At 42.5% G+C, this 57,671-nt stretch carries 34 protein-coding genes (1 of these 34 only partly in view); 7 read left to right on the top strand and 27 right to left on the bottom strand.

Annotation, left to right across the window (positions count from 1 at the left end; all coding sequences use genetic code 11):
* Window positions 1-30 precede the first annotated feature (30 nt).
* The 3 genes from MKY99_RS09340 to MKY99_RS09330 all read right to left on the bottom strand — a co-directional run bounded on the left by MKY99_RS09340 (window position 31) and on the right by MKY99_RS09330 (window position 6,513).
* On the bottom strand, window positions 31-1,863 hold the full coding sequence (locus MKY99_RS09340) for a UbiD family decarboxylase (RefSeq protein ID WP_339270060.1): 1,833 nt from the start codon (window positions 1,861-1,863) through the stop codon (window positions 31-33).
* A 110-nt stretch (window positions 1,864-1,973) separates the two neighbouring features.
* Window positions 1,974-2,495, bottom strand: coding sequence for a serine acetyltransferase (locus tag MKY99_RS09335; RefSeq protein WP_339270059.1), 522 nt, complete (start codon window positions 2,493-2,495; stop codon window positions 1,974-1,976).
* 259 nt (window positions 2,496-2,754) lie between these two features.
* The gene (locus MKY99_RS09330) at window positions 2,755-6,513 is read right to left on the bottom strand and encodes an alpha-L-arabinofuranosidase C-terminal domain-containing protein (RefSeq protein ID WP_339270057.1); all 3,759 of its coding nucleotides are present in this window, start codon (window positions 6,511-6,513) and stop codon (window positions 2,755-2,757) included.
* Window positions 6,514-6,770: 257 nt separating this feature from the next.
* Between MKY99_RS09330 and MKY99_RS09325 the strand changes: the two genes are divergently transcribed.
* On the top strand, window positions 6,771-7,355 hold the full coding sequence (locus MKY99_RS09325; RefSeq protein ID WP_339270056.1) for a GNAT family N-acetyltransferase: 585 nt from the start codon (window positions 6,771-6,773) through the stop codon (window positions 7,353-7,355).
* Between the two features lie 122 nt (window positions 7,356-7,477).
* On the opposite strand, the gene MKY99_RS09320 is transcribed toward MKY99_RS09325, so the two are convergent.
* Both MKY99_RS09320 and MKY99_RS09315 read right to left on the bottom strand, forming a co-directional pair.
* On the bottom strand, window positions 7,478-7,915 hold the full coding sequence (locus tag MKY99_RS09320) for a helix-turn-helix domain-containing protein (RefSeq protein WP_081383065.1): 438 nt from the start codon (window positions 7,913-7,915) through the stop codon (window positions 7,478-7,480).
* Between the two features lie 163 nt (window positions 7,916-8,078).
* Window positions 8,079-9,116 carry an NADH:flavin oxidoreductase/NADH oxidase gene (locus MKY99_RS09315; RefSeq protein WP_042186618.1) on the bottom strand — a complete coding sequence of 346 codons (1,038 nt, stop codon included), beginning with the start codon at window positions 9,114-9,116 and terminating at the stop codon, window positions 8,079-8,081.
* A 221-nt stretch (window positions 9,117-9,337) separates the two neighbouring features.
* Here MKY99_RS09315 and MKY99_RS09310 point away from each other — a divergent pair, with 221 nt between their 5' ends.
* On the top strand, window positions 9,338-9,718 hold the full coding sequence (locus MKY99_RS09310) for a VOC family protein (RefSeq protein ID WP_283911111.1): 381 nt from the start codon (window positions 9,338-9,340) through the stop codon (window positions 9,716-9,718).
* 95 nt (window positions 9,719-9,813) lie between these two features.
* Here the strand turns inward: MKY99_RS09310 and MKY99_RS09305 are convergent, their stop codons facing one another.
* The gene (locus MKY99_RS09305; protein ID WP_339270054.1) at window positions 9,814-10,920 is read right to left on the bottom strand and encodes a hypothetical protein; all 1,107 of its coding nucleotides are present in this window, start codon (window positions 10,918-10,920) and stop codon (window positions 9,814-9,816) included.
* Window positions 10,921-11,072: 152 nt separating this feature from the next.
* Between MKY99_RS09305 and coaA the strand changes: the two genes are divergently transcribed.
* Together coaA and MKY99_RS09295 are read left to right on the top strand one after the other, a co-directional pair.
* Complete coding sequence (gene coaA / locus MKY99_RS09300) at window positions 11,073-12,008, top strand: type I pantothenate kinase (protein ID WP_339270052.1); 936 nt, start codon at window positions 11,073-11,075, stop codon at window positions 12,006-12,008.
* A gap of 162 nt (window positions 12,009-12,170) precedes the next feature.
* A complete protein-coding gene (locus MKY99_RS09295) occupies window positions 12,171-13,175 on the top strand; it encodes a glycosyltransferase family 8 protein (RefSeq protein WP_339270050.1) in 1,005 nt (334 codons plus the stop codon).
* A gap of 131 nt (window positions 13,176-13,306) precedes the next feature.
* Here MKY99_RS09295 and MKY99_RS09290 read toward each other — a convergent pair whose 3' ends face one another.
* The 7 genes from MKY99_RS09290 to MKY99_RS09260 form a co-directional block, all read right to left on the bottom strand.
* A complete protein-coding gene (locus MKY99_RS09290; protein WP_339271569.1) occupies window positions 13,307-14,545 on the bottom strand; it encodes an RICIN domain-containing protein in 1,239 nt (412 codons plus the stop codon).
* Between the two features lie 264 nt (window positions 14,546-14,809).
* Entirely contained in the window at window positions 14,810-15,613 is an 804-nt protein-coding gene (locus MKY99_RS09285; RefSeq protein WP_339271567.1) for an acyltransferase domain-containing protein, read from the bottom strand.
* 405 nt (window positions 15,614-16,018) lie between these two features.
* A complete protein-coding gene (locus tag MKY99_RS09280) occupies window positions 16,019-16,666 on the bottom strand; it encodes a hypothetical protein (protein WP_042186601.1) in 648 nt (215 codons plus the stop codon).
* A gap of 134 nt (window positions 16,667-16,800) precedes the next feature.
* Window positions 16,801-17,322, bottom strand: coding sequence for a hypothetical protein (locus MKY99_RS09275; RefSeq protein ID WP_339270047.1), 522 nt, complete (start codon window positions 17,320-17,322; stop codon window positions 16,801-16,803).
* 20 nt (window positions 17,323-17,342) lie between these two features.
* A complete protein-coding gene (locus MKY99_RS09270) occupies window positions 17,343-17,801 on the bottom strand; it encodes an FMN-binding protein (RefSeq protein ID WP_339270045.1) in 459 nt (152 codons plus the stop codon).
* 82 nt (window positions 17,802-17,883) lie between these two features.
* Window positions 17,884-18,465, bottom strand: coding sequence for a TetR/AcrR family transcriptional regulator (locus MKY99_RS09265; protein ID WP_076283286.1), 582 nt, complete (start codon window positions 18,463-18,465; stop codon window positions 17,884-17,886).
* 181 nt (window positions 18,466-18,646) lie between these two features.
* Window positions 18,647-20,722, bottom strand: coding sequence for an alpha/beta hydrolase fold domain-containing protein (locus MKY99_RS09260; protein ID WP_339270043.1), 2,076 nt, complete (start codon window positions 20,720-20,722; stop codon window positions 18,647-18,649).
* Between the two features lie 204 nt (window positions 20,723-20,926).
* Between MKY99_RS09260 and MKY99_RS09255 the strand changes: the two genes are divergently transcribed.
* Complete coding sequence (locus tag MKY99_RS09255; protein ID WP_339270042.1) at window positions 20,927-21,292, top strand: VOC family protein; 366 nt, start codon at window positions 20,927-20,929, stop codon at window positions 21,290-21,292.
* 115 nt (window positions 21,293-21,407) lie between these two features.
* Here the strand turns inward: MKY99_RS09255 and MKY99_RS09250 are convergent, their stop codons facing one another.
* The 13 genes from MKY99_RS09250 to MKY99_RS09190 form a co-directional block, all read right to left on the bottom strand.
* On the bottom strand, window positions 21,408-25,529 hold the full coding sequence (locus MKY99_RS09250) for a beta-N-acetylglucosaminidase domain-containing protein (protein WP_339270040.1): 4,122 nt from the start codon (window positions 25,527-25,529) through the stop codon (window positions 21,408-21,410).
* Between the two features lie 19 nt (window positions 25,530-25,548).
* A complete protein-coding gene (locus tag MKY99_RS09245) occupies window positions 25,549-26,415 on the bottom strand; it encodes a carbohydrate ABC transporter permease (protein ID WP_339246646.1) in 867 nt (288 codons plus the stop codon).
* A 13-nt stretch (window positions 26,416-26,428) separates the two neighbouring features.
* Complete coding sequence (locus MKY99_RS09240; RefSeq protein WP_042186594.1) at window positions 26,429-27,325, bottom strand: sugar ABC transporter permease; 897 nt, start codon at window positions 27,323-27,325, stop codon at window positions 26,429-26,431.
* Window positions 27,326-27,411: 86 nt separating this feature from the next.
* On the bottom strand, window positions 27,412-28,785 hold the full coding sequence (locus MKY99_RS09235; protein ID WP_339270038.1) for an extracellular solute-binding protein: 1,374 nt from the start codon (window positions 28,783-28,785) through the stop codon (window positions 27,412-27,414).
* A 310-nt stretch (window positions 28,786-29,095) separates the two neighbouring features.
* Complete coding sequence (locus MKY99_RS09230) at window positions 29,096-33,007, bottom strand: glycoside hydrolase N-terminal domain-containing protein (protein WP_339270035.1); 3,912 nt, start codon at window positions 33,005-33,007, stop codon at window positions 29,096-29,098.
* 54 nt (window positions 33,008-33,061) lie between these two features.
* Entirely contained in the window at window positions 33,062-33,781 is a 720-nt protein-coding gene (locus MKY99_RS09225) for a cohesin domain-containing protein (protein WP_339270033.1), read from the bottom strand.
* A gap of 49 nt (window positions 33,782-33,830) precedes the next feature.
* Window positions 33,831-38,711 carry a discoidin domain-containing protein gene (locus MKY99_RS09220; RefSeq protein ID WP_339270031.1) on the bottom strand — a complete coding sequence of 1,627 codons (4,881 nt, stop codon included), beginning with the start codon at window positions 38,709-38,711 and terminating at the stop codon, window positions 33,831-33,833.
* A 96-nt stretch (window positions 38,712-38,807) separates the two neighbouring features.
* Complete coding sequence (locus MKY99_RS09215) at window positions 38,808-42,773, bottom strand: family 20 glycosylhydrolase (RefSeq protein WP_339270029.1); 3,966 nt, start codon at window positions 42,771-42,773, stop codon at window positions 38,808-38,810.
* A gap of 94 nt (window positions 42,774-42,867) precedes the next feature.
* On the bottom strand, window positions 42,868-48,024 hold the full coding sequence (locus MKY99_RS09210; RefSeq protein ID WP_339270027.1) for an endo-alpha-N-acetylgalactosaminidase family protein: 5,157 nt from the start codon (window positions 48,022-48,024) through the stop codon (window positions 42,868-42,870).
* Between the two features lie 143 nt (window positions 48,025-48,167).
* Window positions 48,168-49,181 (bottom strand): S-layer homology domain-containing protein, encoded by a 1,014-nt coding sequence (locus tag MKY99_RS09205; RefSeq protein ID WP_339270025.1) that lies wholly within the window; start codon window positions 49,179-49,181, stop codon window positions 48,168-48,170.
* A gap of 99 nt (window positions 49,182-49,280) precedes the next feature.
* Window positions 49,281-50,912, bottom strand: a complete 1,632-nt coding sequence (locus tag MKY99_RS09200) for a helix-turn-helix domain-containing protein (RefSeq protein WP_179085719.1) — start codon at window positions 50,910-50,912, stop codon at window positions 49,281-49,283.
* A 27-nt stretch (window positions 50,913-50,939) separates the two neighbouring features.
* Complete coding sequence (locus tag MKY99_RS09195; RefSeq protein ID WP_143764008.1) at window positions 50,940-52,217, bottom strand: extracellular solute-binding protein; 1,278 nt, start codon at window positions 52,215-52,217, stop codon at window positions 50,940-50,942.
* 136 nt (window positions 52,218-52,353) lie between these two features.
* On the bottom strand, window positions 52,354-54,153 hold the full coding sequence (locus MKY99_RS09190) for a sensor histidine kinase (protein WP_076283298.1): 1,800 nt from the start codon (window positions 54,151-54,153) through the stop codon (window positions 52,354-52,356).
* A gap of 353 nt (window positions 54,154-54,506) precedes the next feature.
* Here MKY99_RS09190 and MKY99_RS09185 point away from each other — a divergent pair, with 353 nt between their 5' ends.
* Window positions 54,507-55,088 (top strand): TetR/AcrR family transcriptional regulator, encoded by a 582-nt coding sequence (locus MKY99_RS09185; RefSeq protein WP_042186580.1) that lies wholly within the window; start codon window positions 54,507-54,509, stop codon window positions 55,086-55,088.
* Window positions 55,089-55,112: 24 nt separating this feature from the next.
* Window positions 55,113-56,315, top strand: a complete 1,203-nt coding sequence (locus MKY99_RS09180) for an MFS transporter (RefSeq protein WP_339270022.1) — start codon at window positions 55,113-55,115, stop codon at window positions 56,313-56,315.
* A 98-nt stretch (window positions 56,316-56,413) separates the two neighbouring features.
* On the opposite strand, the gene ptsP is transcribed toward MKY99_RS09180, so the two are convergent.
* Window positions 56,414-57,671 carry the 3' portion of a phosphoenolpyruvate--protein phosphotransferase gene (ptsP, locus tag MKY99_RS09175; RefSeq protein ID WP_339270020.1) on the bottom strand. 479 nt of this gene lie beyond the right edge of the window, so 1,258 of the gene's 1,737 nt are visible here — the last part of the coding sequence; its start codon lies beyond the right edge, outside the window; the stop codon is at window positions 56,414-56,416.

The raw sequence follows: 57,671 nt of genomic DNA, 5'->3' as shown, positions 1-57,671 counted from the left end.
TGGTTTCCCAAGAAGGTCTTTGAGTTATGGTTAGATCTTACCGTTTAAGCTCCCACCTGGAGCAAATAATCGTTCGATATGCTTTTGAACCGCTGGATCCGGAATTAATGGTGGCGCTTGATGAGGTTTTACACGCGCATCAATAATCACGTTATCACATGACCAATGCTTATACTCCGTTGAACTGTTCACGCCATATATATCATGAGAAGGATTGCTGCGTGTGAACGTCGCCCATAGGAAATTCTCAATTCTATCACTTAAGAACTCGCTATCATCACACACAATAATCATCGGACAAGATGGGAGTGCTCCCTGTACTTGAATCGCTTCGCTAAGCTTGTTCATTTCCTGCGCTGCTTCAGCGTAAGTAGTGAATTTAGAGCCTTGAAGCGCCACGAGACCCGGCATCACCATCTTTGCATGTCCAAATCCCTGTAGTTCTTCAAGTATGTCAGGAACCTCTGTACATAGTTCTCTTTTCTTCTCCCCAACCGCAGCGAAAATCACCTTACTTCCGCTGTTTAGTCCTGTACCGGAATAATCAAGGGTATCAATCGTTGTATTCGTATAGAAATGAATATCTCTGCGAAGATTAATTCGCTCTAAAATATACGTCAAGAAATCCTCAACATCATGTGTGCTGATAGGTTGTTTCTCTTCGGCTGTAATAAACAAGAATTTAGCTAAACTAAGCTGACCTGTGCCTAATATCCGATTCGCGATCGTAAGAATCTCAGCTGGCTGCTTCACTTGTTGATAAGGTGTATAACGTTCACTGCCAATCGCAAACAAAAGGGGATGAACACCTGCAGCATCTACTGCATGAACTTCTTTGACACCCGGGATTTCTTGTCGGATAGCTCCGCCCGTCAACTCGTGAATTAACTCACCAAAAGCGGTATCCTCTTGTGGGGGTCTGCCGACAACCGTAAATGGAAAGATTGCATTCTTTTTAGCGTACACTTTATGTACTTTCATTACTGGAAAAGGATGCACCAAGCTGTAGTAGCCTAAATGATCGCCAAATGGCCCTTCTGGCTTCGTCTCACCAGTATGAATTTCCCCTGTGATCACAAAGTCCGCATCATTGCTGATACAATATCCATCTACATAGCTGTAGCTAAAATGACGTCCCGAAAGTAAACCGGCAACGATCATCTCACTCATACCCTCTGGCAATGGCATTACAGCCGATAACGTATGCGCAGGAGGTCCGCCGATAAAACAGCTCACTTTAAGCGGTTCTCCTTTTCGATTAGCTCTCTCTTGATGCACGCCGATACCCCGATGAATTTGATAATGAATGCCAACCTCTTTGTTGAGCTCATAATCATTACCATTCAACTGCACACGGTACATCCCCAGATTGGAATTCATAATGCCCGGCTTGTCTGGATCTTCGGAATACACTTGCGGCAATGTGACAAAAGCGCCACCATCCTCTGGCCAATGTGTGATCAGCGGAAGATCAGAAATACTGATTTCCTGAAAACCACTTGGTAGACCACCCGGCTTTTTAATAGGCAATGCTTTTCTCGCGGATAGTCCTGTCCCTACATATTTAAAAGGATTCTTAAGTGCCTTCATAGGATCGTTACGAAGTGCAATTACGTTATGTGTGGAGTTCCAAGTACGCCGAAAGATAAACTTACTACGCTCTAGCGTTCCAAAAAGATTAGATACGGCACGAAATTTTGAGCCTTTTACATTTTCAAATAATAATGCAGGACCACCAGCTTCATAAACCTTCAAGTGAATGGCGGCCATCTCCAGATAAGGGTCCACTTCTTCACGAATACGAACCAAATGTCCATGTTTCTCTAAATCATTAACACACTCTTCTAAATTGCTATATTTCATTTCATTACTCCGATCTCTAGAAGGTTATTACAAGATTTCTTGGATGCTTTAATTATACCCTGTAACTTATTAAAATAAAGCGATACCCTATGTAATAGAACATCCCGCCGTTATCTTGTATTCTCAGGTTTGGGTTCATCTCGCAAAATATTTCTAGCAGGAATCCCTACTGCTGAAGCATTATCCGGCACATCCTTAACCACAACAGACATAGCTCCGATATTAACATCGTTCCCCAGCGTAATCGGGCCTAGTATCTTAGAACCTACTCCGATAAATGCTCTATCACCAATCACGGGTTCCCCTAAGTTATTTCTCCCCCCAATGGTCACTTGGTGAAAAATAGTAGCGTTGTTGCCAATCACCGCTTTAGGACTAATGATAATGCCATTTAACCCATGCGGTAAATGAAGTGCATCACCAATTTGAGCCTCTGCATGAAGCTCTCCACTGGCAACAATTCGAACAAAAAGCACATCCATTATGCGATATAGGAGCCACAAAGGTTTGCGGATCAGGCCACTTTTCACCCGATAATACACCCAATTTCCAAAACGATAAGTAAACAAAGCCATAATCGTTTGTGGATTTTTTAGATTTGCCTTCCAGTCCGTTTTGAATAATTTCATCATTGTATCATCCTCCTATAGGGGCAAGATATGAACTATATTCTCGTGAAATGAAAGCATTAGTGTGGTCAAAAATATTCTGGGAGGATCGCAGGATGGAGAGTCATTCGGGTGATTGTGCTTTCACCAGTGTATGTTAGATTCAGAGATTCATCAAGAAGTGGACAGTTCTCCCTATATAAACATCAACCGATTACAAGCCTTCCTAAACAACAACACGCGCCGAGGTGATATCGGCGCGCGCTGAATGCTATCTTTTCTATTAAATAAGATCCAGAACAATCACGTTCACAGAATGGGCAGCTAGATTTACAATTGCAGTGTCTTTATCAAACCTGATTTCCGTTTCAACTGGAGTAACCTTCTCATCATTTTTTCTGTTCACATTAGGTGTGTGAACTAGCGAAGCATCGCCCGTTAAAGTAATCCATTTACCGGTAGTAGCTACGTTTAAGCCTTTTAGATCAAGCTTCGTTGCTTTCTCTACACGATCCGCGTTCACAAGCTTCACATAGAGATGCTTATCATCTTTAGTAACGGAATTGTATACTTCTCTGTTATACGCTTCGAGCTTATAATCAAGCACTTTGCTTGTTGTCTTGCCATCTGTGTAAGAGCAAATCAAATGCTTGCCATCTGCTCCACCATAATTAACAGTGATGGTATATTCCGTATGATCCGCTAGCTCTTCATAGCAACTAGCTCTAAGGTTACCCGCTGCTGTACTAGAGGAATAATCGCCGAGTGTATAAGCCTCAATCCCTTGCTTGTACACCTTGACTCCTGTGGCATCGCCATTATAGCCAATCGCATATTCGATAACATCTTTATTTTCCGGTGAAATGTCTGTCAGACCTGCACCTACATAGAAGCCATCTTCGCCGGAAGCTTTTTCAAGAACGACCTCTACTTTATAATTAGTCCACGCGTCATTGAGAATATACAATCCATTCAGTCCGCTGTTCTGTGCCTTCAAGACTAGACCTTTGGAAGGATTAATCGTATATCCGGCAGAACCAGGAATGACTTTCCAAGCTTCATGCAGCGGCTGTGTAAAATCTTGCTCTAGCATAACGCTGCCATCCGTATTCGAAGTAACCTTCACCCGCTTCACAACTACAGATGATTTCCCGGCAGCCACTTCAATTCCTCCGTGAGGAATGAGGTCTACCTTTTCCCCGTTGCGATATGTCGAGAACGATGTGCCAACCACTTTGGTGCCGAGATATTTAGCATACAACTGTTGAACATAGTAGTTCGGCGTGTACCATACAGTTTCATCATCGAACCAAATGCAATCTGGTGTCCATCTGTAGGTACCATCTGTTAATACCTTATTGAACAAAGGTGCCGTTGCAGCTAGTCTAATCACATCAGAGTTATTCTCAAAGCTGGACATAATCGCCGCTTCAGCAATCGCTCCTGCCAATGTATTTTTATCTGTCGAAGCATATTCACCCACAAAAACCTTCGAAGTTTCAGCCTCGTCCAAGCTGCCGTCTTCTTTATAAGCTCTGTAATAGTAATTGTAGCGATCCGCATTCTCTAACAAATACCCGTTGGAACGGTAGTAATGCTCGTCCGCAATCGTATCCATGTAGTTTTTTTGTTTCTCATACCAGGTAACCGTCTCTTCAATACTTGATGTTCCATCCGTGAAGCTGATCTGTTCCGAGCCCTGTAGATTTCCGCTTAGGAATTTCCAGCCTTGCTGATAAGCATCGTCATCTGCTTGTGCGCCAACCGTAGAAAGAATGGTCAGTTCATGATCAGGGTAGTTTTTCACCATATATTCGTCAATCGTTGTTTTAAAATACTCGAAGTTGGCAAAAAACTCTGTTCCCCAGTTTTCATTCCCCACGCCCAAGTAACGCAGGTCAAACGCTGCTTCATGGCCCATCTTTTTACGCAAAGCGGCCCACTCGTTATTGTCAAAATCCATGCTAATCGCGAAATCAATCAGATCCGTAAAGTTCTTCACATAATAATCTCTTAACGCACCGCCAGCTGGATTCGCATAATCCGAACGAGCTTGACAGAGTACGCCGCAGGCCATAACCGGAAGTGGTGTTGCATTCAAATCTTCGGCTAATTGAAAATACTCCATATATCCAAGACCCATGGTCATCATGTAGCCCCATACATTATAGTTCTCTTTGCGAAGCTCAATATCGTTGACAGACTCTTTCCAATCGTACACATTCTCCCAAATGTGAGAGCCTTCAGAAATACAGCCCCCCGGGAAACGTAAGAATGTAGGATGAAGATCAACAAGTGCATTCACTAAATCTTTTCTTAATCTATAGTTTGAATTCCCCTTATAGTTAGCGTGAGCTGTAGCAGAACGTTCTTCTTCCCCAGCGCCCCAAACATCTTCCGGCATTAAGGAGACCATATCAATGGAAATCTCACCATTAAAGGTTAACGCCAGCTGACCGAGTATAGTTTCAGACCCTGTTAATACAAGCTTAGACTCTACACCATACTTCTTCCAGTTACCGTCACCGTTCACCTCAACTACCGTTGCATCACTAATGGCTTTACCATCTTTGTCGAGCAATTGCAGGGTGATTGTTCCCGCTGCCTCTGCCTTCGCCCAAATCGTGAAGTTATACTTAGCATCCTTCTTAATAAACATTGAGCAGTGCTGATTGGAATCCGCAAAGCCTCTATTATTGATCGTCGCGCCATCTGCCACTGTCACATAATGCGCATTCATATCTTTATCTTCGATTCCGAAGAAATCATTTAATCCGCCTGTATGATGAACCGTCATTTTGTCCGTGTCACCGGACCATGCATGAAGAGGTGTATAATTTCTTCCTGTTGAAGTCCCGTGCACACCACATACATGCGAATAGCTGTCAAAAGCAAACGACTCAAAGGAACGATTCTGCACTAGCTCTGCATAAATTCCACCATCTGCCGCATTATTAATATCTTCATAGAATAGGCCATATAGAACTTCGCTAACATCCAAAATCTCATGGTTTCCGTCGATCGTTAAGGTGTAGGGTGGCAAACCTTCTGGGAGCACAGACACGGTGAAACTCTTCTCTGCTGTACTGTCACCTTTTTTCAAAACTGCTGTAAGCGTTACACCTTTAGCAGAATGGACGGTTTTATTCACAACTCCCGCATTAGAAATAATTGCTGAGTCACTGGATACCCAGGACACGTCAACTTTTCCACCCATGAGCGAAGCTGGTAATTCGATATCTTTGGTGATGATTGAACTAGTGAAGGTTAAATATTTATCTTTTGCGAGCTTAACGATCTCTTCATCTGTCAAAGACTCACACATAATCTCAATCACTTCGTCCTGCGTTAATCCCGCTTTATATACACGGAAGTCCGAAAGAGAGCCGCCAAAATCTACATCTGCAGCGTACTGGGACTTGCCGATCGTATTGTTACTATAATTCACTTGATCCTCAAATGTAGCAAACCACGTGCGTAGTTTAGCATATGTACCGCTAGAAGTCTGACTTATCATTCCATCCGCAACGATCTCACCATTGACATACATCACAGGTCCTGCACTGCTTAGTGTTCCACCTTTTGTTCCTGTGACCGCAAAGGCAACGTGCACCCATTCACCAGCAGCAAAGGATTTACCGGGATCTGCGACTAAATCTTCCCCCGCAAAACAAGTCCCCCGGAAATTACGCGTTAAAAAAATATAGGGTCCTGTCTCGCCTTTGCCGAAATCGAACAGTCTTTCCCATAAGCTCCCGCCAGCACTTACATGCATCCAAGTCGAGACAGTAAGGCCAGCTTGGTCGCTGACCTCTTTAAGCAGATCATCTGGCAAAGAAATATAGGATGTGCCATGTTCTCCACCCGCTAGTGAAACAGCACTTCTACCCGCTACAGTCTGTATGGATGGCAGCTTAGTCCCTGAAGCGGTTCCATCGTTCCCATTCCCCGAGTAATCTTGACCCACATGATCGGGGTTATCAAACTTATAATGCGCTATCAAGTTACCATTAATAGATTTGTTACTGTTGTCATTGTTCATAGGAGATCACCTGTCATCTTTTGTATTAGAAATCATAAAAGTCTAACCAATCTACTGATTACTACGACAAAACCGCTACATCCGTGAATCATTTAACCTTTATACGAAACATAATAACACACTTTATAATCAATTAATATATTAACTAATTAATATTTGTGTGAAATAAAAGAAAACTTTTTTATAATTAAAAATTACCAAATAGACCCTTTTATTCATGATAAAATGAATTTGAATGTATGAAGGAGAGATGAAATATGAATAACCATGTAGGTTATAAAACAATAAAACGCGATTTATTTACAATTGAATGTAAAGATATCCTGTTACGAGAGTTTAGAGTGGAGGATTTAGACGAGTTTCACGCACTTACCACGCAGCCTGAAATCATAGAATTTCTGCCCGACTGGAATGTTCCTAAAGAACAACGGCTAGATTGGTTAATAAACTATGAAATAAAAGAAAACCAACAGTTTCTACATGCGGTCACAGCGGATGGAAATATCGGGGAGCTTCGTCTTCGTTTAGGCATTATTTTAAAAGAGACGAATGAGTTTATCGGTTGGTGCTGTACAGGAATGAAGGATGAATTACCCGCTCCGAACAGAGAAATCATGTATGCCATATCCAAGGATCATCGGGGCAAAGGGTATACCACACAAGCTGCCGAGGGGTTAATTAAGTATTTGTTTGAGCACACTTCTACCGATGTATTAAACGCTATTGCTCTGGTACACAATACGCCCTCAAATAGAGTCATACAAAAATGTGACTTCGACTTAATGAATGAAATTACGATTGAAAATGAAAGCTATAATTATTACCAACTTTCTAAGCGGTAATGGCAATAGAAGGCTTAATGAATGCTGGCACACTTTTGATAGATTACAGCACAAGCAAAAACCTCTGCATGGGAAATGGAGATACGATCCATTTACCTAAACAGAGGTTTTTTTGAGCTGATTCATGATTGCTGCTTCATACGAAGCATTTGCGCTAGAAGCTGTTCCACATCTTTTTCCGGGAATGCCGTCATTAGCGTGTCTTTAAAGGTTTCTTGAGCACGGATGAGCTTGGCCTCACCAATGGAGGTTAGGGAGGTATAAATACTTCTGCGATCACTGTCGCATGCTTTTCTCTCTAAAGCTCCGCAGCCCTTGGCTTCAAACCGGCTAACTAAACGTGAAACGGCACTTTGGCTTAAACCAACCATGGATTCAAGTTTCTGCAATTTCAGTTTTTTCTCTGGGGCTTCCGACAAGAATAATAATAAGTAGAACTCTTTTAAAGATAATCCATGATTCGCTTGCAAATTAACTTCTAATTCATTCGTCACATTCATTTGTATATGCGTTAACGTCAACCAATTCGCGATAAGGTCATTGTTAAGAATTTTGTCCATCTATCTCTTCATCTCCTGAGCGTATGACTATTCATGAATTTTTTCTTCTATATAATAGTACTACACTCCACATCCATTGTGCCAAGCTTAATCCAAAAAAGAGAAAAGACCGTTTCTCCAAGAAGTCGGTCTTTCCAAATGATTCCATTTAGTTCGTTATTCCTTAGCCTTTAATTCTAGGAAATCCAAAGGCATACTGCCGAGGAATACTAGGGTCTTGCTGAAGCTCAACCCCAGCCTCCAGCGTCCAATATGGATTTCTCAGCATCCCCCGACCAACCGCAACAAGATCTGCTTCCTCATTCCCAATGACTGCATTAGCAAGAGCAGGTTCATCCAATCTGCCTACAGCAATCACCGGTACATTCAAACCATATTTGATCTCTCTTGCCAAAGGAACTTGATACGCCGCATGTGTTCCTGGCTTGCCAGCAGCCGCGATAGGACCTTCACCACCTGCACTGATATGGAAAATATCTGCGCCAGCTTCTTTATAAGCTTTACTAAATGCCAAGCTTTCTTTAATGCCGTATCCGCCCTCTACATATTCTTGAGCTGAGATACGCATGATCAATGGCATTCCTTCAGGCATTTCACTTTTCGCTGCACGAATGATTTCAGTACCAAACAAGGTCAAATCTTGGCCATATTCATCTGTTCTTTGATTTGTTAATGGTGAATGGAACTGATGAATAAGGTAACCGTGCGCACCATGAAGCTCGATAACATCAAACCCCGCTTGAATCGCACGCTTCACGCCTAACCGGAATTTTTCAACCATACCCTTCACTTCTTCAGTCGTTAAGGCACGTGGTGTTTTGGAGTCAGCATCAAATGGAACGGCAGAAGAGGATACAGGAACTGCTGCATCTTCAGCCTTACGCCCAGCATGAGCAATTTGAATACCTACTTTTGCCCCATAAGCATGACAAGCATCAACAATTCTAGCCAATGCAGGTATTTGCTCATCGGACCAAATGCCAAGGTCAAAATCAGTAATTCGGCCATCAGGCTCTACATCGGTCATTTCAATAATAATTAATCCTGTTCCTCCAATGGCGCGGCTTACGTAATGATTATAATGCCAATCGGTAGCAATTCCGTCCTTGTTAGTCACTGAATACTGACACATTGGAGGCATAACCACGCGGTTCTTCAATTTCAAATCCTTCATTTCATAAGGGGTAAACAAGTTCTTCATGATATCTCTCCTCTTTATAAAAAACTAAATTTATTATGAACATTAAAAACATGTTTTAGCAGAAATTAATTAATGTATGCTCATGCATGTATATTATTATAGAATATCTATGGTGTCAACCATGAATGTCTCCTGCGAATTAATAGCTCCACGTATTGTTGAAATCTTTGTCGCAAGGTAATATATGGGTATCTATTTTCTTAGAAAGGATGAACTCACAAGTGGACAAAAAGCTTTTACAATCACATAGCATCTTTCCTACCCTGAATATTGAGCGAACGGCTGCTTATTACAGTCAATACTTAGGCTTTCAAGTTGTGCCCTATTTAGATACGGAGGAACCGCATATTTGTCTGTATCGTGATGATACTGAAATTATCCTGACTCAATCCCAAGGACAAAGAGTTATTCCTAATCGAGAATTGTATGGCTATGGTTACGATGCCTATTTTATTACGAAACAGCAAGAGCAGCTGGAAAAAGAATTCGAAGCCGCTGGTGTTAACATTGTCCGAGCATTAGCAAACACCGACTATAATAACAAGGAATTTGTTATTGAAGATATCGATGGGCGCTGGATTGCTTTTGGGATCAAAGGATAAGAAAAAAACGGCCCTCGGCCGTTTTTCTTATTTTTCAAAAGAGACCTCATAGCTTCTTACCCACACGAACATCCCTTGAAATCCTGTATGCTAGATTACAGAATTTCATCTCCACTGCCATTGATCACACAGAAATCACTATGATTATAACTAACGAATGTAGAATAAGCATTACCCTGATTCAATAGATGCTCCTGAAAAAAATTAGCGACAAGCTCATTTATCTGATTATGAATCCCACAAGTTCTATGATATAAAGCTTCGTCCTCCTCAAAAAGAGGCATATCACTAAAAGACATATGCGTAGCACCTCGTATTTTCAAAAAAGATTTATATCCTTTCCAATTCCGAAAAAGCTTCTCTTGTCCTTTGATGAAATCATTTGCTATTTTCTCCTGTAAAATAATGCTTAAGGATTCTAAAGCAGAAGCATTTTGCCTTAATACAAGTAGGGGTACCGAGTTGTTGTTCACTTCATTCTCAATATATAAATGCATACTTGCATCTAATAAAACTGCGGCTTTAATTCTATCATCTTCCATAGTTAAATCTAATGCAGTAGCACCACCGATTGAATGTCCAACAATGCCAACCTTGTCCATATCAAAACTTTCCATTCTTGAATTCAGATTGGATAGGTGATCTAATACATACTTTATATCCTTTTTTCGAATAGAAATTAAGTGATGTAATTCGCTATAATCTGTAGCCTGTATTGTCCTCATGACCTCTGATTGATTCATAAATTCTCCACTTGGACTAACTGTAAACATGGCTTCATAAGCAGCACTGACGGTTACCACTATAAATTCTCGCTTTACCAGCGCTTGTATATTGTAAATATACATATCTCTATCTAAGCCTAGTGCAGGAGAGTAGATAATGACAGGATAGGATCGTTTAGATTTTTGTTGCAATGCTCCCTCGCTGATTGAGGTAGATAATCCATCTATGATATCCATATTCATTCCAATATCTTCTAGAATTTCTCTTGCATGTTGTTCACAGGGCCGGAAAAGATCCATATATTTCATTTCAGATTCGTTGTTATCGAGCAAACCATCCTTATCCGGATAATAAATACTTATCACGATTTTTCTGGGCTCTGACTCTTCTTGGAACGTACCCTTGCGCGTGTAATCCGTTAATACTTCAACTTTTCGAAAAACTCCCATGGTTCCACTCCATTCTTCCTCGTTCACTATATTTTAATTTATTTTCCTATTTATTGAAATGAATTCTCCATAATGTCCATACTAATGTCGATTGCTATGAATGGAATCAAGTTGAATGAACGGTTATAATACCTAAGTGCAGGTGAATCTTTAAAAAACTCAGGGATGTGGAAACTTTAATGGTGAATAATTCAGCATATACACTTTATTTACGTGAGGATTGGAAGAAGCTAAGCGATTTCACTGCTATCCAATTATCAGAAGAAGAGCTTAGTGATATCCAAAGTATTAACGATAAAATTTCGATTGAGGATGTAAATGAGGTCTATCTTCCTCTATCCCAATTGATACATTTGCAGCTTCAAGCCTCTCATACATTTAAAGATTCTATAAATCACTTTCTTAATAACGATCTTAAAAAAGGTCCATTTATCATAGGCATCGCCGGAAGTGTCGCTGTTGGCAAGAGTACAACCGCTAGACTTCTTCAGAAGCTCCTCTCTCAATTACCTTCTCATCCAAAAGTAGATTTAGTTACAACTGACGGGTTTCTACTTCCCAATGCTGAGCTGGAAAAGCGTGGAATCATGAAGAAAAAGGGATTTCCTGAAAGCTACGACACACGTAGTTTAATTTCATTTTTAACTAAAGTGAAGTCTGGTGTTTCGGGTGTTCAAAGTCCTGTATACTCGCATCTAACTTATGATATCGTGCCAAATGAATGTATTACGATCGAGAACCCGGACATCCTAATTGTTGAAGGATTAAATGTTCTTCAGACTAGTTTGACAATTAATCAAAGTATGCCAAACTATTTTGTATCTGATTTCTTTGATTTTTCAATTTATGTGGATGCTGATGTGAATAATATTGAGAAATGGTATATTGACCGGTTTATTAAGCTTAGAGATACCGCCTTCCAAGATGAGCAATCTTATTTTAAAAAATATGCACAGTTATCACTAGAAGAATCTATCGAGATCTCCAAAAGAATATGGAAAGAAATCAATTTTGAAAATTTGATACACAATATTTTGCCTACCAGAAATCGTGCAGATCTTATTCTATTTAAAAATAACAACCATCACATAGACTGTATTAAGCTGCGAAAATAAGAAATCGTTCTAACAAACCAAGTCTCTGATTTGCAGAGCTTGGTTTTTTTATGTGCAAAAAAAATTGGGTGAATATCGTAGGTGTAATGCCTTTATCCTCTTGCCAGGGCAAACGTATACTGTGGTACATTCGTACACTAATGTAGAGAGAGGATAAATCAAATGATCGAAATTGCCTTGGCCTTTCAAGATAAGGATGGAAAATATGTAGAGCATGCCGGTGTCGTTTTAGCGTCAGTTTTTCATCATACAAGTTCCCCAATCCATGTTCATATTTTACATGATGCCTCTTTAACCGAAGTTAACAAGCGAAAGCTCACCAGATTAACCACTAAACATCAGCATACGATTAGCTTTTATTCGATTACTTTACCCGAAGATATGCTCCAGGTTCTTGCCAATATTAATTCTATCGATATGTGGACACATGCAAGTATGTACCGATTGCTGCTTCCCGCGTTAATTCCTTCTGACAAAATTATTTATCTGGATTGTGATGTATTGGTAAACATAGACATCGCGGAGCTGTGGCAGGTCGAGCTGAATGAAAAATATTTAGGGGCGATTTGGGATCAGGGCATTATGGATGTTGCACCTATTGTGAGCGCCAAAGGGCTGAATCCCGAGATTTATTTTAATTCTGGAGTGATCGTATTTGCTTTGAATAATATCCGCCAGAATACGAACTGGTACCAAGAGATGCTGAACTTCTTGCGCACTTTCCCTGATGTCACCATGCCTGACCAGGATGTTTTAAATGCGGTTTTTGGAGCGAATTACCTCCCACTCGATATCCGTTTTAATTCATTTAACATGGCCATCCCAAATCATGACTATAATAATAAAATTGTCCATTTTGCCGGGGATGAGAAATGCTGGAATAAAGACTCCTCAGGGTTTGCGCTGTATCGCAAGTTCCTAAATTTAACCCCTTGGAGAACTTTTAAAGCCAAATTAAAACGAAGAAGACAGAAGGTCAGCTATGTTAAGCGGCGGTTCATGCGAAAAAGTAATAGACGAATCATTTATAAACGTAGAATTAAAATTATTCGCACAAGAATCTCGCCCCTTTCGCTGTTTCAATTGAAATTAATTAGAACGATAAGAAGGAGAAAAGGCATTGTAATCAACACAAGAATACAAAACCAACGACGCATTAAACGCTAAAAGGCAGCCCCTATTGAATAGGGGCTCAGTCTCTCGAGAAACCCAAGGCCATCCAGTGAATTGGGTTTCTCGTCATTCTGAAAAACGGCACTCTGCCGTTTTTCTTGAACATGATCGTATAATAGATCCTTTTAGTTCAATTTAGTAAAAAACCATTTCTGAGCATCGCTTCCATTATCCGTCCACTGCTGAACCGCTGCACCGTCTGCCGTTGAGGCTCCGTTTACATCCATGGCTAATCCACTCACTTTAGAAATTAGTTTGTAGTATCCACCCCCTACATCTACAATGCTCCACCGCTGAGCGTTGGTACCATTGTCATCCCACTGCTGCAACTGTACACCACTGACGGTTGATGAGTTCGGCACATCCAACACTTTTCCACTATGCACTGCTGTCAGCTTATAGTAGCCGTCTCCCGTACTTTCCACTTTGAATTTCTGATTATTAGCTGTGTAATTGGTCCATTGCTGCATCTTTGCCCCGTTTGCTGTAGAAACATCTATAACGTCGAGAACCTTACCACTAGCCTTATCAGCCAAAGTATAAATCCCGCCACTCACGATGCTTGAGTTAGGCGTAGTCTGATACACACGTACGTAATCAACCAGCATTTGTGCAGGGAAAGCAGTTGAACCGTTTGGTCCTCCAGGCCAATCCCCACCCACTGCAAGGTTTAGCAGAATGAAGAAAGGTTTCTGGAATTCCTCCGTATTTCCAGTTCCGTTCTCGATATAAAAAGCATTATATTGGTTGCCATCAACAAACCATTTAATATAATTCGTATCCCATTCTACGCTGTACACATGGTACTGAGAGAAATCAAGATTACCGGAAACCTGACCATAACTAGCATGCCCATTGGCATCCCAGTGTACCGTCCCATTAACAGAAGCATTATTGTTCACATGCTCCATAATGTCCGTTTCCCCAGAATTCGGCCAACCCACCGAATCAATATTCGATCCCAGCATCCAAAACGCCGGCCAGAGTCCTTGGCCTGAAGGCAGCTTGATTCTAGCTTCGATTTTTCCATAGGTAAAACTTTTAAGTCCCTGTGTTTTGATCCGTGCAGAGGTATAATTCATTCCTCCATACGATTCTTTTTGCGCTGTTATTGCTAGATTGCCACCTGTTACCTGCAGGTTCTGTGGACGACTGGTATAATACTGAAGCTCATGGTTTCCCCAACCGTCGATACCCGTGCCGATTTCAGCCGACCAATTATTAGTATTCAGAGAATTCCCGTCAAATTCATCACTCCATATCAGATTCCAGTTCGAGGCTGCACTTGAATTACCTGTAGGCACTAGAGCAATCATGAGTGTAAACAGCAGAAATAGACTTAGCATTTTTCCTTTTCTCAACATCATCGTCTCCTCCTAATAAATGAAAAAATTATAGGACACAGGAATGCTTAAGACGATATCTGCCCAGGGTCAGCCCAATGGAATCACCTCTTTGATCTTATTGATTTCATTGCACGGCGCGCTCGTACATTTGAAACCGGTTTCGTTTTTGGATAAAACAAAACACTATCCCCAAAACCAGCTATTACAGCCAGAGTCAGGTTAACGCATCACTTCATTTGCAGTGTACGTCTTCTCTATCCGTAATATGCCAAGATTTCAACCTTACTTATGTACTTTAATCCCATAGCCACTTCCTAGTTTACCTCCTGCAATTAAAAAGGCTTTTGCACGCCGTTGCAGTTGGGTGTTCTCTTCGTACTCTTGCGGGGTCATACTTAGTTTACTAAATATTCTTTCTTCTGCTTCCTTGGAACTTTTATCGACTTCATAAATGTAGAACCGACTTTGAAACTGAATAATGTTCGATTCTGGGTTCAAAATCTCACTTAATTCCGGATCAAGCAGCCATGAATGACAAATAAACACTGGAGTTATTCCTCTAAAAAAAACTCTGGCTAACTGAAAGGATTCCTCGACACTTTGAACGGATAAAGGCTCTCCCGCTGGAATGTGCACATTAAGCACGATCTGATTGGTAAAGACTTTACAACCATCCACGACTAAATCCCTGTCCATCGCAAAAGGTTGAAATTGCATTCTTCCCAAACGAAACAAACGAAGTTGAACATGCTCTTGCAGCCAGTTGTATTCTTCAATACCATATTCACCGTGATCACGCAGACATTGCATGCACCAGATCTGAATATCTGAGAACGTATCATAATAGATCTCGTCCTCAATGTTACGAATACGATACTCTTCATAAGCATCTACTGCGAATCTCACAAATAAATATAATAGAAGCTTTCGATAACCCTCCGATGCTTTCACAGATTCAAAAAAAGAAAATCTGTCAAAATAAAAATGTTGTTTATAAACCAGATATTCATCCTCCTTCATCTGAAACTCATAGACCTGATGTCTAGCAGCAGGATCAAGCTTTATTCTTTCACACAATGCTCTCATGTTCACTATAAAACCTCCTAGAAGACCACGTTAAATCATAGCCTTCAAATATATATTTTCACGTGCTGAAATGCTAAATTCATAACTATAAAAGCCATTTCGTGTTGTGCATAATATAGAATCAAGTGCTTCTGTTGTCAACGGAATCGTTGACCGCACTCCTTATGACTTTGCAGCAATAGCTCTCCGATGGCGGCTGTGGTACCAAAAGTCCCATCGATTTGGAAGATTGCATTTATTTCAGTAAAGTATTTAAACACATTACAGGCCTAACAACTAGTGAATACAAAAGCGCTTCTGAAGTGAATTGATTCTACGGATTGTAAGAACTCATAAAATAAAACAAAAGAAACGGCATTTCTGCCGTTTCTTTGTTTTATGGATGGCCAGGGCTCGGAGCCTGTTTTACTCCAATCCATGTTCCTTACGGATGTTATACATGCCTTGAACAAGCAGCTCGGAAGGATCCCGATTCAATTGCAAGTGCGTTAACAATAAATGCAGTGGGAACGCACAAACGTTATTCCCATCGCTTATCGCTGGAAATCCAGCCTCGAAAACCGGACCTAGTTTTTCGTTCCAAGCTAGACCAACATGTACATCTTCTGGCGCAAATTCTTCGGTGATTTCTTTTATACATTGCGGAACTAATACATTGTCTATGATCGCTTTAGCTTCTTCTTCACTTGAAGGTGGTTTTGGAAGCGTTTTGCCTCCCTCAATCTTCATCAGATCAACAAAGAATGAAGCCATCCATGCTGCAGGATCCTTACCCGATTGGAATCTTGCAATCAATTCACGCAGAAAAAAGCCACAAGAATAGACATGGTCTAACTCAGACTTTACGTGAAAAACAAAAACCGGGCCGTAGGCCTCCATATTCAACACTTGTCCTTCAACGTCTTGAAAGTGCACTCTCAAAGCTACGAGACCGTTATGATGAACAGCCATCACTAGCTTATTCATATCCTCCTCAGACATTTCTGGATCATTGGTTATTTCCTCGTTCTCGTTTAATGTTTCTTCGTTCTCATTTGTTATCTCATTGGTCATTTTAAATTCCCTCCCGCTCCTATCATACCATCTAGTGAATTGAACTGACACTTTAATAATAGACAAATTCCTACCAGTTGAGGAGAAAATAAATAAACGGCATCTCTGCCGTTTATTTATGGGTCAACTCTTACTTAAGTCACATCCATTATTTTCTTCACTACTATACTGGTTAATTGTTTGATATCCCCAGGATCTAACTTGTAAGCAGAAGTAGCTTTCCGTGTCGGTTTAGGATTTGTCGATATTAAGTCAGCGATATACAGATCTATAAATACAACGGGATCAGCACCAGTTCTTTTCCTGAGTTCGCCTGGTACCTTCGTGTTGGGTCCGTCCGCTCCGCCACTGATTGAAATAAAACCATACTTGTTCGGGTTTGTTTTCAAATGCTTTAAATAGGGTCGGAGTGGTGTGGCCACTTGCCCCATCCAGATCGGTCCCAAAAAGAGGATCAAATCATACTTCACTAATACATTAGGTGATGGCTGTACCAATGGTATCCTACTGAAAATCATATCCATTGTAATGGAACTCAATGTCCGCGGCTTGGATTCAGAAATCTGAAAATATTCAGACGACAGTTCTTTAGCCACACTGCCAGCTAATGCATCATTGTTGCCTGTGAATGAATACGATATGACTGCAATGTTCATCTTAGCCCTCCTGAAACGAATTATTTCGTCTTTGCTTGCTCCAGTGCATTTTCTAGTGCCTTAAGATGTGCTTTAGAGGTAAGCGTTGCCCCACTAATAACGTCTACCTGAAGGGATTGTGATTCAATCACATGTCTAAACAAATCACCAATGCTTATCCCCCCCTTCATTTTCAGCAGATTTCCATTTTTATCTAAAGCGCCTTTGAGTATTTTAATATCTAAAATTTGACCCTCAGATATTGATGCCTGAACCTTGGTATCTCTGGAATGATCCTTTGTGCCGATATATTCTCCCACATAGGTTCCATCACGCAGCTTTTGAAAATCAATGACGTCGATAGTAAGCTTCTGAACTTCACGCCTCCCTGGAGCGCTTAAGAAAATCCCTCCCCATACGATGACTACAATCACGACGAAGATGATCAGTATAACCATCCACATTGAGATCTTCCTTTTACTACTTACAACAATGTTCATTCGCATGCCCCTCTTCTCAGTTTTTGAATGAATATTATAATATTCATTCATTTTAAGGGATAAAAAAACTGCCTCATTCGTTCTATTTGGGGCAGTCTGTAAGACCCTTCATGATTAGTTCCATCATATGGTCCAGTAATTGTGGAAAGAACTCCAGTCCTATTTCTTCCTTGTGGGTCTCCACATTGATCATGGCGGCGAAGACCATCATAATCATTTTGCTGTCCATATCGCTTCGCATCTTGCCTTCGGTTTGCCATTGCTGCACAATTTCATGGAAGCTGTCATATAAGAAATCGTTCACCTGAATGCCGGTTTCTTCTCGATAAAGCTGTTCGATTTTCCCAAAAACACTTTTGTTGTACCATTCCTTTAGAATGGGGTTGGATATTATGCCTTCCACATTGAGTGCCATCATCTGCCGAATTACAATCACAGGGCTTTGGGTCATGTCAAGGGATTCCATACAGTTTTTTTTGAGTTTCGCATTTTCTTCAAGAAAGATATCCATAAAAAGCTTTTCCTTAGAAGGATAATAATTGTAAAAGGTTCCTATAGCTATTCCAGCTTTTTTTGTAATGTCCGAGACATTCGTATCCTTAAAACCTTTATTGCTAAATATCTCTTTCCCACAATCATAAATCTTTGTTTTTTTATCTTCCACTTTCCGCATCTCCATGAATGAATAATTATTTTTTCATTCATATCATAATGTCAAAAGTTGGATGTGTCAATGCAAAACTTATTTGTTATCTTTTCGTTCATTGAGCGACAATAAAATAAAAAAACGGCATCTCTGCCGTTTTCCCGATAGTTACAGAAACTTATAGTTTCATGAGATCCTCTTAATCCATCAGGTACAGATCCCCGAAGGCATTAACATCCTTCGAAGAACCTATGCCACTATTGTATTCCAGCCAGCCTCTACGCCCCTCGCCGTCATTATCATTGACCAGCAGCGAAAACTTAAGCTTCATTCCTTGCTTCACCTGCGTAATGTCATGGCTCAGTTCACGCCAGGGTATGGCTAATTCGTAGCTGGTTGTTGAATCTGAACGACTCACCGCATACTTTAGCTCTAGGGCATCATTTATATTGAATCCCATTGGGGTTAGCCAGCGCCACTTGAGTAAATTCCCTGCATTTCCCCGAGCCACACCTAGTTCATGATACTCCGAGGGTACCGTTCCGTCTAAGTTTGCAATACCAATCCCAATCTGAATGCTGTCCCCACTCCAAATGGCATCGCCTGATGCCGACTGTTCATGCTTGTCATCTATAACTTCTACCCCTAGATAAAGGTTATCCTCGTCCCAAGTTAAGGAACCAGTCGCACTGATATCCTGCTCACCTTGCCAACCATTGATTTTGATATCCTTCACATCAAAGCGAGCCAGATCACTCCAATCTGATAGGTTACCATTGATTTCAATGGGCTTACTGAGTTTTGGCAACAACAGTGCGTTAAAGGAATCTAACGTCGTCTGCAATAGATTACCTATGTCATTATAAGATTTAAGCGTCCGTTGTCCTCTAGCAAGCTCAGGAATCTCTAACCGGACACTCTTTCCTGATTCCAGATTCTCCACAATGGCGTTGTAGGTCCCCTGAGTAGAACGTCCTGTTTCATAATCGGCTTCCACTGAACCATTGAAATTGTTCGTAGACTGATTAGTAACATCCATATGAGTTTTTAATTCCTTGGCAGCTTCATCATAAAATGTCTCATATTTCACCGTCAGCGGGTCGATTACGTTAACATTGACAGCGAAGCTCATTGCCGTTTTAGGATCTTCGCCTCGTGAGACAAACAGTGTATCGTTTCCTCGTACCAAGCCATCCGGAACCTGTATCCGAAGTCTATCTTCTTCCTCCTGTTCACGAAGTATCCAGCCCTCAGGCAAATCGATGTTCATCGACTCCTTCGCAGGAATGCGATAGGCGTCAGGCAGCTTAATATCAAAGGCGTCGCCGGAAGCAATCGAAATTCCGGAATCTTCTGGCAGCTTTGCAAGATCAGAACTATTCATGACATTCCATAGAAAATGTGTTGTCGTCTCCATAATTTCATCGATGTATTTATCATTCTTGTAGTCATGTCCGACACCTTCCATGGTGAGTAGATTATGATACACCCCCTTCTCTTTCAGCTGTTCGGCCAATTCAACACTTTGCTGGTACGGCACCAGTTTGTCTATCGTTCCATGAATGATGAGGACCGGCGGCAGCTTACTGTCCGCACTTTTCGTCAGATCACCGCCATAAATATCAACAATAGAAAATACAGATTTAATGATGGAAGGATCCTGTGATACATATTGATTGACAAAGTTTATGGCTAGATGTCCCCCCGCCGAATCACCACCGATAACAATACGGCTTGCATCCATCCCGTAAATCTCTGCGTTATCGTTGATCCATTTAATCACATCGGTTATATCTTCATAAGCGTCATTAAGTGTGCGGCTGAAATTAGTAAATGGATCTTTTTTCAGCCTATAATCAACGGACAATACAGCATATCCTCGCTTCGCCAATCCCGTAGAAAAGTCTGCTGCATCGTTCTTATTCCCTTCTGTATAACCACCACCGTGAATGAAAATAAATACAGGCCTCTTCTCGTTATTATCGCCAGACGGCTCGTACAGATCGAGTTTCAGCGGTTCTAGAGCATCTGTCTCATTCTTCTTGCTCGCATACAAAATATCTCCTTTCACTGTAACCTTATAAGCGGGAGTCAAGTACTGAACCGAAATTTGTCCGTTATTGACAGTAACTTTAGCCGCTGATGTACTAATCACGTTAGTCACTTCTTTTCCTTCCTTTTCTAAAGCGCTCTTATTCTCTTGGTTATGCAGTAACAACCAGGAACCTAGAACGATTACTAGGATCGTAAGAACGTAAATAAGCCTACGCTTCATTATGACAACCTCCCAGAATGATTTTGGATTTGAAAAAGTAATATAATTCCAATATCATCATTCTAGAATTCAAGGCATCGTTTAACAATTATGTATTCCTTCGTGAATTAGGTTTAATATTACGAACTTTTAGTGAACAAGAAAGCGTATAATTAAGTAGAATCGGCTTAGTCATAGAAATAGATAGAGGAGGACATTACAATCATGAAGTTGAGCATGAATTGGGTAACGCTTAGGGTGCGCGATCTGGAGGCTTCCCTTGATTTTTATAACAGGATTTTGGGGCTTCCCATTGAACGCAGATTTGAGAGTAGAGGCAAGCAGATTGTTATGTTAGGCACTGCGGATCAGCCCAAAATCGAGCTTATTCAAGGTAGCGACCCGGCTCTGAAGCCGGAAGCCGGCGTTTCCGTTGGTTTTGAAGTGGAGTCGCTCGACGATGCCATGGAGTATTTGACAAGCCAAGGCATCCCCGTTGCGCGAGGACCGATCATGCCAAATCCCCACTTGCGATTCTTCTATATACTGGACCCGGACGGCTTCGAGGTACAGTTAGCGGAGCATAGCTAGGCTAGCACTCTTCAAGCAAAAAAAAAGGAAGTGTCCCAAAAGCCATGAAATGGCTGCGGTGACACTCCTTTTTTTAATTATATCTGCTAATTTGTTATGGGTTGAAGGCTACTACTCATTCTGTTATCTTACGAGCTACCAGCGCCAAGTCTTTCAAATCAATCACACCATCTTTATTGATATCGGCACGTTTAGCCTCAGCCCAATCCGGACTGCTGGTATCCTTGCCATAATTAGCAGCAACAATCGCCAAGTCACCGATGGACACTTTGCCATCTTTATTGATGTCACCAGTCATACCAGGCTCCGGCTCTTTTGCTGTTATCTTGAGCTTATGGCTCGACGTAACAGTTTCGCTCTCCTTGCCTTCCGCATCTGCTACGATCACTTTTTCAATCTGAATAGTACTCTCTGTAGCTTCCGCTACTGTTTTAGTACCGAAATCCAAGGATAACAGCTGCAGATTGCCAGTCACAGCATTTCCCGCACCTTCACTCACCACCAGGAGTCGTAGTTTTCCAGGCGTGTGATTAGCAGTTTCAAGCACCTGGATTCCACTACGCAAGGAAGTAGCAGCCTTGAATTCCAATAGCTTAGGATCATAGTTCATGGTTATATCCATCGCATATACAGCATCTGTTACACTTTTTACCCCAAACGCCAGTTGAAAGTCATTACCTCCAGCTACAGTGTCTACCCCAGACAGAACAGAAGTCATCTTACCCGATGGATCAACCTCACCATTCCCGTCTTTTTTAACGGTAATGATCTCGTGGATTTTGGGTTTAGTTGAACCCTCCCACTGAATCTTCACTTCAAACACATTACTATACTTGGAGGTATCAAATGTATTATAAGATGAGGACAGGTTACCTACCTTATGCCATCCACTCGCATCTCGCACGGACACCGCAGCGTTTGAATTATCCGATGGATTTTGCAAAACTATCACTTCTTTTACCTTTGTATCCTTCGACAACTTATAATTTAAGGAACCCGTATTCCCAGTACCCGGCATATAGAAGGTGGATAGCTTTTTGTCAACGGACAGCAATGCTTCATTTCCTATGTTTCCTGCAGGTTCAGCCTGGATAGCCGGATTGGAAGTTCCCGGTCTTTCAATCCCTTCATTAACCAAAATTTCATTAAGCGCGAGCCATGCATCATAGGTTTCAGTTGAAATCAATCTTACATAGCGGGCTTGCTTGCCGCCGTCAACTTGAACACGCTTATAACGGTAAGGCACCTCATGCTCAGGGAAATTCAAACTCCGATCATTTGGATTAGTAAACGTATGGATCGTATCCCATGTCTGTCCGTCTAGTGACAGCTGTAAATCTCCCTTACGGAAGAAATCTCCTTCACCGTCTCCAATCACGACAGCTACATTCTGGACATTCACCACACCGCCCATGTCGATCTGAATATACTTCCCTTTCGATTGAATCGAGCCGAACCAAACCTTGTTCTCTAAAGAAGCATTGTACACGTTGTTGATAGAACCTTCATAAATGCTTCCGTAATTATGAGTAATCATTGGTGGAGAGAATTTGTTCAGCTTGATCATGAGCCTTGTCAGATCTACAGTGATATTCTCAGTTCCCTTGTTTATGATCCGGAAATAGGCAGCACTAGCAAACGCCCCATTCCCCTCATTAACCTGTTCCCATTCCACACCGTTCTTTGATGATTCTAACCGGACTTCTCCGTTTGAAGCTTCCAACACCACTTGCGTGATCTCTTCAATGGATTTCAAATTAATCCCAACATATTGAGATGGCTTTAATGTGATTCCGTTCATATTCGATAATTGCACAGAATTATCTGCTACCATAACAGGAGTATCCTTCAACTCTGTCACATCGGTGTAAATGGCTACCTTATCTTTACCTGCATTTACGGAAAACTCGCGAACTGCCGTCCATAAATCAGGCTTACCTCCAGGTATTCCAGCATGAGTCAATCGATATCGAACCATCCTTGCCTCCACATTGAGCCCGGAAGCAGAAATTTTATACCCGGAACGCTCTTCTCCGATTGCAGTCCATTCTTGACCGTTCACGGAATACTCAAGGATCCCCCTTTGGAATATATCGTGATCCGCATCATTTCTACCTTGTGTGATCGCAATTTCTTCCACTTTAATGGTTTTTCCAAAATCAACACCATACCAGTCTCCATTCTGTTGAAGGGTCTGAATATAGACGTTCGTTGCTAAATCTCCGTCTACCATCAGGTTTAATCCTGAAGGAGAACCATAAGAGCTTACAGCTAGAGGTTTAACATATTCCGGGTCCACCAAAGTATAAATCTGAGCATCCAGTTTATTGATGAGCTGCTCAGCAAAAGGAACCAGCCGCTTTGCTCCTGCCTCAACTGTCACATCTGGAGAATTAAGCTTCTCAATTTTGAATGTTTTGGATAAGCTTAATGCGCTTGTGGCCTTAGCCAGTGCTTCCCATGCCTGATCAACATTCTCTTTCTGGATTGCTATCGCAGAGAGAACTGCCGATTTATCGGCAAGAACGACATTTTGCAAGCTATTTAGCCATGGATCAATTTCTTCTTCCATATTTTCATTCGTGTTATTTACTCTAAACGACGCGATGGCATCCAATACTAGATCAAATTCTTGAATCAATGTATTCCCCGTCGTTTCTATCGGCTGACCACTTGAGTATTCACTTAAGAATTGCGCTAGCTCAGCTTTGATATTTTCCGATTCACCTACTACAAGTCCATGACCGCTAGGCGATGGGTCACTCATATGATAGGCGATCGTATTAAGCTCAGAAGCAACTTCAGGGGCAATATGCTGAAATGAATCGAGCCAGCTCTCCTCTTGATCAAAATCATCTACATTCCAAGTGTAATCCGCAACCGCGAATATACCGATCTTAGATAATTCCGCATGCTTCATAGGATTAGACACTACACCTGAAATATTATGTGTACCTGGAATGAGCACTTCTGCTTTACCGAGCAGCAGTCTTGCATCCTTATAGTCATTCACTGGCCAGTTTAACCACATATAAGGGTCTCTTCCATGTGCATCTTTCGGCCACTGCATATCTGCTGCATTAACAGAGGCAACAACGCCGTTTCCGGTCCACATTATATCTACATTCTCTGGCACATTTCTTAAGGCTTCAAGATAGGGTCTGCCAGTCGTTCCCGTCCAGCTTTTATTATAATATGGAGGACAATAAATTAATGATTTGACGTCTTTCTTGGACGTTACCCAATTCGCAACATCCGTAATAAGCTTAACATGTTTGTCCTTATCCACTAACGATTGTGATGTGCTGATATCATCCATAAATAGTCCAAATTGACGTACGCCTACACTGTACAATTGTTCAAGCTTTGCAAGTAAGGTTTGAAGTTCTCCATCATAATTGTTCCAATTGATCATATTGAACCCTGGATGAATTGCCCATACAAACTGCGTCTTGGATTCATGTCCGACATCCACCAGTTCTTTGATCTTGGCAAGCTCAGCTGCAGGATAGGGTGTTCTCCATTGCGCGTTATGGTACTTGTCATCTTTAGGTGCAAAAATATAAGTGTTCATCTTTAGTTCTCCACCAAAACGCATCAAGCTCATTCGATCTTCATGTGACCAAGGTGTGCCGTAAAAGCCTTCGATAAATCCCCGTGAGCGAGTATCAGAGAAATCTTCGATGGTGAGATTACGAACCTGCAGATCAGGAATTTGATCAAAAATCATCTTCAGCGATGCCAGGCCATAATAAGTCGCATCCGTATTTTTACCTAATATCGCAATAACACCTTTATTCTGTTGCTTGGTGCTAACGTTAAGAACATAAGCGTCCAGCTCATTGAAGTGATCCGCCTCATAGGGAATATTCTGAGTGAAGTAGTTGTCTACATAGCCTGATGAATTTCTAGTTCCCAAAAAGATATTTGTTTTCCCTGCTACTACAGCTCCTGACTCAGTGACCTGAAGTGATTTGGAATCCAGTATCCTTTGAAGCAGCTTTCTTGTCGGCTGGTCAATCGAATCTTCAACAACAACGTTTACATTTTGTGTAATGGTTAAGGTTGTCTCTTCTTCTGTTTGTTGCTGCGGTAATGGATAGATTTCATAGGATTCCTTTAATTTTGCATCTTTTTGCGGAAGATTAGAAGCTACATCCGCTGCAGCTGCAAAACTGGAGAACAAGCCGGCCACCATCATAAGTGTAATGAAGATACTGAGAATCTTCTTCGGCATTTCCTTAACCCTCCTATAATTAACCTTTCAACGCACCTGCTGTTAACCCACCCGTAATTTGACGTTGATACAACACATACATCACAATGACGGGAATCATAGAAATGGAAAGACCCGCAAACAATGGCCCCCATTCCGTTCTGTACTGCATTTCCCCTTGCATAATGGCTATTCCGACAGGAATGGTGTATTTCGCTGGATCGTTGATCAATACCGTGGCCATGATGTACTCATTCCACACGGTTAAAGCATTCATAATTCCTACTGTGATTAATCCTGGCTTCGATAATGGCAACATGATCTTGAAGAAAACGCCGTATAGTGAAGATCCATCAATTGTTGCGGCTTCTTCAAGCTCACGGGGAAGTGCCTTGAAAAATCCAACCAGAAAGAAGATACCGAATGGAAGGATGCCAATCGTTCCGACAGAATAAACAAGCGTGAGCCCTACTAAGGAGTTGGACAAATTCATATCTCCGAGAAGAAAGAACAACGGTATCAATCCGAGTGTGGTTGGAATCATCATTGAAGCAACGTATACAAAATAAAACAGGCCTCTAGATTTAAAGGTAAACCGAGCTAATATATACGCTGTTGTAGCAGCCATAATAAGCGATAACAGTGTACTAGCCACGGTTACTATAATGGAGTTCAGGAAGTAATCGCCAAAGTTTGCTCTGCTCCACACATTTGAATAGTTTTCAAAACGAAAAATAGATGGGAAATCCCACGGTTTCCCGAGCATAACCTGCTGATTATCCTTTAAGGATGTCAGGAATGTCCAAAGAACAGGATATAAGACTACCAAGCTCCACAAGATGAGGAAAAATCGAACTGCAATTTTTGATATCAGCAGAAGTGGTTTTTTGGCGGGATTATCGTTCAAAGTATTTTCCTCCTTACATTTCAATGGACTCTCGGTGAAGAATGCGCTGCAAAATTAGAGTAGTGATTAAAGATAACAGTAAGATCAGCACCCCGATGGTTGCCCCGTAGCTTAAATGGAACTGTTTGAAGCCCATCTGATACAAATAATAACCGAGCACTTGTGTCTGATTATCCGGGCCACCATCCGTCATCAGCTTAACGATAATAAAGGAGCCGTTCAGTGTTGTGATTACGATGTGAATGATAGAGGTTTTGAATTGCTCCCAAATCAGGGGTAAAGTAATTCGAGTAAACTGTTGCCATTGCCCCGCACCGTCAATACTGGCTGCTTCATATAGCGAGGAAGGAATACCTAGAATAGAAGCGATAATGAGCAGCATATAGAATCCGATACCAGCCCATACACTAGGAGGAAGAAGTGACCACATTGCGAGGTTTGAATCACCTAACCAGTTCGTTTCCACTGGTTTTCCTGTAAATAACGAGATGAATGCATTCAGGAATCCAAGACGGGGATTGTATATAAAACTCCACAATACACCGATAACGGCTACGGAAATGATATTCGGAAAGAAAAACACCACTCGGTAAAAACCGTATTCTTTCAATTTCAAACGGGTCAATGATACTGCGAAAAACGTTGCAAATAACATGATTAAGATGACCTTCCAAAAAATCAAGAAATAATCATTCGAAATGGCTTTTGGTATGATCTCATCCGAGAATAATTGTCTATAATTATCAATACCGATAAAATTCATCGATTCGGAACCGCCTGACCAATCGAAGAAGCTTAAGTACAAGCCTCGAAACAACGGATAAATAGTGAATAAACAAAAGATAGCAAACGTAGGCAGCAAGAAACTCGCAATAAACAAATTACGTTTCCACAATTTATTGTTCTTCATGGGCGTAAGCCATCCTCCCCTTAAATTTGAAAGAACAATCAGAGGCACGTATGTCCTCTGATTGTTTAGAAAGAAGAGTCATGAATTTACTTCCGGATTTTGGCTGCCGCCTTCTCCATACGGTCCATCCATTCTTCTGGTGTAATGGAACCTTGCAGCAATGCAATGGTTGCATCATTCTCAGCCTGCTCAATGTCCGCGGCCAATTTAAATACAGGAGCAACGATCGTGTCACTACCGTTGAAATATTTCATTGCCGTTTTAACAACATCACTTGCGCCTGAAGATTCCAGATCTGCCTTGACGTTCATCAAAGCGCCAGTCAGCTCAGCCCAACGAACTGCGGCTTGTTTCGTAAAGATAAATTCAATAAATGCTTTTGCTGCATCTGGATTTTTAGCCTTCTTTGCAATTGCAATGTTACTAGTGTAAGGAATAGCCACAAATTTACCGCCTGGCTTTTGCATAACGGAAGGAATGAATCCAAATTTGAAGCCTTCTGGAACATCTTTTTTCATTTCATTTTCGAGCCACAAGCCATTAGGAATCATTGCATCTTTATGCTGTAAGAAGAGCATTTGGGAGTCTGTATGACTCATACCGAACGATGCGTTATCGAAATACCCTTTGTCCCTCATATCAACGATCTTTTTCAAGGTATTCGCTACAGCATCATTTTTGAAAGAACCTTCTTTTGCTGCTTCTTGATCCTTCAAGATTTGCGGATTGTCTCCATTCTCAGATACAAAACCTGTATTTAAGAGACCTCCCACGATGTAGTATGGGTATTTACCGGTATGGATGTAAGGATATACGCCATCCGCTTTGATTTTTTCACTTGTGGCGAGGAAGCTATCCCAATCTTTCGGAACATCCCATCCCTTTTCAGTAAACAGGGTTTCATCATAGAAGGTTCCCCATGATCCGAATACGAGTGGAATCGTATAGTTTTTGCCACTGTAGTCTTGTGGAGGTGCGATCAAGTTGCTCGTAAGCTGCTCGCCGTCCACATTTTTCGCATCTTTAACCCAATCTGTAATATCCATCAATTGGTCGTCGAGCACCATTTGCGTTTCGTTCGAGCCTGCTCCATCGATGTATACAACATCTGGCGGATTACCTTGGATCCAGCGGGGCTTCATTTGCTCGTTGATTTGTGAACCTGCGGATTCTTTAATGTTGACATCTGGGTACTTCTTCTTGAATTCACCAATGACTTCTTTCCACCAACCGTCTCCATAACCACCGACAAAGTATTGGATTTCGAGGTCTCCCGCTACTTTCGGCTCTTCAGGCTTGGGCTCGTCTGTCTTCGCTGGCTCAGTCTGCGTCGCAGCTGTTGTTTTCTCGGGAGCTGGAGCTTCAGCCCCATTTGTCCCCCCGCCACATCCTGCCAGAGACAATACAATGGACATCATAACTAGACTTAATGCCGCTTTCTTTTTACCCTTGCTTTTCATTGGCTATCCCCCTCGAATAAACTTGCTCGACTTCTCTAAGCACTTGATTTTACAATTCTGACTGTAATTCCATTAACACTTTTCCATTATATAGGCTATAAAAACGTAACCACATGATCTCTTTTGATGTGGAGTTGATACTTTTTGTCCTATAGAACCTTTTTTTTCAAGCATTAATGCCTTCTGCGTCCTTATAAGGATGGTAAGCGTTAATGCGAGAAATATAAGGATAATGTATAGCGTGAATCTTATATATTCTTATATTTTTACAAAAGAAGGACACCTGAGTAAAAACTCAGGTGTCCTTCTCTCAATTCAATATTTTTTGAGCAATTGCTGCTAAATCCATAATGTCGATCTTTCCGTCATTATTAAGATCTGCACGCTTAGCCGTCTGCCAATCTACACTGTTCTGATCTTTACCATAGTGCGAAGCTGCAATCGCCAAGTCACCGATGCTCACTTTACCATCCTCATTTAAGTCTCCGGATTTTATCGGCGGCTGCTCATCTGCCTTAATCTCGACTTCGATATTTGAAAGATCGGCTTCTGTCTCCAGTCCATTCGCGTCACCAAATACAGCACTGCTTACCTTTATGCTCGCTAACTCAGACTTCGTCACTGGCTTTGCTTTGAAGTTTAGTTCAAGCACCTTGGCATCACCGGTTAAACCAGTTCCCGTACTAGCCGTGATTAGGCGAATGGTTCCGATTGGATCATTCTTTGATTCTAACACCTGTATCCCATCGTTCATCGATTCGCCCGAGATGTACTCTAGAAGATTCTCGTCGTACTTCAATCGAATGTCTTGCGCATAGGTCGCATCCGTGACATTGCTAACGCCCATGTCAACTGTAAAGGTCAGACCTTGATTTATCGACTTAGGTCCACTTAAAGTTATCGCAGTAGGTTCATTCCGTTCAACAGGAACATATTCGAAAGCATCAATCATCGCAATGGTATTCGAAGAGGCGTTGTTCTTCGCCCCTTTCACGACAATCTTAATTGTATGTTCCCCTTTGGAGAGATCGGATTGTTGGAATAATACCTGCTGCTTCATCGTCGATGGACCATATCCATCAACACCCTCAGCGATTAGCCCTCCATCGAGATACACATCGAAATGTCCGTGGTTTGCCTGCAAAGCGCTGATAAATTTAATTGATGTTCCTGTAAACGTGAACGACGCTGAAGCTCCTTGCTGATTACTATAGCTTTCTCTGCCCTTGTAATCGCCTGCGTCACTGTAAGGACTCCACGTTCCGGTATATACAATCGACGGATCTTTATCATCTACTTTTATTGGAAGCACTGGTGGCTTTACACTGGATACAATCTTATATTGCTGTCCTTTCACTGTTGGGAATTCAATCAAGTTCCCATTCACCGTGAAGTTGATGGATTCCCCGCTTCCTGCGCGAACGACCTTGAATTTATTGGATTGGACAAATCCAGGGTATTTAACAGAAGCCTTATTACCCTGCTTAGAAGTAAGCAAGGCTTCTTTCAAGATCGTACCTTCCCAGCGCATATCCACTTCAAATCCGCCTCTTGCCACAAGTCCTTTAACGTTTCCGGTAGCCCATGCATCTGGTAAAGCAGCTAATAAATCGATACTTCCAGTTTGGCTTTGTAGAAGCATTTCTGCGATTCCTGAAGTTGCTCCGAAGTTACCGTCAATTTGGAACGGTGGATGTGTATCGAACAAATTGTCGAGCGTGCTGCCTCTAAGCTGCTCACCTAACAGTTTATGTGCACGGTTACCATCAAGCAGACGTGCCCATAAATTGATCTTATTCGCTTTACTCCACCCCGTTCCACCATCGCCACGAGAATTCAAGGTGACTCTTGCTGCTGCAAATAACTCCGGATTATTCACTTCATTAATAAGCGTACCTGGATACAAGCCGATCAGATGCGAGATATGGCGGTGCTGATCTGTTGGACTATCGATATCATTCTTCCACTCCTGCACCTGCCCCCAGCTTCCGACCTGCGGCATCCATAGCTTGCTTCGTTTCTCCATGACCTCGTTACGCAGCTGTTCATCCACACCCAATATTTCACTAGCCTTGATGAACTGTGTGAACAACTCCCAGACTAATTCCTGATCATAAGACACACCGACGGATATATCCCCTTGCTCTGGAGAGTAGGAAGGAGATGATACTAGACTTCCGTCTGAATCTTCGACCAGGTATTTAATCCAGAATTGTGTTGTTTCCTTGATAATGTCATACACTTGGCCTCTTAAAAGATCTTTATCTCCACTAAAAGCATAGTGATCCCACACCTGCTGCACCATGAAGGCGTTAGCAGCCGGTGACCAGCCCCAATAAAAATCAGAGCCTGGCGCAGTATAACCAAATGGGTTGTTGACGGTATGAATCGCCCAGCCTTCCCCTTCAATTCCATGATGTCTTTGGGCTGTTTCCCTACCCGGCTCGCGCAGGGAATCAATATAATCAATGTACGGAATATCGGTTTCCGCTAAGTTAACAACCTCGGAAGGCCAATAATTCATCTGCACATTGATATTCGTATGATAGTCACTGTTCCATGGTGGATTATTTACTTGGTTCCATACCCCTTGTAGGTTAGCAGGCAGTGAGCCTTCCCGGGAGGATGCGATAAGCAAATAACGACCATATTGGAAAAATAATGCCTCCAAGCTTCTTTTCTCTCCGTCACTAGCATTCGTTTTATAACCATTCAAAAGCTCATTCGTAGGAAGATTTGTAGCAACCCCACCAAGTTCAAGTGAGACTCTATCGAACAGTTCCTTATAATCTGTCAAATGGGATGCACGCAACTGATTGAATGATTTAGCGGATGCTGCGTTTAGGTTCGCTTCTACAATTTCTTTTGGCGTCTTATCACTCTTATACGTAGGATAATTATTGGCATAATCTGTTGCAGCGGTCATCAGGATCGTGACAACACTCGCACCGTTCACAGTAAGTTTCCCATCCTTCGCTGTTACAGTTCCTCCTTCATGCTGTACTTGAAGCTGCGCTTCGTATGCCATTCTATTACTGGGTACCTTTCCACTTAGCGTCAGTTTATTTCCTTCCCCCTTCACCGTATTGGACGGCTGAGCTCCAGTAAGGCGAACATCGAAGGTCATCGGCTGGTGCTCATCCGTTGTCAGTCTCAACACCATGACCTTATCCGGATAACTGATGAAATACTCACGCTTGAATTTTACATTGCCCGAAGTATAGGACACTCTTGCCATGGCATCATTAAGATTCAATTCACGCCGATAATCAGAGTACGTCTGAGCACCGCTATTCCCCGATGCGCTTGTCATCTCCATCTCGGACAATTGAATTTTCGTACCACCCTTGCTTACAAGATCGAATTCATAGAATTTATAAGCTGTAGCATTGGAAAAAGTATATGATTTCTTCTGTTTGCGGCTTGCAAACTCTTCATTGGATCTATTATCTAGCGGGGTCCACTGCTGCCCGTCATTCGAGCCTTTCAGCGTCCAGCTCTTCGGATCCCGATCAGGCACATCATTCCCTGAAGTGAACGAATAGCCGGTAATTACCTTAGCCTCTTCATATGCCCACTGCACCCAAAAAGGTGGTGCTCCATCACCTGAATACCATTTCGTATTTATCGAACCATCGGTTAAATTGGAAATAGGCTCGCCGTATTGTGGATTATCCGAGCTCGCTGTTACCGTATACGCTGACTGACGGTTAAAATCTAAGAACACGTCACCAAATGCTTGATACGCTCCGAAAGAACTATCACCAGCACCCATAACACCAGTAATCTTCCCTACAAGAGCCTTAGCTTCATTAATTTTCCCTTCTTTTAGAAGCTGTCTTATGGTCTCAACATGTTGCTGAGCACCGTCTTTAATACCATATTGGTAATTTGAATCTGCTCCAGGCCCACCGCTCCACAGTGTCTTTTCATTAAATTGAATTCGCTCCTGCTCAACACCACCAAATACCATGCCACCCATATAACCATTTCCGATAGGGAGCGCCTGCGTCTCCCAGTTCGTGGCCGGTGCTTGATACCATAATGACAAATCCTTATCTGCCGTAGGCGCAGTTTCAGCTGCCGACTGAACATCTGCATACACTTTTGGACCCAAAACACCATTAGACGGAAGTATGCTGATAAGTAGCTGCGAGCAAGCGATCCATACAGATAGTAGAATTGCAGCCTTTCTGACTAATCTACTTTTACCGATTGGCATGCGTTGATCCCCTCTCATAATAACAACCACTGATTGTAAAAATGAGGCAACCTACTACTCCACAATCTTTTTCGCAAGTGCAGCAAGATCAGTAATATCTATTTTGCCGTCCTTGTTCAGATCTGCGTGCATAATCTTACTCCAATCTGGACTGGAGGAATCCTTACCGTAATGCGCGGCCATGATACCTAAATCGCCGATACTCACTTTGCCGTCGCCGTTAAGATCTCCAGGTAATCCTGTATTTACTGTGATCTGAATGGTTAAGGATGCCGGTTGGAGCACGGATTCTTTCCCTTGACTGTCACTTATTATCGCTTGAGTAAGCCGGATAACTCCCTCTGTGTTTTGTATTACATCTGCTGCTTTGAAACCAAGTTCAACAATTTCAGCATCGCTAGTAATCGGATACTGACTACCCAAACTTGCCAAGAGAACCCTTAGCTTACCGGGAGTACTTGTAGATGGTTCATTGATAATAATTACGCCTTCCTGCAAAGAGCGAATTGAATCTGGAAGGTATTCCATGACAGCCGGATCAAATTCAAAGGTAATGTCCTGTGCATACACATCACTGGAGACACTGGTGATCCCATACTTCACGGTAAAAGACTCCCCCGGCGCAACAACCTTCTTACTCCCTACTAAAGTAGCTGAAGGCATAGGATCAGATGCATCTGCGTTCACTACAGGATTCGTAAAAGATACACAGCTTAAAACCACGGCGATAATGGTCATCATTACCGCCTTTTTGTACCATCGACTACTGTTCAAATTCTTCTCACCTTCATCTTTTAAATTTTGTTCAGGATGTTAGCGTGTGTTATTGAGTTACGATTTGTTTCGCTAATTGAGCAAGATCTGTAATATCGATCTTACCGTCACCATTCATATCCGCACGCTTCGCTTGCTGCCAATCAGGACTTGATGAGTCTTTGCCGTAGTGTGCAGCAACGATACCCAGGTCACCAATGCTGACTTTTCCGTCGCCGTTAAGATCGCCTGATATTCCTGTTTGTTCTGGTTTCACTTTTACAGAGATTGTAGCTGGAGCAGTTGCGGTCTCTGCTCCGTCTTCATCACCTAGCAGTACCTCTGACACGCTGATATTAACGGTAACCGTCTCAGATACTTCTTTTGCCTGGAATGTCAGTTCGGCAATTTGTTGATTTCCGCTTAATCCGTATTCCGCACCTTCACTCGCCATAATCAAACGAAGCTTTCCAGGTGTTTTAATTGTCTCTTCAACAATCGCAACACCTTGGATCAGTGATTTAGCGGACACATAATCCATGCGGTCAGCATCGTACTGAATGGTGATGTCCTGTGCAAATACCTTCCCGGAGATATTGTTCACATCATACCGGACAACAAAAGGCTTGCCGGAAGTAACGGATGCATCAGCACTCAATACGGCTTGCACTTGAGCCGTTTCCTGCTGCACTTGATACACTGTTATCTCGGCTGCGGATGCGAATTCACCCACGCCTTTTACAGCTTCCAGCTTAATGTGAGTCGCTTCCACCGGAGCGAAATTCACTTCCTTGAGCTGTTTGCTTCGCAGCCAGTTCCCGCTTGTCATGAGCGTGTAATTCACACCATCGGTGCTTGTGTACACGTTGTAAGCAGTAATTGTGCCATTGCCTTCATCCGGCCGAGGTAAGTATCCTAGCTTGCTGATGGTATACTTTCCGCCCAGATTCACCATTATTGATTGCGGAAGTGGATCAACGTTAAACCACTTCGTATGCCAATGTGTATCCGGATCGCCGTCCAATGCCAAATTCGGATCGTTTTCGCCTGCTTCATAGCTCGTAGCTTCTGCACTCATTTGACTTTGCGGAATTTCGGTTAGATTGCTCTGCCCAGTAACCGTCACCACACTTGTTGCTGTAAATCCGCCTTCTTCCGTCGTCGCGGTAATCGATGTCGTACCCTGCCCTTTTGGCGTGACCATTCCCTTACTGTCTACGCTAGCAACACCAGGATCGCTGCTTACCCACTTAACTGTCTTATTACCGGCATTCTCAGGCTCAATGCTCGCTTTCAATTGAAGCGGTGCGTCCAACGCCTTAAGTGAGAGTGTCTCACGGTCAAGCTTTATGCCAGTAACCTTCTGTCCGTCTTCCAGCGGGATGCCGAACAGTTTGAATTCACGAATAGCAGCCTTTGATTGAGCATCAGGCAGTCCGGTGATCGTAATTCTAGCGAATCTACCCTGGCTTCCAAATGTATCCTGAATGGTGCCAGTTTCCTGATTATTCGTTCGATTCGTTACTGTAATCCAATTGGAGTTCGCGGTTTCCCGAACTTCAATTTTGTACTGATAAGCCTTGTTACTGTGTTCAAAAGAAACTTCGGAGGATTTAATGGAATGCATCATACCGAGATCAACCGTCCAGCTATGGCTATTGTTCTTATCCGCTGCTGACCAGAATGTGTCCACATTCCCATCATTAGCGAGGCCAGCCGAATGCGCTTGATCCGCACTGTCCGCTGTAGCAGGTTTACCTTCAGAAATCAATCGAACTTCAGGTGCTGCCTTCGGTGCCTCATAGACATCGACCTCCGAAGCCGAGGCGAACCCTCCAAGTGCAACAGCTGCTTCAAGCTTCATATAGCGGGCGGAAACACTATCGAAAAGGATGTATTTTTTCAAGTTGTTTCTGAGCCATGTACCACTGGATACCTTCGTATATAATTCTCCATCCGTGCTGACGTAAAGGTTGTATGAGGTAATGGTTCCGTTCCCAGCATCCAGACGTGGTGCATACCGGAATTGGCTAACATTGCGAACCTTACCTAAATCGAGAATGATGGATTGCGGGAGCTTATCGGATCCATCCCATTTCGTATGCCATGCGGAATTCCGGTCCCCATCAATCGCTTTAGCTGCTTCCGCACCAGGCTGAAAGCTTTTCGCTGAGGCTGTCATCTCATTTTTAGGTATCACTGTCGGTGAAGGCTGTGATAGATCACGATACAGATTGATCTCTGCAGCAGATACGACACCCCCAACAGCTTCTGTCGCTTCAAGTTTCACAAAAACAGCTTCAACTGTATCAAAATTCACCGTCATCTCTAGTTTGTCATCATTCCATTGTCCACTGCTTACGAGCGTATAGTTGGTTCCATCCATACTCGTATACAGCTTGTAACCTGTAATTGTGCCATCTTTGCCACCGTACTGTCTTGGCAAGTATTTCAGTTTATTCACATACTGTTTAATCCCCAGGTCTAAAGTGATGCTCTGCTTACTTCCAGCATTTGCTGAAGAAAGCCATATCGATTCATAGCTGCCATCCAGCACATTAGCTGCCGGCGTATCCGAAGCCGCATTCGTTGCAGTTGCAATCATATCTTCCTGCGGAATACGACTTGGGTCTGTGTCCACCTGAGGCAGCTCAATTTTGACAGCATCTACTAGTGGAGTCGTATCTGCTGTATAGCCTGCGACTTTCACAATAAATTCCTTATCAGTGGATATGGATGGTGTTTTAATGTACAGGATGCCGCCTTTATCTTGCTTAGCATAGTACCAGCCACTTGTTGCTCCATCCCATGCTGCTTTGGACTGCAATTCAGGATAGGATGTTCCATCTACAGAAACAGCCTCCGGGTGATCTGGCATATGGATTGTAAACTGATTCTTACGTGACTCCAATTTGCTTTTATAGTCACCTACGCTTGCTCCAACCTTGATAATCAAGTCTCCACTCCCTTGCTCAGGAGCGATGGAGGTTATTAATGTTTTGGCAAATTTGCCTGTACGATGCTCCTTCGATATACCATCATCTTCATACATCGTAAAGCTTGACGATTTATAAGGATAAATATCATAAGTAATTGGATCAGGAGGAACCTGACCGTCGTATAACGATTCAGGATACATCGGGATGATAGCCCCGCCCTTTACTAGAAGCGGCAAGCGATCCAGTGGAGCATTGTATTCGTCTAACATTTTTGAACCGTAATGTTCTTCTCCTGTCCAGTAATCGATCCATTTTCCTTTCGGAAGATATATTCCGTTTCGCATAGTCGTGTCGGTATATACTGGCGCAACCAGAAACGATTCCCCAGACATGAATTGATACTGTGTTAAAGTTCCTTTGGAGTTCGGATCATTCGGATAAGAATAGATCATTCCCCGCATGATCGGAGCCCCGGACTCGTAAGACTCATTGAGATAGGTATACAAGTATGGTGTCAATTGCTGTCTTAGCTTCAATGCATCCCTGTTATAGCTCGTATAAGGTTCTCCCCATACCCAAGGCTGCTTATCTTTGGCTGCCCAACCAGACATGTTCATCAGGATTGGAGTGAAGATCTTCCACTGTAAGTCTCGAACGTAGGTTTTAGCGCTTCCTCCGAAAATCCCATCAATATCTCCGGTTGAGTACGGCATACCAGATAGCCCTGCTCCGATCATCGACGGGATATGGAATCGAATGTATTCCCAGTTGCCCGACTGATCTCCGGACCAGACGGTAGAATATCGCTGGGTACCTGCCCAACCACCAACGGACCAGACATAACCTCTGTCATCAGAGTTATCTTCAATTCCTGTAAACGCCTGTTTGCTGGCGCCCAGGGCGAAATCGTATCCAGGTCCCACCCAGGCAACGTCGAGTTTAGCGAGCCTTGTACCCTCTACGCCAACTTCTTGCGCAATTTTATCAACACCATTTTGAGTCCATAGTCCGGTATAGAAACCTTCCTTATGTAGTTCGTCAACGGTGTTGCCTAGATCCGTATAACCGCAACCATATCCGTCATTCGGCAAAATCCAGGCTCCAGGCATATCATTTTCCCGATACTTTTTAGCAATAAGGTTAACGACATCGGAGGTCTTTTCTGGATCTCTGTTGTAACAATCCGCATCACCAAGTCCCATACCCCAACGAGGAATCAAGGATGGTTTACCTGTAAGATCTGTATAAGCGTTCAAAATATCTTTCATTGTCTCACCGTAGAAATAATAAGCATCAAACCGATTTTCGTTATGCGTCAACTTGACGATCGAATCAAAATCATAAGTACCGCTTTGAAAAGTGTTTCGAAGCACTCCGTATCCTGCAGTACTCGAGTAGAATGGCGCTGGATTCGAAACCGTGCCGCTTCCCCAATCCCCATAGTTGTTAGCGATAGTAATTTTGCGATCACGATGATTGAAGAATCCATTCTGCATACCGCCACCGTAGAAATATTCATCCTCACCCCGGATAAGCTGTTGTGAGGTTGACTGTCCGTTATAGTTCAAGCTAGCAGATTCTTCCCACACCACCGTTTGGTTGTCACTTTTGTACATGGCGAACTTTAACGGATTTTTGTAGGCTCTCAGCACGAATTTTCCTGTTTCCATCTTGTAATACGTACCTTCATCAGACCACTTTACGTTAACAGGTCCGAAATCATCCTTGATGACGATTGGCTCGATCGGCTTTTCCACGCTTTTTCCTGACAATTCCTTGAATTGCCCGTTCACACCAAGCCAAATCCGGAACATATCCTCCCGCTGAAAAATCACTTTAATCTTGTCAGAGCCTGACGTAATCTCAAACGTGTTATTATCTTTCTTTACGAAGTCAGAAATGTTACCAATGGAAGCACCATGGGCGGTTTCCGGGCGAATCATGAGCCCTGTAACCATAAGGATCATCAATGCCAGCATCCACATACCAAAGCGATTATAAATTGATCTCAATCCATTCCCTCCATTCAAATGAAGCGGCAAGACAGGATACAGCCTCCACTGTAGTTTGAATTCCTTGTCTTGCCGCTTGGATTCAAGCTGCTATTGTTATTCAATCACAATGTCTTTAGCTATAAGCACCAGGTCCGTCAGATCGACCTTGCCGTCACTATTGATGTCTGCCCGTTTCGCCTTATCCCAATCTGGGTCTGCAGAACTCTTTCCGTAGTTAGCTGCGACAATAGCCAGATCGCCGATGCTGACTTTGCCATCACCATTCAAATCCTTAGAAGGTTCTGGCACTGTTGTTGTAAACTCCACCTGAGCCGAGGAAGTAGCTGCGCTTGTTTCCTGTCCTTCGCTATCCCCAAGCGTTGCACGCTTTACAGTAATACGTCCGGTTTGGGGTTCTGTCAGATCCTTAGCCTTAAAGGTAATCTTAGCTACAACAACATCCCCTTTAATCGCACTCCCTGAACCTTGGCTAGCCAGAATCAGACGTACAGTGCCTTCTGTATTCTTCGTCTCAAGGATACTCACGCCGTCCACCAACGCATTAGCGGATACATAATCCATTAGTGAAGCATCGAATTCAATCGTGATATCTTGGGCGTACACCGCCTTTGTAACATTGTGGAGACCTATCGTTATGTCGAAATTCTGACCATAAGGAACGCTTTTCGGAGCAGCTAAACTTGTTGCCACTTCACCTGGAACCTCCCTAGCCACTGTAATCTTACTCACTGCTTTATGTCCTCCGGATACGGTAGTTGCAGTAATATCAGCGGTTCCTGCCTTTAACGCAGTCACGACAGCTTTTCCGCCTTGAACTTGAACAGTCGCAATAGCTTCATCGCTGCTATTCCAGGTCACCTGTTTATTCGTTGCATTCCCCGGTTGAAGGGAGGCACTTAGCGTTTGTGTTTCTCCGACCTTCATCGAAATCTCAGCTTTATCCAGCTTGATACCGGTTACCGGAACTTCAGGAACGTTATTGCTGAACATAAAATTATCAAACACGGTAACTGAAGGACCGAATACTCTAGCCCCCATTTTCCCAGCGTCTGTTGGGATCTGTGCAATAGCATCATCGAAATAAGTCGTTCCATTGATAATCAGCGTTACATGTTTCCCTTCAAACTTCACTTTTACGGTCGATGTTGTGCCTTTTTTCAATTTGGCGGCCTGAGCATTGCTCAATAAACCGTACGAATCCTGAGCGTTCACCCAGTACCAAGCACCTTGATCAAATCCTATTGAAGCCCAAGCGTCATTATTGACATAGCGAAAAATAACACCCGTTCGGATAACATCACTCTGCGGTGTAATCTTAAACTCGATCTCACCATCTCCAATGCTCGGAGATTGCTGATCGATAAACAGATTATTTACACTGTTCGAGGTGAACTTAACGGCACGCTCACCCGCTTGATCAGGTGCCTCTACAAGCTCCATACGTCCGACACCTTTACCGATGACATGCTCCCAGCCTTCGAGCGAGTTATTCTCAAAGCTCGCTGAATATCTCACAGGCGCTGGAACTTCTACAGGATCCTCTGGGTTAGGAGCGTAGACTTCAAATTCATACATGGAGTAACCATAGGTTCCCACTCGCTTCGTACCTAACATTCGGACATATCTCGCTTGTTCAGTTGGGAATTTGACAATCTCTACTCCGCCAACGCCAGCGTTAGTCGTGTAAACGTCCCGCCAGTTCTCCGCATTATCGGATACTTGAACTTTATAGCCTTTGGCATAAGCACTTTCCCATTTGAAAATAACCTTGCTAATGTCAGTACTTTGGCCTAAATCAACATAGATCCACTCGTTGTCGGTATATTTAGAGGACCAGCGAGAAGCACCCGTATCAACCTCATCCACTACAAGACTAGCCGGAAATTGAGGTACTTCGACGGAAGAAGCTACTGCTGTTTTGTGAGCAGCTAAATTGATGGTCCAAGCGGGTGATCCTGCTTCCTCCGCAATTTCTTTTCCTGATAGCACCCGATTAAAAATCTTGAATTCATCCAGTAGTCCAGTGAATGCTTTGGATGAACTGCCGATTATAGCCGCAGGTAGCATTGTCGTTACAGCAACAGAGCCTTTTAGATCTCCATCAATATACAGAGAAGTTCCATTTAGATCTCCTCTGAAGGCAACATGTACCCAGCGCCCAACAGGAATCGCTGCATTAAAGCTGTAATCATAGCCCTCTCGGGTGAATCCGGCATTTGGTGTCCCTTTCTGCTTCAGCTTAATTGCACCATATTCGGATTCCATCAGTATTTTTTCATCCGCTTCTTGTTGATCATCAAGCTTAACCCACGTGGAGACTGTCCAAGGGAAGCCCTTTATTTGCAGCGGTGTTTGAATATGATCTGAAGTCCCTGCAAACCGTACGCCTTTTCCTGTTTTTCCATCATCCACGCGAGTAACGCCAGCTCCTAATGTAGCATCATAGGAATTTCCGGACTGATCAGAGACCGTCTGCGCGCCTTCTTCAAATGGATAATGAACAACAAGATCAGTGACCGTATTCACTTCATGTAATAAATTCGTTCCAGGACCTTCGCCTAGCTTCGCTGACAACTGCTGGAACTCGGTGAATGTGCTGTCCGTGGACTGGCCTCTCCACATCTTTTCTGCAAGGACAGGCATCGCTTTCTTCACACGATCGTGGACGTCCGCCTCACTTACTTTCTTGCCCATCATATCGTTCCAGGCCCCAAACATCGCACCGAGCAGGTTCGGCTCACCTTCCTGCAACTTCGTATTTCCACCAAAGTTCGTTGGGTCCCAGTTATTAAACAACCACTGAGAATCCAGATAATCATGGTAATATCCAGCCTTCGGTACAATGTAGAGCGTGGAATCCACCGTATTGATAATTTTGAATCCATCTCTCACCGATGCTACCGGATCTTGCCAACCGTTATTCCAGGCGTTTACGGCTATATCCTTATCTACTACCGTGGTACCCGGGAATGCATTCAAGCTGCCCCACATTCTTGATTTCTTTCCCTTGCTCTTTAAGTGTTCGTTCATCGTGTTCAAAAACTCGCGATACTTCTCAAACGTAGTCCGATCATTAGGTGCGAATTCATCGCCTCCAAAATGAACCGTTTCTGAATCAAACCATTCCCCATCTAAATATTCGTCCCATACATCCTTGATGAAATTGACCGTTTCCTGACGTGTAATATCCAGATGATCGACAGGCAAATTATCCTTAACCAGATCTGGTCTAACCTTTGTAAATGAAAGAGCATGGCTGGGGGTATCAATTTCCGGCGTGATGTTAAGCCCCCGTATTTTGGCGATGTCCTGCAATTCACGCATATCCTGTTTCGTGTAGTGTCCATCCTTTGCCGTTAATTCCGGGTACTTGGTACTTTCTAAACGGAAAGCCGTATATTTGTTCCAATGCTCCCGGCTGTTATCCTTAAAAATCTCGTTATCGTTCAGATGGAGCTGGAAATCATTCATTTTGTAGTAGGACATAAATTTGGCGTAATCCTTCAGGAAGTCTATCGTGAAAAACTTGCGTCCTACATCAAGCATAAAACCGCGTTCTCCATACTTAGGAAAATCCTTCGCTACCCCTTTTACAATGCTTGCCTTCTCAGGATCTTGCTCCAAAATTTGTAGTGCCGTTCTTGTTCCATAGAACACACCGGTCTCAGTGTTTGCATGTATTTCCACATAATCTCCTACTTCAAAGTAGTAGCCTTCCTTGCCAATCGATTCATCAGCTGTCTTATCGAGCCTAAGCAGGAAGTCCCCTTTAGAAGCAGGCTTATTTTGAACAATTGGCAAATCATATCCAGTTAATTCTTTAAGATCCTCTTGAAAGACCTCTGCGGTAGCTGGTAGTTCACATAAACATTCACTCGTGGGAATTACGATTTTGGAACTGTCCGTCATCTTGAAAGAACCACTTCCCCCAGTCCACTCTTGTAAACTTGGTATCACTTTTGGTTTAGCATTCTCTGCTTCAGCCGCTGCTGCAAATGGTAGTGGAGTAGAGTAAAGCACTAGACAAAAAACTGTAAAGCCGTACAACCATTTTTTCATCTGTCATCCTCCTACTAGTCAAATCATCAATTTTGAAAAAAACCAGGTACATCATGTTTAGTTACTCACACATGTACCTGGCCTATGATCTTGATTACTCTACAATTTTGCGTGCTACAATAACCAAATCTTCCAACCCGACTTTGCCGTCACCGTCAATATCTGCTTTCTTCGCTTTCTCCCAATCTGGGCTTGCTGTAGTCTTGCCGTACTGCGCTGCAACCATTGCCAGGTCACCAATCGTTATTTTGCCGTCACCGTTAATGTCGCCTTGCGTTCCTTTCTTACCAATCTCGATATTTACGGAAGAGTTCGCTGCCGAAATTTCTTTACCCTGATCATCTGAAATGATTGCACTCTTAACGGCGATTGCCCCATTTACCGTTTGGTTAACTTCCCTCGCTTTAAAGGTTAATTCGAGGACATCTGCACTGTTACTAATTCCATGGGTCGCACCTTCACTTGCTACAATAAAGCGAAGTTTACCTGGGGTGCTGTTGATTGAATCAATAACGCTTACCCCACTAATTAACGAACGCGCCTCAACGAATTCCATAACATCCGCTGCATACTCTAGGGCGATGTCCTGCGCAAAAATCTTATCAGACAGATTCCGTAGTCCATATTGAACTTTGAACACTTCTCCTGGCTGAACTTGACTTGGCGCTGTCAAAGTAGAGGAAGATTTTAACTCACCGTCTGTTTCTGTTACGATAACCCGACTGGTCGCAGAGAAGCCCCCATCCATTGTCGTTGCCGTAATTACGGTCTCGCCTACCTTTAATCCCTTAACTAAAGCATGACCTTCTTGCTGTTCAACGGTTGCTACAGCTTCATCACTGCTGCTCCAGAGTACTTTTTTATTCGAAGCATTCAGAGGCTCTATCACAGCGTTCAATTCGCCCGTGCTGCCTACTTTAATCTCTAGCTGTTCTTTATCCATAGCGATGCCTGTGACTTTTACCGCTTCTGCCTCATCCTCCGTCTTGAACACATTGAGTTCGGCAGCAGAGGCAAAGGTACCCACGCCTTCTATAGCCTCAAGTCTCAAATATGTTGCTTCTACAGCTGTAAAGCGAACAATTTTTGTGGTCTGATCGAGGGGCCATGATCCATCTGCAATTTTTGTGAAATTCGTTCCGTCAACACTCGTGTACAGGTTATAGCTTGTAATCGTTCCATTGGTTCCAGATACTCTAGGTGAATAATTGAATTGATTAATGTTATATTTGCCTCCGAGGTCCAAAGTAATGGATTCCGGTAAGTGTGCCGGGGTCCATTTCGTATGCCAGATTGTAGACATATCTCCATCGAGTGCAAGACTCGCTTCACCTCCAGGCTGGAAGCTACTCGCCGTTGCAGTCATTTGCGATTGTGGAATTTGCGTGTTAGGCATATACACATTAATCGTCGAGGTTGCACTTTTTTTACTTCCATCCTTTGCGGTAGCAGTAATGATGGCTGTTCCCGCTTGAAGTGCAGTAACTTTTCCCGCCTGATCCACCGATACAATTTCCGGATGGTCAGAAGTCCAGAGCAGTGTCCGGTCCTGAGCATTTGCTGGTTTTACCTGAGCGCTAACAGTGCTTGACTGTCCTTTGTTCAGATCCATCTTATTTGGCGTTAGTGTAATAGTCGAAACAAGTACACCTTCCTCCGGAACGATCGCACCCTCATCATCGACGCGAATGTTATCGACCACCAGCGTACCGGTTAACTCCTTTTGACTGTTCAGCTTGTTTTTGATAATGGCCAGATAGGCATCTTTCGCCCCTTCGGTTGTAAAAGATAGATCCAGCGTGTCGCGTCCTTCTTTCAAATTCTCACTCACCAGATCACGAACTACCCCATTCTCCTTCACTCGGATAGCCACTGTGTACATATCCGTCTCATCTGAATTGTAGTCCATCGTCAGATGGTAACGGTTATCCTCCTTCATTCGGAGCGTGTGAGGCAATGTACGCAGCCATTCACCGGTTGCATCTTCATTCGTTTTAAGCGACCAATTACCATCCAGAACATAATTCATGATCTGATTGTCACCTTTTTCAACTAAATGCGTACGAACTGGACCTATTTTAGAATAAACGAAGGGACCCCAGCCCTCATCAACGTTCTCGAAATCCTCGAACAATACAGAATTACCAGCGTCAGTCTTGGTTGGATTCTCCCATACTCTTACATCGTCAAAGGTTACAGTCGAACTTCCATCTTCTACATTCAAATAGAGATTGGCGGTCTCACTAACCGCATCAAAGGTAACCTTAATCCGCTGGAAGTTCGTGCTCACATATTTATGCTGCTGGGCTAAAAAGCCATGCTCTGTGTTATCCAGTGTATTGACAACCTTGTCAGCCCCTTGCTTCACACCGATTTCCACGGTGCGTTTCCCATCTGCTTTCACCCATACTGATGCAGAATACGTCTTGCCCGCTGTAAGTCCGGTAATCTCCTGCTGAATTACTGCATCACCAGGACCCTTCACTTGAAGCTGGTCATCGGCGTTACTGTTCTTCACAAATTTAATGTGATCATCACTTGCAGCTGTGGAAGATTTCTTCCAGCTGCCGAATGTTTGGCTGTCAAAGCCCGGGTCCTTTACCGAACTCCCTTCGCCCCATACCATTTCCGGCTCTTCAGCAGCTGTTGTCTTATACAGGGCATAACCAATCCCCGGCTGCGCGGTAAGTGTGACTTTACCTCCAGTTACTTCTACACTGCCAACATGCTCACGTCCTAAATCTGTCAGCTTATATAACTGTGCCGTCGTTACGTTACTCCATGAGTCTGGAAGACTCCAAGTCGTTTGGCCACCCGCTGGATTCCAGTGATAGATTTTTTCTTCTGTCTCAGGACTCCATGGAATAAAGACCGTACTGTCACTAATGTTGCTGCTATCTGTCATGATAGCGATTTCACGACCATCCTTACTTAAATGGATCTTACCGTCCTGCTTACGTTCAACTACAACCTTCTTTTCAAAATCGATACGGTTATCGGTCATCTTGATGATCGGGAAATGCTGCATATATTTTGTTGGTAGATTGTGATTGAAGAATGCCGCACTAGTTGATTGGTAGCTGTAGAATGGAGCACTGTTCTGCCAATAACCCACGCCTACCTGCTTATTCCCTTTCAGTAAAGGGGTTGTTAAGAAGCCATCCAGCGATTGATTCCGTAGGAAACGGGTAACCTTGCTATCGTCACCTTGGTTCGGGTACCCCGGATCTGTTCCCCAATGAACCCAAGCTGCCTGCTCAAACAGAGGTCCTGCAAATTCTGTACCGAGCATCCAGCCGTTACCGTTGATATAATCTGCGAGTTTCTTCGCATTGTAATCGGCACCATCATATACATCTACATATACAAAGGATAGGTTGTCGCCTGTGTCGCTTTTCAGCATATCCAGACGTCTTTTTAATTCACCGGATTCCACATCTTTGGTTTTGTTAACATAGAATGTTTGATCCAGCCAGCCCCAACCTTTACTCAATGGCTGATTCATATTTTCCATTTTGGTGCCGAAAGCATCCAGCGCGTATTCTGTTGCGTTAATGTGTACACCGCCGCGGATATTGTATTTCTTTCCTTCACTCAAAATATAATTAAAATCCTTCTCTCCACCCTGACGAATACCGATATGACCGCCGTAATCTGGGTGAGAGTCATCATGACCTTCCGCTTGATATCCTTTGAATAGAATCAGCTGTCCAAAGCCATCCGTGAGATTAGAGATCTTCTTCGCATTATCAAAAGCACGCAAGAACGGAGAAGTTGTAGTAGATCCGATGTTCATGCTGATATAAGAAATATTGTCCCTTATCATTTCACTGCCGGTTGGAGCATCCATATTCTGACGATATACAATAGCTCCATCTTGCCAGTCAACAACTTTGTCTCCATTCGCATCTGGAGTCAGTACAACCTTAGCCCAAGGCAGAGGCTCCGGATCAAGCACAGTACTTCCACGATAAACCCATGAGCCTCCTGATAACGCTGCTTTCTTCGTATGGAGTGCTGTATCATCGCCTACCTTAATACGTACCTTATCAAAACCATTTACTACATTGGTGATTACACTCGCAGCTAAGACGTCGGAGTTAACGAATGCATATGCACGCCCCCCACTCACGTCTGCTACTCCCTTCTTAAGGTCGTTAAATTCGTCCTGCACAACGTTCCAGCCCCCAGTTATCCGGACAGCCGTTTCCTGCGCTGTAGGCTGGGTTCCAATTACAGAGACAAGGTCATGATCAGGAAATTCGATCGTTTTCACTTTTTCAGTACCATTCTCTTCAATGCTGGCCACTTTGAACTGAAGAATGTTATCCTGAACCTCCATTTCAACTTTGAGATTCACTTTAATTTCTGGAATCTGAAGCGTGTAGGCTGCAGACTCACCATGAGTGGCATCTGCTGCTTTTTTACTAAAATCAGAAGTGACAACGAAATAGGACTTCTCGTTGATTTTTATCTCATTAAATCCATTTAACTGTCCATACATTTCCGCGCCGCTGTCTAACCATGTGTATTGTTTAACCCGAGGGAACTCTTTATCGATTTCAACCTTCATGGTGTCAGAGCTTAGAGTTTCAGTAATCGTAATCGGCTTTGGTACTGGATCTGTTGATACAATTGGAGTTACCTTCACATCGTCAATCCATAGGGTCTTGTTATTAAACCAGCTGCGAAGTCCAATCTTCCCTGCACTTGTCGATAATGAGGGAAGACTTGTCGTTAGCACGTTATTGCCATCGATCGATAAAGTTACGCTACCTTTCTCATATCGTAATTTAAGGGTATACTGTTGGTCAGCAGCAAAGGTAAAACTAGGAGCCGTAATATTTCCATACGATTCCGTCCCTCCTTTCATTGCATCCCAGCCCCAAGAACCCGCATCATATTGGATAACATTGTAGTTATTACTGTCGACGAATCGGTAGACCAGTCCAAATCGTGTGGCAGGCTGGCTAAATTTTAACTTCACCTCATATTCAGCATTGGCAACTTGAGGTGAATCTTGGTCTGCTAAAATAACAACCCCTTGTGTCACCGCCTTTACAGCACCTTGATCCGCAGAAAAAGTAGTGGTCCCCTTAGCTGCAGCCCATCCGTTGATGTTGCCATCATTGTAATCTCTGAAATACACGTCCGATTCTTGAGCCGCGAATACGGCTGCCGATGGCAAGCCAAGCTGTACCCCTAGCAACAACGTCAATAGCAAGCTAAACGCTTTGTACCGTTTTCTCATCTCTACGACCTCTTTTCACTTAAATATAAGAAGAATGAACATTATCAATTCACATATTTCCTTTAATTGTATGTTTTTGACATCACAAGGCCATAATGAGCCCTCCTTCCATAAGAAGGTGCGTCATTATATGTTTTTTTGTATTACTTGGAATTCAACAATCGCTTGATAACAGCGGCTGATTCCGCTCTTGTAGCAGATTCTTTTGGTGCAAATGTAGTCTGAGTTCTACCTTTCATTAATCCAGATTTCAAGGCAAACCCCACCGACACTTTAGCCCACGGGCTTATTTTACTATCATCTTTAAACGTAGTAGTAGAATCTGAGGCTATACTATCGATCTTTACACCGGAAGCATAAGCTTTCGCTCGCATCAGCATCGTTGTCATTTCTTCACGAGTAATGCTTTTTTCCGGAGCAAATTTCGTCTTGGACAAACCACTAATAATTCCGGCCGCATAAGCTTTCTTTACCGTATCCTCGTACCAAACTCCTGATTTCACATCCGTAAACGGATTACTTCCAGAACCTTCTGTAAGATCTAATGCTCTGGCTATAAGAGCTGCGAATTGTGCGCGAGTGATGTTATTATTCGGGGCAAAGCTGTCGGCACCCATGCCTTCAACAATTCCTTTAGTGACCATTTCCATGATATCTTGCTTCGCCCAATGTGAGACGATGTCGCTGAAAATCTTGGTGAATGTTGAGGATTGATTCGGGGTAAATTCCTGATCTTTCAGATTACGATCAAGAACCTTTAATGCGGTCCATTTTACTGCAGTTGTACCAGCCCTTTTAGCTTTAAAGGTAATCGTGGCAATGTCCAAATTACCCTTTTCGCCATTCACATTTCCGATCTTGGTATGGGCTATCGTAATTTCATTGTTTTTAACGATTGGAGATACAGAAAAGCCTTTGATCTTCGTTTCTGCTTTTACAATCTCAAGCACTTTCGGGTCAAAATTAAATTTAGCTTCATATGCGTATAAGTCTTGAATATCTTTACCCTTTAATGTAACGGTGAACGTAGAATTAGCAGATTCAGTAGCTGATGTCTGCATCTCGAAGTCAGAGACTTTTTCAGCATGGACTGTACTCAACCACATGGAAGAACATAACGTACAGATTAGTGCGAATGTGAATCGTTTGCGTCTCATAAGAACATCCCTTCACCCGTGAATTTTAACTCCCCCCTATCATATGGATTTTGAAAACGGATACACATGATTTATTTTGTTCAACATTGATTATTTTTGTTATTCATTCTCTCTGCGATAAGCTAAGGGACTAATTCCTGTGATTTTTTTAAAAATACGACTGAAATGTTCTGGATTCACGTATCCTACTTGCTCAGATACCTCGTATATTTTCATTCCGCTTTCCAGCGCCTTTTTAGCCTTCTCGATTCGCAGATTCGTCAGAAACTGAATGAAATTAACACCTATTTCTTTGGAAAATTGTTTACTTAAATAGCTCTCGCTTACACCGACAATCTGACTAATATTCGACAAATGGACATCTTCGTTAAAGTTTTTCTCTATGAGCTCTTTCGTTTTAGCAACAACAGGGCTAAGAAAGCATTCCTTGGGTTGATCTTTCGGATGCAGCTTTTGATGCAGATGTTCCAAGAACAGTCGGCACCAATGCACCGTATTCTCCCAGGTTTCCTGCTTATAAATATGATCCGTGATGGGATAAGGCAGCTTATCATGAAGCTTTTCCCAAGAAACGCCTTTTTGATAAATTAATGCACTTGCCTCCCAAGTCATATCGACTACATCTGATTTGATAAGCTCAGGTGAACAAGGGTATCGCTGAATCAACAAGCTACAGCAGTGTTCATAGACCTCCTGCCATTTCATTAAATCCGGATCACTTAATGACTTCAGCATTTCGGTTCTAGCCAAATACCATGCCTCTTTCCAGTCACTTTCCTTAATAGATGGACGCCTTTCAGCTTCCGGATAATATAATCGATTGTACCCCTGGTAGAAACTCAACCCTGCTAATCGTTCAGCTTGGCGGAATAATCGGTTCCACTGCTGATGACCATCCACAATATCACTGATGCCCATAGATAGCTTCAAATTAATAAATTGCTTTAATCTCATGCTCACCTCAGACAAGATTATGTCTGTCAATCTACGAATGGCGATGATGCTGCATTGCTCTGGAAAAGAGAAGAACAAAACATAATGTCTGTCATCATATCTGCATACTTTGCAGATCCCTTCACTTCTACTTCGATTCGTTACCGTTCGTATCGTCTGCATAATCATACGGTGTGAATCTTCAAATTGAACGGTATCTGATAGCCTAAGAAGCGCAACCTCCAGATTTTTTTCCCCCATATGCTTTCGTACAAGCTCCAGCGAAGGTGTTATATCATCATCTGTCACTTCTAAAGAATCCGATAGGCAAAGTCGATGCAGAACGGAACAGATCGAAGCTTCTACGTCCTCTAAGGTTGATACTGTCTTTGAGGAGCTTTGCCGCCGCTTCAATTCATCCACAGTCTTAGTCAGTACCGGTGCAATATAAGTTTCATCTAACTTGGCTTTAACAATGTAATCAAAGGCGCCGAGAACAAAGGAATCTCTTACAAAAGAATAATCTCCGTATGCGCTAAGCATGATGGTTAACGGTTGATTCGAAAAAGTAGTGTTATTCAGTGCTTCGAGTAGCTCTACTCCATTCATATTTGGCATTTGAATATCCGCCAGAACTAGATCCACATCCTGATGGATTTTCAGCATATTTAATGCCTCCTTACCATCTCCTGCTTCCCCTGCAATCTCAAAATCGGTCGAAGCAATGGATATATACTCCCGGAGGGCTAACCTAGCTAATGGTTCATCATCAACAATGAGAGCTTTAAATTTCATCATAAATCCCTCCATAATTGATCTATAGGATTACCTCAAAGCCTCAACCGCTATCTCCCAATCATCATTCAATTTTTCTTGAATATCGGACACCTCAGCACCTGAAAAAATTTCTTGTGCAGCCTTCTTTTCATCAAACTGTATGGCATTTTTTACTTTTTCAAACTTCTCATCGATCCCCAGGTACATAAACGGCTCAAAGGGGTGCTTCTCTTGAACATTGTTGAAGAACGGCAGGAATGATTCAATATTGATCACTGTCGATGAATTTTGCGAATAATTAATATACACTTGGTAAACATCCCGGCTAAATACCCACTCCAAAAATGCTTTAACTTCTTCCGTATTTTTGGAATTTTTATTGATCGCCATATATTGATCTGGCATAGTGATTGCCTGCAAACGCTCTGAAGTTGTCTCTCTCCAGGGCAATGTGAACGCATCTAAATCTTTATCATCCTTCATTTTGGATAAATGATCTCTAAGGTACCACTGACCGAGTGCAAGCATAGCCGCTTTATTATTTTGAAACAGCAGCGTTGCCTGATCCACACCAATATTGAGTGCATCGGGCCCTGCTAGTTCATTCTCTGCTATTTTCTTAATCATCACTGCTGCTTTCTCGAAAGGAGAACCTTTTCCGAAAGGGCGTTTTGTCTGTGCGATTGAAGATAAATAATTCTCATCCTTGGATAGTAGAGGTGGTCCGAACTCAGTGAAAGGATAAAACGTCCAATTCTCTTTCCCGCCAATCGCAATCGGAATATATTTGCCATGCGCTTTAATCTTCATCATCACATCCATAAATTCATCCATCGTTTGCGGAATCTCTACGCCGGCCTCTTGAAAGATACTTGGATGGTAATAGACATATTCAGAGAAGGATACAAGTGGTAGACCAAGAATGGAATGATCTAATCTAGCGGGATATTTATTGTTTTTTGCTGCGGTTAATCCATCCAGTGGAAGAAGTACTGCTTTGTAAGTGAGTAGGTCATCTGGCTTTAGGTAAAAAATATCCGGCAAATCATTGGCTGCTAAACGAACCTTTAAATACTGACCGCTATTATCGGGAATTGTCTCTACTTCAACCGTTACATTAGGCTTAATTTTAGAGTAGTCTCTTACCTTTTCCGTCCAAAATTTGATATCTGTCTTCGCTTCCCACATGCCGAATTTTATTTTAATCGGTTGATCCAGATTCACCTTTCCCTGTTGTTGCTCTATTGCCCCTCCTTTGGGACTGAACTTACTTAAAGAGAAGAAGCCACCTACAAAAATAAGAGAAATGATCCCTATTAAAGACACACGAAGTATTATTTTCACTTCTATTAATCACAGCCTTCGAAAAAAGTTTATACCATCATACCTCCTCTGAAGTTACACATGAATGATGTTTTCCCTCTGGACTATGATCTTTTATGATCCTCCGCAGCATTTTGCTTCATCCTCCCTCCCCTAACAACTGATCCTGCATCTCTTCCTCCGGCGTGTCGATCAACGGTAGTCTTATCGATACTATCGTCCCCTGAGGTTTATTCTTCTCGTACTTTAAACCGTAACGCCTCCCGTAATGTAGCTGAATTCGCTTATTAACGTTACTGTTTCCCATACCACTGAAAGAATGCTGATGGCGTATACCATCGCTGTCATATTCCTGAGCATCCATATCCAACATGCCTACACCATTATCAGCTATAGTTATAAGAAGATCTTCCGCTTGTTTGCTCACTATGATTTCGATGATACCAGGATAGTCAACATTCTTTAGTCCATGAATAATACTGTTTTCTAAAATAGGTTGTAGTAGCAATTTCAATATATAATAACCTGCTAAATCCTCATCTACTTCCCATCTCGTTTGAATGGGTCTACCAAAACGAATCTCCATGATATACAAATAATTCTTTAAATGATCTATTTCCTCATCAATCGTAGTCAGAATTCCACCTCGATTAAAAGAAGAAGCCAGTAGACGAGTTAGCGCATGTGTCATATTCCGTATGTTATCTGCTTTACTGATTAAAGCCATAAACTTGATTGAATTGAGCGTATTTATTAAAAAGTGTGGATTGATCTGCGACTGAAGTGCTGCAAACTCCGCCTTTCGCTTCTCCACCTCTTGCCTTTCATGATGGTAGAGCAGATCCTGAATACGTTCCGTCATATGATTAAAAGAATGCCCAAGCTTAATTAGCTCTAGGCTGCCGGTTCTCATAAATTTAGCGTTTAAATCACCTTCAGTAACCAGATCCATTTGCCGGAGAAGCTCATTTAACGGCTTAGTAACATTAGATACAAAGTAAAATGAAACAAGAATAAATGCTAAGATGATCATCAATGCAAACACCCAGACGATATAATTCACACTAAGGTAATTGGCTGTTAGATCAGCATATGGAATAGACTGTACAAGCCACCATCCGGTCTGATCAATCTTGGCGTATGTTATCAAATTTCTATCTTCACCATTAACATCCACAACGTACCCTTTTTCCTGCGGCCCACGATTTGCGAACCAGTGCATTTGGAATTCCCCTCCTCTAGAGGCAAGGGTATTGGATGAGATAATTTGACCTTCCTCTGTGACGATGAAAAGGCTGGATTCCGTATTATCACGTGACTGCAAAATATGATCAAAGGCACTACTCTCAAACGTAAAAAGAATCATTTCTAGCTGGGATAAAGGATTGATTACACTTGGAGATAGGGCAGCAACCATATTGTAAGGATTGTAGTTACCATATAAAATATTGGGCATCATCCCCAGAAAATGAACGCTATCTGGATTATTCAGCACCTGCCCATACCACGTTTTTTGGCGAAAATAAGAATCATCCAAATTCAAGTTCTTTAAGTACGAATAGGATTGATGATCTTTAAATAGGAAGTTCACCGACAGTACTCGTCCTGAGATGGATGCCGTGTACTTCTCTATTAAGACCTTTAGCTCATAATAAGCCTGCTGTTTCTCGACTCCACTCTTACGATTAATTTCATAAAGCTTTGCCATCACATCCCTGTCCATACCGATAGAAGCAAATAGTCCCGTCAACCTCCTTATTTCCTGACTAACGGAATAGGAGATCGCTTGAGCCGTTTGCTGAGATCGTGATGTATTTTGCTGAAGAATATCTCGCTTATAAATATTTAGAATAATGATGGAGAATAAGATGATCGGCAGAATGACTACCAGTATAAAAAAAAGCCTTAATGTGCTAGACATCCGCCAATTTTTTCTCATAAGTTCCCTCCCCTTTAAAAGATAACTTATAAACGCTTACTTCTACCTCACCATGAATATTGAACAACATATTCCCTTAAATTTGTGCTACTTCCTGCATGGCGACAAAAGTACTCAGAATATTACACATTCAAATTTACTTCACAAATAAATCCGAGTTTATTTTCATCTTTCGACATCGCTTACGAGCTGATTCAAAATGAAAAAGAGCCGACACTATTGTAGAAAGTTCTACTTTAGGATCAGCTCTTTTAGTTCGGTCAATCGTCTTTTCAAACAATATTCATTTGCATAAAATAATTTAATTTGATAGTATAACTGACGAACGTTCGTTAATATCGAGGTGATTTTTTTTGAAAAGTAAAGAAATTAAAGACATTGCTTTGAAATGTTTCACAACTCATGGATATGAGGGGGCTTCTTTGTCTCAAATTGCTGAGCAAGTCGGGATGAAAAAACAATCTCTTTATGCCCATTTCAAAGGGAAGGATGATCTTTTTCTGCAAGTTCTACAAGATGCCAAAGAGACAGAAATCTCATCCAAACTACAATATTTGAGTAAGGTAGGGACTCATAATCCTAAAACAGATTTATTAGGATATCTGCAATTGGTCATTGATATGTTTCAAAAGAACGAGCAGTTAAAGTTTTGGCTGCGTATCTCTTTTTTTCCACCGCCCCATCTTGCTACAGCGATTGATGAAGAAGTAATCGACACAGAGAAAAAGATTCAACCCGTACTTGAAAGTAAATTCCAAGCTTGGATTGATGCCAAAGTCATCATGGAAGATGCAGCCTCCATCCCAACGCTTGCCTTTTTAGGTGTAGTTGATTCGATCATGCTAGAGCTTGTGTATGGCAATAATGAAATCCGTTTAAATGAAAAACTAAATGCCTCATGGACCGTATTTTGGAGAGGTATTTCACAGCTGTGATTCTACAAAGAGAGGTATTACTTCATGAAGAAACCATTGAAAGAACAAAAAACAGTCTTACTCATTCTACTAAGTAACATATTCATTGTTTTTCTAGGCGTTGGGCTGATCGTCCCTGTTATGCCTTCCTTTATGAACATTATGCATTTGTCAGGTAAAACGATGGGGTATCTTGTAGCAGCATTTGCGTTCGCGCAATTACTCATGTCTCCTCTGGCAGGGCGATGGATTGACACTTACGGTAGAAAAAAAATGATCGTTATCGGCTTAGTGCTCTTCAGTGCATCGGAATTAATCTTTGGTTTAGGCACACATGTATCCGTTCTTTATATCGCCAGAATTCTTGGAGGGATTGCTGGTGCATTCATTATGCCTGCCGTCACAGCCTATGTTGCGGACATCACCTCAGTAGAGGAAAGACCTAAGGCAATGGGTTATGTTTCTGCCGCCATTAGTATTGGTTTTATTATTGGCCCAGGAATCGGAGGATTTATTACTGAACTAGGTATACGTGCTCCATTCTATTTTGCTGCTGGCTTCGCCTTAATCACTTGTATTTCGTCGATATTTATTCTGAAAGAGCCACTATCCAAAGAGCAGCTTTTGGAAATCAGTAAACTTAAAAAAGACACCAACTTTATCAGTGATCTGAAACGCTCGTTTCATCCAGCATATATTATTGCGTTTATTATAGTGTTTGTCCTCGCCTTTGGCTTATCGGCATATGAAACTGTGTTTAGCCTGTTTTCTGATCATAAATTTGGCTTCACTCCACGGGATATTGCAACCATCATTACAATAAGCTCAATCTTCGGGGTGGTTGTGCAGGTCTTTTTATTCGGTAAAATGGTAGATAAGCTCGGTGAAAAAAAGCTCATTCAACTCTGCTTAATTGCTGGCGTAGCCTTAGCTGTAGCCTCCACCATGATCAATAACTATTTAACTGTTCTGCTAGTAACCTGCTTCATCTTTCTCGCATTTGACCTACTCCGTCCAGCACTAACGACCTATTTATCAAAAACGGCTGAAAAAGAGCAAGGCTTTGTCGCTGGCATGAACTCAACCTATACTAGCCTTGGTAATATCATCGGACCTGCATTAGGCGGAGTATTATTTGATGTAAACATCAACTATCCATATCTCTTTGCGGCTGTCATTATGTTTATTGGTCTTGTAATTACGATGGTATGGAAAGAAAAACAAGCTACTAATGGGTTGGTAAACTAAGGTAAGAACACTCACAAGGACAAATAAATTCTTATATTTGAAAAAGAAACAGACCGCCCAAAAGGCGGTCTGTTTCTTTCCTCATGTTTATGCACGATTCAAACAAATTCCAATACATTGCTCTTAACGTAAGTTTCGATTTCTTCAGCAGATTCCATTTGCAGCACATCTCGCACTAGCTCTACCATTTCAGAACGATTTAATTTGGAGATCAATTCCCTTGCAGGCAGCAAGGCTGCAGGACTCATGCTAAACTCATCAAGCCCCATTCCAATCAATATGGGTATGGCGACTGGATGACCCGCCATTTCTCCGCACATCCCGACCCACTTATTCTGGGCATGAGCAGCTCGAATGACTTGATCAATCAGCCGAAGAACCGCTGGATGTAGTGGCTGTGTCAGATAAGCAACCTGCTCGTTCATCCGATCTGCAGCCATCGTATACTGAACAAGATCATTCGTACCAATACTAAAAAAATCCACTTCCTTCGAGAGCTGATCGGCAATCAACGCAGCAGCTGGAACTTCAATCATAATGCCTACTTCGACTGTATCATCATAGCTTTCGCCCAATGCATTAAGCTCGGCCTTAGCTTCTTTCAATATCTGGTTTGCTGCACGAAGCTCTTGAAGTGTTGCGATCATCGGGTACATGATTTTAACGTTACCATGTGCGCTTGCTCGTAGAATTGCACGTAATTGCATTTTAAACATTTCGGTATTCCCACTACTAAGGCACATACGAATCGCACGATAGCCTAGAAACGGATTGGACTCTTTGGATTGCTGTAAATAAGGAATCTCCTTATCACCACCGACATCAAGTGTACGAATGATAACAGAATCATGCTCGCCAATCGCTGTTACCGCAGCTTTATAAGCATAATACTGCTCCTCCTCACTTGGCATCTCCTTCCTATCCATGAACAGAAACTCCGTCCGATACAATCCGACGCCTTCAGCCCCAACCTTTTTTACTGCCATAGTATCCTTGGGGTGAGCAATATTGATGGCAAGTTGTACCAATATTCCGTCTGCTGTAACCGTAGGCAATTCTCTATACTTTTCAAAACGTGCTAACCTTGTATCCTCATCATGCTTCATTGATCGATAGGCTTCAACTACCTCTAAAGATGGGTTCACTATTACAGTTCCTCGATAACCATCAATAATGATGAAATCACCGGTTTGAATACTGGAGGAGATCTCCTTCAAGCCCACGACCGCTGGAATACCTAGTGATCGAGCAATAATTGCCGAATGTGAGGTTTTGCCTCCAATATCTATAGCGAATCCAATAACTTGGCTTGCATCCAGCTTCGCAGTGAGCGAGGGTGCCAAGTCCACGCCGATC

It is taken from the genome of Paenibacillus sp. FSL R5-0470 (genome assembly GCF_037975205.1).
Taxonomy (GTDB): Bacteria; Bacillota; Bacilli; order Paenibacillales; family Paenibacillaceae; genus Paenibacillus_AQ.
This window is presented reverse-complemented; position numbering and strand designations above follow the sequence as displayed.

Bases quoted from the DNA above. Each gene is read 5' to 3' on its own strand.
- MKY99_RS09210 (WP_339270027.1), bottom strand. From the start codon at position 48,024: ATGAGAAAACGGTACAAAGCGTTTAGCTTGCTATTGACGTTGTTGCTA.
- MKY99_RS09320 (WP_081383065.1), bottom strand. From the start codon at position 7,915: ATGGACAAAATTCTTAACAATGACCTTATCGCGAATTGGTTGACGTTA.
- MKY99_RS09250 (WP_339270040.1), bottom strand. From the start codon at position 25,529: ATGCCGAAGAAGATTCTCAGTATCTTCATTACACTTATGATGGTGGCC.
- MKY99_RS09335 (WP_339270059.1), bottom strand. From the start codon at position 2,495: ATGATGAAATTATTCAAAACGGACTGGAAGGCAAATCTAAAAAATCCA.
- coaA (WP_339270052.1), top strand. From the start codon at position 11,073: ATGGTGAATAATTCAGCATATACACTTTATTTACGTGAGGATTGGAAG.
- MKY99_RS09290 (WP_339271569.1), bottom strand. From the start codon at position 14,545: ATGTTGAGAAAAGGAAAAATGCTAAGTCTATTTCTGCTGTTTACACTC.
- MKY99_RS09190 (WP_076283298.1), bottom strand. From the start codon at position 54,153: ATGAGAAAAAATTGGCGGATGTCTAGCACATTAAGGCTTTTTTTTATA.
- MKY99_RS09285 (WP_339271567.1), bottom strand. From the start codon at position 15,613: ATGAGAGCATTGTGTGAAAGAATAAAGCTTGATCCTGCTGCTAGACAT.
- MKY99_RS09260 (WP_339270043.1), bottom strand. From the start codon at position 20,722: ATGAAGCGTAGGCTTATTTACGTTCTTACGATCCTAGTAATCGTTCTA.
- MKY99_RS09280 (WP_042186601.1), bottom strand. From the start codon at position 16,666: ATGACCAATGAGATAACAAATGAGAACGAAGAAACATTAAACGAGAAC.
- MKY99_RS09295 (WP_339270050.1), top strand. From the start codon at position 12,171: ATGATCGAAATTGCCTTGGCCTTTCAAGATAAGGATGGAAAATATGTA.
- MKY99_RS09205 (WP_339270025.1), bottom strand. From the start codon at position 49,181: ATGAGACGCAAACGATTCACATTCGCACTAATCTGTACGTTATGTTCT.
- MKY99_RS09235 (WP_339270038.1), bottom strand. From the start codon at position 28,785: ATGAAAAGCAAGGGTAAAAAGAAAGCGGCATTAAGTCTAGTTATGATG.
- MKY99_RS09340 (WP_339270060.1), bottom strand. From the start codon at position 1,863: ATGAAATATAGCAATTTAGAAGAGTGTGTTAATGATTTAGAGAAACAT.
- MKY99_RS09200 (WP_179085719.1), bottom strand. From the start codon at position 50,912: ATGATGAAATTTAAAGCTCTCATTGTTGATGATGAACCATTAGCTAGG.
- MKY99_RS09230 (WP_339270035.1), bottom strand. From the start codon at position 33,007: ATGCCAATCGGTAAAAGTAGATTAGTCAGAAAGGCTGCAATTCTACTA.
- MKY99_RS09275 (WP_339270047.1), bottom strand. From the start codon at position 17,322: ATGAACATTGCAGTCATATCGTATTCATTCACAGGCAACAATGATGCA.
- MKY99_RS09255 (WP_339270042.1), top strand. From the start codon at position 20,927: ATGAAGTTGAGCATGAATTGGGTAACGCTTAGGGTGCGCGATCTGGAG.
- MKY99_RS09270 (WP_339270045.1), bottom strand. From the start codon at position 17,801: ATGAACATTGTTGTAAGTAGTAAAAGGAAGATCTCAATGTGGATGGTT.
- MKY99_RS09215 (WP_339270029.1), bottom strand. From the start codon at position 42,773: ATGAAAAAATGGTTGTACGGCTTTACAGTTTTTTGTCTAGTGCTTTAC.
- MKY99_RS09325 (WP_339270056.1), top strand. From the start codon at position 6,771: ATGAATAACCATGTAGGTTATAAAACAATAAAACGCGATTTATTTACA.
- MKY99_RS09330 (WP_339270057.1), bottom strand. From the start codon at position 6,513: ATGAACAATGACAACAGTAACAAATCTATTAATGGTAACTTGATAGCG.
- MKY99_RS09315 (WP_042186618.1), bottom strand. From the start codon at position 9,116: ATGAAGAACTTGTTTACCCCTTATGAAATGAAGGATTTGAAATTGAAG.
- MKY99_RS09180 (WP_339270022.1), top strand. From the start codon at position 55,113: ATGAAGAAACCATTGAAAGAACAAAAAACAGTCTTACTCATTCTACTA.
- MKY99_RS09240 (WP_042186594.1), bottom strand. From the start codon at position 27,325: ATGAAGAACAATAAATTGTGGAAACGTAATTTGTTTATTGCGAGTTTC.